Annotated in this window: 52 protein-coding genes and 1 tRNA gene (2 of these 53 only partly in view); 13 read left to right on the top strand and 40 right to left on the bottom strand. The window is 70.9% G+C overall.

Translation table 11 applies throughout. The annotated features are described in order from the left end of the window. Both DJ017_RS11725 and guaB read right to left on the bottom strand, forming a co-directional pair. On the bottom strand, window positions 1-1,210 hold the 5' portion of the coding sequence (locus tag DJ017_RS11725; protein WP_111528888.1) for an RsmB/NOP family class I SAM-dependent RNA methyltransferase. 68 nt of this gene lie to the left of the window's left edge; the window shows 1,210 of its 1,278 coding nt (coding positions 1-1,210); it begins with the start codon at window positions 1,208-1,210; the stop codon falls past the left edge of the window. A gap of 15 nt (window positions 1,211-1,225) precedes the next feature. Beyond that, the gene (gene guaB, locus DJ017_RS11720; protein WP_111528887.1) at window positions 1,226-2,686 is read right to left on the bottom strand and encodes an IMP dehydrogenase; all 1,461 of its coding nucleotides are present in this window, start codon (window positions 2,684-2,686) and stop codon (window positions 1,226-1,228) included. A 66-nt stretch (window positions 2,687-2,752) separates the two neighbouring features. Between guaB and DJ017_RS11715 the strand changes: the two genes are divergently transcribed. Then, window positions 2,753-3,202 (top strand): SRPBCC domain-containing protein, encoded by a 450-nt coding sequence (locus tag DJ017_RS11715; RefSeq protein ID WP_111528886.1) that lies wholly within the window; start codon window positions 2,753-2,755, stop codon window positions 3,200-3,202. Here the strand turns inward: DJ017_RS11715 and DJ017_RS11710 are convergent. Both DJ017_RS11710 and DJ017_RS11705 read right to left on the bottom strand, forming a co-directional pair. Then, window positions 3,199-3,903, bottom strand: coding sequence for an RlmE family RNA methyltransferase (locus DJ017_RS11710; protein WP_111528885.1), 705 nt, complete (start codon window positions 3,901-3,903; stop codon window positions 3,199-3,201). The genes DJ017_RS11715 and DJ017_RS11710 overlap by 4 nt on opposite strands. Then, on the bottom strand, window positions 3,900-5,042 hold the full coding sequence (locus tag DJ017_RS11705) for a Ppx/GppA phosphatase family protein (RefSeq protein WP_111528884.1): 1,143 nt from the start codon (window positions 5,040-5,042) through the stop codon (window positions 3,900-3,902). Before DJ017_RS11705 ends, DJ017_RS11710 begins: the two co-directional genes overlap by 4 nt. Before the next feature lie 160 nt (window positions 5,043-5,202). On the opposite strand from DJ017_RS11705, the gene hspQ reads away from it, so the two are divergent. Together hspQ and phhA are read left to right on the top strand one after the other, a co-directional pair. Next, entirely contained in the window at window positions 5,203-5,532 is a 330-nt protein-coding gene (hspQ, locus tag DJ017_RS11700) for a heat shock protein HspQ (RefSeq protein WP_111528883.1), read from the top strand. Window positions 5,533-5,615: 83 nt separating this feature from the next. Then, complete coding sequence (phhA, locus tag DJ017_RS11695; RefSeq protein ID WP_111528882.1) at window positions 5,616-6,491, top strand: phenylalanine 4-monooxygenase; 876 nt, start codon at window positions 5,616-5,618, stop codon at window positions 6,489-6,491. Here the strand turns inward: phhA and DJ017_RS11690 are convergent. After that, entirely contained in the window at window positions 6,488-10,696 is a 4,209-nt protein-coding gene (locus DJ017_RS11690; RefSeq protein WP_227000120.1) for a translocation/assembly module TamB domain-containing protein, read from the bottom strand. The genes phhA and DJ017_RS11690 overlap by 4 nt on opposite strands. Continuing rightward, window positions 10,693-12,477, bottom strand: a complete 1,785-nt coding sequence (locus DJ017_RS11685; protein WP_319417949.1) for an autotransporter assembly complex protein TamA — start codon at window positions 12,475-12,477, stop codon at window positions 10,693-10,695. Before DJ017_RS11685 ends, DJ017_RS11690 begins: the two co-directional genes overlap by 4 nt. Before the next feature lie 444 nt (window positions 12,478-12,921). Between DJ017_RS11685 and DJ017_RS11680 the strand changes: the two genes are divergently transcribed. Further along, complete coding sequence (locus tag DJ017_RS11680; protein ID WP_111528881.1) at window positions 12,922-15,243, top strand: family 16 glycosylhydrolase; 2,322 nt, start codon at window positions 12,922-12,924, stop codon at window positions 15,241-15,243. Here the strand turns inward: DJ017_RS11680 and DJ017_RS11675 are convergent, their stop codons facing one another. Next, a complete protein-coding gene (locus tag DJ017_RS11675; RefSeq protein WP_111528880.1) occupies window positions 15,244-15,654 on the bottom strand; it encodes a DUF1489 family protein in 411 nt (136 codons plus the stop codon). A 57-nt stretch (window positions 15,655-15,711) separates the two neighbouring features. After that, window positions 15,712-16,554 (bottom strand): enoyl-CoA hydratase-related protein, encoded by an 843-nt coding sequence (locus tag DJ017_RS11670; RefSeq protein ID WP_111528879.1) that lies wholly within the window; start codon window positions 16,552-16,554, stop codon window positions 15,712-15,714. A gap of 137 nt (window positions 16,555-16,691) precedes the next feature. Between DJ017_RS11670 and DJ017_RS11665 the strand changes: the two genes are divergently transcribed. After that, the gene (locus DJ017_RS11665; protein WP_111528878.1) at window positions 16,692-18,479 is read left to right on the top strand and encodes a patatin-like phospholipase family protein; all 1,788 of its coding nucleotides are present in this window, start codon (window positions 16,692-16,694) and stop codon (window positions 18,477-18,479) included. 288 nt (window positions 18,480-18,767) lie between these two features. On the opposite strand, the gene DJ017_RS11660 is transcribed toward DJ017_RS11665, so the two are convergent. The 3 genes from DJ017_RS11660 to DJ017_RS11650 form a co-directional block, all read right to left on the bottom strand. Next, window positions 18,768-18,950, bottom strand: coding sequence for a DUF3606 domain-containing protein (locus DJ017_RS11660; RefSeq protein ID WP_111528877.1), 183 nt, complete (start codon window positions 18,948-18,950; stop codon window positions 18,768-18,770). 61 nt (window positions 18,951-19,011) lie between these two features. After that, window positions 19,012-19,707: an anti-sigma factor family protein gene (locus DJ017_RS11655; RefSeq protein ID WP_111528876.1), complete on the bottom strand. Its 696-nt coding sequence runs from the start codon at window positions 19,705-19,707 to the stop codon at window positions 19,012-19,014. Further along, on the bottom strand, window positions 19,704-20,198 hold the full coding sequence (locus tag DJ017_RS11650; protein ID WP_111528875.1) for an RNA polymerase sigma factor: 495 nt from the start codon (window positions 20,196-20,198) through the stop codon (window positions 19,704-19,706). The genes DJ017_RS11655 and DJ017_RS11650 overlap by 4 nt, the downstream gene beginning before the upstream one ends. A 114-nt stretch (window positions 20,199-20,312) precedes the next feature. On the opposite strand from DJ017_RS11650, the gene DJ017_RS11645 reads away from it, so the two are divergent. Continuing rightward, a complete protein-coding gene (locus DJ017_RS11645; protein ID WP_111528874.1) occupies window positions 20,313-22,163 on the top strand; it encodes a S8 family serine peptidase in 1,851 nt (616 codons plus the stop codon). Between the two features lie 266 nt (window positions 22,164-22,429). Here DJ017_RS11645 and DJ017_RS11640 read toward each other — a convergent pair whose 3' ends face one another. The 6 genes from DJ017_RS11640 to DJ017_RS11615 all read right to left on the bottom strand — a co-directional run bounded on the left by DJ017_RS11640 (window position 22,430) and on the right by DJ017_RS11615 (window position 27,373). Next, a complete protein-coding gene (locus DJ017_RS11640; protein WP_111528873.1) occupies window positions 22,430-22,837 on the bottom strand; it encodes a DUF3574 domain-containing protein in 408 nt (135 codons plus the stop codon). Beyond that, the gene (locus DJ017_RS11635) at window positions 22,834-24,000 is read right to left on the bottom strand and encodes an isovaleryl-CoA dehydrogenase (protein ID WP_111528872.1); all 1,167 of its coding nucleotides are present in this window, start codon (window positions 23,998-24,000) and stop codon (window positions 22,834-22,836) included. The genes DJ017_RS11640 and DJ017_RS11635 overlap by 4 nt, the downstream gene beginning before the upstream one ends. A 58-nt stretch (window positions 24,001-24,058) precedes the next feature. After that, complete coding sequence (locus DJ017_RS11630) at window positions 24,059-25,342, bottom strand: lysozyme (protein ID WP_111528871.1); 1,284 nt, start codon at window positions 25,340-25,342, stop codon at window positions 24,059-24,061. A gap of 84 nt (window positions 25,343-25,426) precedes the next feature. Beyond that, complete coding sequence (gene mgtE, locus DJ017_RS11625) at window positions 25,427-26,869, bottom strand: magnesium transporter (RefSeq protein ID WP_111528870.1); 1,443 nt, start codon at window positions 26,867-26,869, stop codon at window positions 25,427-25,429. Window positions 26,870-26,936: 67 nt separating this feature from the next. Beyond that, window positions 26,937-27,021 (bottom strand) — tRNA-Leu (locus DJ017_RS11620). A gap of 70 nt (window positions 27,022-27,091) precedes the next feature. Continuing rightward, window positions 27,092-27,373 carry a FliM/FliN family flagellar motor switch protein gene (locus DJ017_RS11615; RefSeq protein WP_227000119.1) on the bottom strand — a complete coding sequence of 94 codons (282 nt, stop codon included), beginning with the start codon at window positions 27,371-27,373 and terminating at the stop codon, window positions 27,092-27,094. 47 nt (window positions 27,374-27,420) lie between these two features. Between DJ017_RS11615 and lipB the strand changes: the two genes are divergently transcribed. Continuing rightward, the gene (gene lipB, locus DJ017_RS11610; RefSeq protein ID WP_111528868.1) at window positions 27,421-28,143 is read left to right on the top strand and encodes a lipoyl(octanoyl) transferase LipB; all 723 of its coding nucleotides are present in this window, start codon (window positions 27,421-27,423) and stop codon (window positions 28,141-28,143) included. Here lipB and DJ017_RS11605 read toward each other — a convergent pair. From DJ017_RS11605 to DJ017_RS11595, 3 genes are read right to left on the bottom strand one after another with little or no spacing between them, the layout of a single operon-like run. After that, window positions 28,140-29,396, bottom strand: a complete 1,257-nt coding sequence (locus DJ017_RS11605) for a dicarboxylate/amino acid:cation symporter (RefSeq protein WP_111528867.1) — start codon at window positions 29,394-29,396, stop codon at window positions 28,140-28,142. The two genes, lipB and DJ017_RS11605, sit on opposite strands and share 4 nt — an antisense overlap. Window positions 29,397-29,417: 21 nt before the next feature. Further along, window positions 29,418-29,825: a DUF805 domain-containing protein gene (locus tag DJ017_RS11600; protein WP_111528866.1), complete on the bottom strand. Its 408-nt coding sequence runs from the start codon at window positions 29,823-29,825 to the stop codon at window positions 29,418-29,420. Window positions 29,826-29,870: 45 nt separating this feature from the next. Continuing rightward, window positions 29,871-31,850, bottom strand: coding sequence for an acetyl-CoA carboxylase biotin carboxylase subunit (locus tag DJ017_RS11595; protein ID WP_111528865.1), 1,980 nt, complete (start codon window positions 31,848-31,850; stop codon window positions 29,871-29,873). 84 nt (window positions 31,851-31,934) lie between these two features. Between DJ017_RS11595 and msrB the strand changes: the two genes are divergently transcribed. Continuing rightward, window positions 31,935-32,426, top strand: a complete 492-nt coding sequence (gene msrB, locus DJ017_RS11590) for a peptide-methionine (R)-S-oxide reductase MsrB (RefSeq protein WP_111528864.1) — start codon at window positions 31,935-31,937, stop codon at window positions 32,424-32,426. Here msrB and DJ017_RS11585 read toward each other — a convergent pair. The 6 genes from DJ017_RS11585 to DJ017_RS11560 all read right to left on the bottom strand — a co-directional run bounded on the left by DJ017_RS11585 (window position 32,423) and on the right by DJ017_RS11560 (window position 38,618). Then, the gene (locus DJ017_RS11585) at window positions 32,423-32,920 is read right to left on the bottom strand and encodes a two pore domain potassium channel family protein (protein WP_111528863.1); all 498 of its coding nucleotides are present in this window, start codon (window positions 32,918-32,920) and stop codon (window positions 32,423-32,425) included. The two genes, msrB and DJ017_RS11585, sit on opposite strands and share 4 nt — an antisense overlap. A gap of 9 nt (window positions 32,921-32,929) precedes the next feature. Beyond that, complete coding sequence (locus tag DJ017_RS11580) at window positions 32,930-33,742, bottom strand: aminoglycoside phosphotransferase family protein (RefSeq protein WP_227000118.1); 813 nt, start codon at window positions 33,740-33,742, stop codon at window positions 32,930-32,932. Between the two features lie 124 nt (window positions 33,743-33,866). Further along, the gene (locus DJ017_RS11575; RefSeq protein WP_111528862.1) at window positions 33,867-35,390 is read right to left on the bottom strand and encodes a BON domain-containing protein; all 1,524 of its coding nucleotides are present in this window, start codon (window positions 35,388-35,390) and stop codon (window positions 33,867-33,869) included. 100 nt (window positions 35,391-35,490) lie between these two features. Further along, on the bottom strand, window positions 35,491-37,017 hold the full coding sequence (locus DJ017_RS11570; protein ID WP_111528861.1) for an acyl-CoA carboxylase subunit beta: 1,527 nt from the start codon (window positions 37,015-37,017) through the stop codon (window positions 35,491-35,493). 92 nt (window positions 37,018-37,109) lie between these two features. After that, window positions 37,110-37,763 (bottom strand): hypothetical protein, encoded by a 654-nt coding sequence (locus DJ017_RS11565; RefSeq protein ID WP_111528860.1) that lies wholly within the window; start codon window positions 37,761-37,763, stop codon window positions 37,110-37,112. Between the two features lie 72 nt (window positions 37,764-37,835). After that, entirely contained in the window at window positions 37,836-38,618 is a 783-nt protein-coding gene (locus DJ017_RS11560) for an ATP12 family chaperone protein (protein ID WP_165830602.1), read from the bottom strand. 29 nt (window positions 38,619-38,647) lie between these two features. Between DJ017_RS11560 and DJ017_RS11555 the strand changes: the two genes are divergently transcribed. Beyond that, entirely contained in the window at window positions 38,648-40,042 is a 1,395-nt protein-coding gene (locus DJ017_RS11555; RefSeq protein ID WP_111528859.1) for a DUF1800 domain-containing protein, read from the top strand. Further along, a complete protein-coding gene (locus tag DJ017_RS11550) occupies window positions 40,039-41,310 on the top strand; it encodes a DUF1501 domain-containing protein (protein ID WP_111528858.1) in 1,272 nt (423 codons plus the stop codon). The genes DJ017_RS11555 and DJ017_RS11550 overlap by 4 nt, the downstream gene beginning before the upstream one ends. On the opposite strand, the gene DJ017_RS11545 is transcribed toward DJ017_RS11550, so the two are convergent. From DJ017_RS11545 to DJ017_RS11500, 10 genes are all read right to left on the bottom strand, one after another. Continuing rightward, the gene (locus tag DJ017_RS11545; protein WP_111528857.1) at window positions 41,307-42,290 is read right to left on the bottom strand and encodes an RluA family pseudouridine synthase; all 984 of its coding nucleotides are present in this window, start codon (window positions 42,288-42,290) and stop codon (window positions 41,307-41,309) included. The genes DJ017_RS11550 and DJ017_RS11545 overlap by 4 nt on opposite strands. 62 nt (window positions 42,291-42,352) lie before the next feature. Further along, window positions 42,353-42,841, bottom strand: coding sequence for a CC0125/CC1285 family lipoprotein (locus DJ017_RS11540; RefSeq protein WP_111528856.1), 489 nt, complete (start codon window positions 42,839-42,841; stop codon window positions 42,353-42,355). Between the two features lie 23 nt (window positions 42,842-42,864). Then, window positions 42,865-43,620 carry an RluA family pseudouridine synthase gene (locus DJ017_RS11535; RefSeq protein WP_111528855.1) on the bottom strand — a complete coding sequence of 252 codons (756 nt, stop codon included), beginning with the start codon at window positions 43,618-43,620 and terminating at the stop codon, window positions 42,865-42,867. A 10-nt stretch (window positions 43,621-43,630) separates the two neighbouring features. Then, the gene (locus DJ017_RS11530) at window positions 43,631-44,086 is read right to left on the bottom strand and encodes a hypothetical protein (protein WP_111528854.1); all 456 of its coding nucleotides are present in this window, start codon (window positions 44,084-44,086) and stop codon (window positions 43,631-43,633) included. Window positions 44,087-44,155: 69 nt separating this feature from the next. Then, complete coding sequence (locus DJ017_RS11525) at window positions 44,156-45,460, bottom strand: replication-associated recombination protein A (RefSeq protein ID WP_111528853.1); 1,305 nt, start codon at window positions 45,458-45,460, stop codon at window positions 44,156-44,158. 34 nt (window positions 45,461-45,494) lie between these two features. After that, window positions 45,495-46,907 (bottom strand): Do family serine endopeptidase, encoded by a 1,413-nt coding sequence (locus DJ017_RS11520; RefSeq protein ID WP_111528852.1) that lies wholly within the window; start codon window positions 46,905-46,907, stop codon window positions 45,495-45,497. A 95-nt stretch (window positions 46,908-47,002) separates the two neighbouring features. Continuing rightward, a complete protein-coding gene (locus tag DJ017_RS11515) occupies window positions 47,003-48,301 on the bottom strand; it encodes a TCR/Tet family MFS transporter (protein WP_319417948.1) in 1,299 nt (432 codons plus the stop codon). Between the two features lie 57 nt (window positions 48,302-48,358). Continuing rightward, the gene (locus tag DJ017_RS11510) at window positions 48,359-48,817 is read right to left on the bottom strand and encodes an SRPBCC domain-containing protein (protein ID WP_111528851.1); all 459 of its coding nucleotides are present in this window, start codon (window positions 48,815-48,817) and stop codon (window positions 48,359-48,361) included. Further along, entirely contained in the window at window positions 48,814-49,149 is a 336-nt protein-coding gene (locus tag DJ017_RS11505) for an ArsR/SmtB family transcription factor (RefSeq protein ID WP_227000117.1), read from the bottom strand. The genes DJ017_RS11510 and DJ017_RS11505 overlap by 4 nt, the downstream gene beginning before the upstream one ends. Continuing rightward, entirely contained in the window at window positions 49,146-49,601 is a 456-nt protein-coding gene (locus DJ017_RS11500; protein ID WP_111528849.1) for a VOC family protein, read from the bottom strand. Before DJ017_RS11500 ends, DJ017_RS11505 begins: the two co-directional genes overlap by 4 nt. A gap of 108 nt (window positions 49,602-49,709) precedes the next feature. Between DJ017_RS11500 and DJ017_RS11495 the strand changes: the two genes are divergently transcribed. Then, the gene (locus DJ017_RS11495; protein WP_111528848.1) at window positions 49,710-50,945 is read left to right on the top strand and encodes an alkaline phosphatase family protein; all 1,236 of its coding nucleotides are present in this window, start codon (window positions 49,710-49,712) and stop codon (window positions 50,943-50,945) included. Window positions 50,946-50,949: 4 nt separating this feature from the next. Then, entirely contained in the window at window positions 50,950-52,365 is a 1,416-nt protein-coding gene (locus tag DJ017_RS11490; protein WP_111528847.1) for an integral membrane-like protein, read from the top strand. A gap of 20 nt (window positions 52,366-52,385) precedes the next feature. On the opposite strand, the gene rplQ is transcribed toward DJ017_RS11490, so the two are convergent. From rplQ to rpsM, 4 genes are all read right to left on the bottom strand, one after another. Beyond that, window positions 52,386-52,805 (bottom strand): 50S ribosomal protein L17, encoded by a 420-nt coding sequence (gene rplQ / locus DJ017_RS11485; protein WP_111528846.1) that lies wholly within the window; start codon window positions 52,803-52,805, stop codon window positions 52,386-52,388. Between the two features lie 183 nt (window positions 52,806-52,988). Beyond that, window positions 52,989-54,005 (bottom strand): DNA-directed RNA polymerase subunit alpha, encoded by a 1,017-nt coding sequence (locus tag DJ017_RS11480; protein ID WP_111528845.1) that lies wholly within the window; start codon window positions 54,003-54,005, stop codon window positions 52,989-52,991. Between the two features lie 76 nt (window positions 54,006-54,081). Beyond that, window positions 54,082-54,471, bottom strand: coding sequence for a 30S ribosomal protein S11 (rpsK, locus tag DJ017_RS11475; protein ID WP_111528844.1), 390 nt, complete (start codon window positions 54,469-54,471; stop codon window positions 54,082-54,084). A gap of 15 nt (window positions 54,472-54,486) precedes the next feature. Further along, window positions 54,487-54,855, bottom strand: a complete 369-nt coding sequence (gene rpsM, locus DJ017_RS11470; protein ID WP_111528843.1) for a 30S ribosomal protein S13 — start codon at window positions 54,853-54,855, stop codon at window positions 54,487-54,489. A 347-nt stretch (window positions 54,856-55,202) separates the two neighbouring features. On the opposite strand from rpsM, the gene DJ017_RS11465 reads away from it, so the two are divergent. Then, window positions 55,203-55,403 carry the beginning of an amidohydrolase family protein gene (locus DJ017_RS11465; RefSeq protein WP_111528842.1) on the top strand. The gene runs 1,122 nt beyond the window's last position, so only the first 201 of its 1,323 coding nucleotides appear in the window; it begins with the start codon at window positions 55,203-55,205; the stop codon falls past the right edge of the window.

The raw sequence follows: 55,403 nt of genomic DNA, 5'->3' as shown, positions 1-55,403 counted from the left end.
GATATCGATCAGGGGTGAGGTGGCGGGCGAGCGTCGGATCGTCGGTGGCCGGCCGCACCGCGAACTCGGGATGGCGGACCAGGAAGGCGGCGACGCGGTCCTCGTCCTCCTCCGGCAGCACGGAGCAGGTGACATAGACGATCCGCCCGCCCGGTTTCACGAAGGCGGTCGCCTGGTCGAGCACGAGGTCCTGGTCGGCGAGGCGCTTTTCCAGGGTCTGGGGCGTCAGCCGCCACTTGGTGTCGGGATGGCGCCGCCACGAACCCGTGCCCGAACAGGGCGCGTCGACGAACACCAGGTCCATCCGCCCCTCGAGGCCCTTCAGCGGTTCCGGCTTGGCGGGCGTGCGGACCTGCAGGTTGCGCACCCCGGCGCGCTCGCCCCGGCGGATGGTGTCGGTCAGGCGCCGCGCGTCGGAATCGTAGGCGTAGATCTGGCCCGTGGTCTCCATGGCCGCGGCCAGGGCGAGCGTCTTGCCGCCGCCTCCGGCGCAGAGGTCGAGCACCTGCTGGCCCTTCACCTCGCCGGCGCAGGCCGCGGCGATCTGGCTGCCGAGATCCTGGACCTCCACCCAGCCCTTCACGAAGGCCGGCATGGCCTCCACCGCCGGCGCCCGCTCGTCGGCCCGCGGCGGGTCGATGCGCAAGGCCTCGGGAAGCACGCCGGTGGCGCGCACCGGCAGAGGGGCGAGCGCTTTCATCGCCTTGCCGGGGCCGGTCTTCAGGCGGTTGGCGCGCAGGTCCACAGGCGCGCGCTCGGCGAGCGCCGCCCCCTCCTCGGCCCGCGCCTCGCCGAACGCCCGCGCCAGGGAGGCGTCCAACCAGTCCGGATAGTCGCCGCGCACCGAGGCCGGGGCGTCGGCGAGGTCGCGCGGGGTCTCGAGCGCCAGGCGCTCGGCGTCGCTGAGCGGGCCAGGACCGTGCGGCGCCTCGCCCGCCGCCTCGGCGATGCGCTCGATGGCCCAGCCCCACAGGAACTTGAGCACGCCAAGGGCCGCGGCCCGGGCGCCCTCCTCGCCCATCCGCCAGGCGAGCGACCGGCGCCTGCGTAGGACGTCCAGCACCAGGCCTGAGACGAAGGCGCGATCCTTCGCCCCCGCGTAGCGGGCGCTGTCTCCCCAGGCCTTCAGGGCGAGGCGCACCGGCCGGTGACGGCTCTCGATCTCGGTCAGGACCTCAATGGCCGCCGCGAGGCGTCCGCCGTCACGCACCTTGGCGCCTCACGCTCAGACCGCGCTCGGGTAGTTCGGCGCCTCGCGGGTGATCATCACGTCGTGGACGTGGCTTTCACGAAGGCCCGCGCCGGTGATGCGGATGAACCGGGCCCGCTCGCGGAACAGCGGCAGGCTCGGCGCGCCCACATAGCCCATGGCGGCGCGCAGGCCGCCGACCATCTGGTGCAGAATCGGCGCGATCGGCCCCTTGTAGGGCACCTGGCCCTCGATGCCCTCCGGCACCAGCTTCAGGGCCGAGACCTCCTTCTGGAAGTAGCGGTCGGCCGAGCCTTGAGCCATGGCGCCGAGCGAGCCCATGCCGCGGTAGGCCTTGTAGGAACGCCCCTGGTAGAGGAACACCTCGCCGGGCGCCTCGTCGACGCCGGCGAAGACCGAGCCCATCATCGCCACCGACGCGCCCATGGCGAGCGCCTTGGCCAGATCGCCCGAGTACTTGATCCCGCCGTCGGCGATGATCGGCACGTCCGAATCCCGGGCGGCGCGCACGGACTCGGCGATCGCGGTCAGCTGCGGCACGCCCACCCCGGCGACGATCCGCGTGGTGCAGATCGAGCCCGGGCCGATGCCCACCTTCACCGCATCCGCGCCGGCGTCGATCAGCGCCCGCGCGCCGTCGTAGGTCGCCACGTTGCCGGCGACGATCTGCACGCGGTTGGTCTCGCGCTTCACGCGCGCCACGGCGCCGGCGACGTCCTTGTTGTGGCCATGGGCGGTGTCGATGACCACCACGTCGACGCCGGCGTCCACCAGCGCCATGGAGCGCTCGTAGCCGTTGTCGCCCACCGTCGAGGCCGCGGCCACCAGAAGCCGGCCCTGCGCGTCCTTGGCCGCGTTCGGGTGCTCCTGGGACTTCTCCATGTCCTTGACGGTGATCAGGCCGACGGCGCGGTAGGCCTCGTCGACCACAATCAGGCGCTCGATCTTGTGCCTGCGCAGCAGCTCGCGAGCCTCGGCCTGGCTGACGCCCTCGCGCACCGTGACCAGGTTCTCGTGGGTCATCAGCGCCTTGGCGGGCACGTCGTCGCGGCCTTCGAAGCGCATGTCGCGGTTCGTCAGGATGCCGCACAGCTTGCCCGTGCCGGGCTCTACCACCGGGAAGCCGGAGATCTTCCGCCGCGCCTTGATCTCGCGGATCTCGCGCAGGGTGGTGTCCGGATGGATGGTCAGCGGGTTGATGACCATGCCGCTCTCGTAGCGCTTCACCTCGCGCACCTGGTCGGCCTGTTCCTCGACCGTCAGGTTGCGGTGGAGCACCCCGATGCCGCCGTTCTGGGCCATGGCGATGGCCAGCCGGCTTTCGGTGACCGTGTCCATGGCGGCGGACACGAGCGGGATGTTCAGATTGATCTCTCGCGTGAACCGGGTGGACACATCCACCTGAGTTGGCATCACATCGGATGCGCCGGGTTCGAGCAAAACATCGTCGAAGGTGAGCCCTTCGCGAATCTCCATGAGACTCTCCGTTTTGCGGGCGCGGTATCCCCGCAAAGGGGCTGCGAGTCAACGGCGGGAGGCGCGATGAAAGTGTCGCGGGTGATCGCGGCCCCCAGGCCGCACGTCTTCGCCGCCTTCGCCGACCCGGCGGCGCTGGCCCGCTGGCTGCCGCCCGCCGGCATGACGGCCGCCCTGTCGTCCTTCGACGCGCGACCTGGCGGCGGCTACCTCATGACGCTGACCTATGGCGATCCGCGCCGCCACGGCCAGGGCAAGACCACGGCCGACAGCGACTCCGTCGAGGTCCGCTTCGCCGCGTTCTCGCCCGAGCGCATCGTCCAGCAGGTCGCCTTCAGGTCCGACGACGCGGCGTTCGACGGCCTGATGACCATGACCTGGACCTTCGATGAGACGCCCGCCGGAACCGAGGTCGCCGTCACCGTCGAGGACGCCCCTCCGGGCATTTCCGACGCCGACCACGCCGCGGGCATCGCCTCGAGCCTGGACAACCTGGCCCGTTTCCTCGGCGGCTAGCGCCCCTTGAAGCCGGTCGCCACGAGATAGACCTCGGAGCTGTCCGACCGGCTTGCCTTGGGCTTGACGTTCCGCACATCGGCGAAGTGGCGCTTGAGTTCGGCGATCAGCGCCGTGGTCTCGCCGCCCTGGAAGGCCTTGGCCACGAACACCCCGCCGGGCTTCAACACCTGCACCGCGAAATCGGCCGCCGCCTCGATCAGGCCGACGATGCGCAGGTGATCCGTCTGGCGGTGGCCCACCGTATTGGGCGCCATGTCGGAGAGCACCACGTCCGGCGGCCCGCCCAGCAGCTCGATCAGCTTTGGGCCGCAGGCCGGGTCGGTGAAGTCCATCTGAACGATGTGCGCCGGCGGCAGCGGATCGACCGGCAGCAGGTCCACGCCGGCCACCTGCTTCACCCCGCGTTCCAGCGCCACCTGGGTCCAGCCGCCGGGCGCCGCGCCCAGATCGATCACCCGCGCCCCCGGCTTCAGGAAATGCAGCCGGTCGTCGATCTCGGTCAGCTTGTAGGCGGCGCGGCTGCGATAGCCGTGCGCCCGCGCCTTGGCGGCGAAGGGATCGTTGAGCTGCCGCTCCAGCCAGGCCTGCTGTGACGGCGTGCGCTGCTTGGCGGTCTTCAGGCGCACCGGCTTTCCGCGGCCGGACTCCGTGCCGCCCGTGGGCGGCCTCACCATGCGCTTGCGGGGAGGCTCGGTCATTCGGCGGCCGCCAGGGTGCGGCCGCGCGCCCCGCCGCGGCGGCGACGCCGGCGACGGCGGCCCTTCTCCGCCATCAGGGAAATCAGGATGCCTTCGCGCAGGCCGCGGTCGGCGACCCGCACCCGGCTGCACGGCCAGAGCTCCTGCACCGCCTGCAGGATAGCTGCCCCGGCCAGAACGAGGTCGGCCCGGTCGGGGCCGATGCACGGCTGCTCGGCCCGCTGCTGCGGCTTGAGCGCCAGCAGCCGCCCGGCCGCCGCGTCGCACTGCTCGCGCGTCATCCAGATGCCGTCGACCCGGCTGCGGTCATAGCGCGGCAATTCGAGGTGCATGCCGGCCAGGCTGGTGATGGCGCCCGAGGTGCCAATCAGGTGGGCCCGGTCGGCGTCGAACACCTCCCGCATCGGATCGGCCCTGCGGAAGGCGGCGATCTCGCTCTTCACCGCCTCGATCATCTCCCGGAACCAGGCTTCGGTGCCGTGTTCGCCCTCGGGGAACCGCTCGGCGAGGGTCACGACACCGATCGGCACCGACAGCCATGCGCGCATCGGCGGCGTGCCGGTCGGCGGCGCATCCTTGAGCTCGACCCAGGACAGCTCCGTCGAGCCGCCGCCCACATCCACCACCAGGGCGGCGTCGGCGCTGCGGTCGATGAGGTTGAGGCAGCCGGCGACCGACAGCTTGGCCTCTTCCTGGGGACTGATGATCTGCAGCCGGAGCCCCGTCTCCTCGGCCACGCGCTCGATGAAGGCCGGCCCGTTCTCCGCCATGCGGCAGGCCTGGGTGGCGATCGCCCTCAGGCGCACGACCTTGCGGCGGCGCACCTTCTCGGCGCTGACCTTCAGCGCCGCCATCGCCCGTTCCATGGCCGGCTCCGAGAGCCGCCCGGTCTGGGAGAGCCCCTCCCCCAGCCGCACGATGCGCGAGAAGGCTTCGACCACGCGGAAGCCGCCGCCGTTCGGCGTGGCGATCAGCAGCCTGCAATTGTTGGTGCCGAGATCGAGCGCCGCATAGCACGCGGCCTCGCCATTCGACCCGTTCGACCTGGGTCCGTTCGACCGGGCCCCACCGGGCCCGGTTCCACCCGTTCTCGTCCGGCCGCGCCCAAAGGCGCCCGGCGCACGCGGCGCCTCACTCATGGACCGCCTTCCGTCCTCGCAGGGGTCGCCGACAGGCGCCCGCCTCATTTCGACGCAAATGTAGCAAGAGCCGGGCCTGGCAGGAAGCGTGGCCTTGAACCCAAGGCTTCGCGCGCTACGTTCACCTTCCAGTCAGGAGATGGGAGATAGATTCGACGGCATGGCTACACGACTCGCCAAATTCGCGATCGGCCAGGTCGTCCGTCACCGCGTCTATCCCTTCCGCGGCGTCATCTTCGACGTGGACCCCAGCTTCGCCAACACCGAGGAATACTGGCTGTCCATTCCGGAACACATCCGGCCGCACAAGGACCAGCCGTTCTACCATCTGCTCGCCGAGAACGACGAGAGCGCCTACGTGGCCTATGTCTCCGAGCAGAACCTGCTGCCGGACGAAAGCGGCGAGCCGGTCGGCCATCCGCAGGCCTCGCTGATCTTCGAGTCCTTCCGCGAAGGCCAGTACACGCTTCGCCCCCGGATCTGCCACTAGGCTGGAAGATCTATTCGGCGAGCCCGCCTTTCGGCGGTCATTCCGAACGGAACTTCCCCCGAAAACGGGCCATTCTCGTCCGCATGAAAGCGGATGCGACCTTCCAGGCGCCGCCCCCCGGCGCCCGTCCCGACTGGACCATCGACCAGGGCTGGGAGGCCTATAGCGACGCCGAGCATCAGGTCTGGATCACGCTCTACGAGCGCCAGACCGCCCTGTTGCCGGGACGCGCCTGCGACGCCTTCCTCAGGGGCCTCGACGCGCTCGACCTGCACCGCACCGGTATCCCGGATTTCGCGCGGGTGAACGAGGAGCTGTCCCGCCTGACCGGCTGGAGCGTCGTCGCCGTGCCCGGCCTGGTGCCGGACGATGTCTTCTTCGATCACCTGGCCAACCGCCGCTTCCCCGCGGGCCAGTTCATCCGCAAGCCACAAGAGCTTGATTACCTTCAGGAACCCGACATCTTCCACGATGTCTTCGGCCATGTCCCGATGCTCACCGACCCGGTGTTCGCGGACTACATGCAGGCCTATGGCAAGGGCGGCCAACGCGCGCTCGGCTTCGGCCACCTGCACAACCTCGCCCGGCTCTACTGGTACACGGTGGAGTTCGGACTCATGGAGACCGCGGCGGGCCTGCGGATCTACGGCGCCGGCATCGTCTCCAGTTACTCCGAGAGCCGCTTCGCGCTCGACGATCCCTCCCCCAACCGCCTGGGCTTCGACCTCGAGCGGGTGATGCGCACGCCTTACCGGATCGACGACTTCCAGCAGGTCTACTTCGTGGTCCCGGCCCTGCAGACCCTGCTCGACGTCACGGTGGAGACGGACTTCGCGCCGCTCTACGCGCGCCTGGAGACGGCCAGCGACATCCCCATCGCCGCCATCGAGCCTGCCGACCGCGTGTTCACCCGCGGCACCCAGGCCTACGCCAACGCCGGCGGCCGCACCGCGGCCTAGTAGTCCCGCCGCCAGCGGATCGCCAGTGAGCCGCCGGTCTGGCCGGCGATCTTCGAGACGATGGAGAGGCTCCGTTTCAGGCGCCACTCGACCTGCGCCGACGAGCCTTCGCGCCCCCCGCCGGTGAGCTCTAGATAAACCTTGTCTGTCAGGTACTTGCCGCCGGAAACTGTGACGCCGGCGCCGGTCGAACCGCCGCCCAGCGCCAGGCGGTCGAGGCCGGCGAAAGTCCGCAGGTTGCCGATCACGTCGAGCCCTCCGCCGCCCGCCAGGGACGACAGGGTCGAGGCGAGCTGCGCCGCCTCGAGCGGCGACAGCTGCGAGGCGGTTCGCCCGAACAGCACCTGGCTCAGCACCTCGTCGTTGGGCAGGGTCGGCGTCGAGGTCAGGGTGATCTCCGGCCGGTCGGCCGTGCCGCGGATCCGCACCCCGGCGGTCAGCGATGGATCGTCACGCGTCGCCAAGAGGTCCAGGCGGATGTCCTCGGCGTGGGTCGACAGATAGACCACGCTCGCCGGATCGAACTCGAACCTCTTGCCCGCGAAGTCGTAGTCGCCGCGCACCACCCGCGCGACGCCGCCGAGCTGCGGATGGGTGGTCGTCCCGCCCACATGGGCGTCGAGCGACAGCTCCACATTCAACCCGCGGCCGCGCAGAAATACACGCCCCGGCGCTTTGAGCGACACATCCAGCGCCCAACCTTCGCCGCCGATGCCGGATCCGCTGGGGGCCGGCAGGCTCGAGGCCAGGTCGAGCGGCCGGTTCTTCTCCACCACGTCCATGGCCACGACGCCCGAGGGTGTCGGCAGCCTGGCGGCGACATTGGCCTGGTCGATGGTCAGGGCGCCGGTCAGCTTCACCTTGCCGCCCGCGTCGCGGTTGATGGTCGCCTGGCCGGTCGCAGAGGCGGTGGCCAGCTCGTTGTCGATCAGTCGGAAACCCTTGAGGTTCAGCCGGAAGCTCGAAGCGCCCGCCCGTTCCAGGCTGATCCGGCCCGCGCCGTTCACGGTCCCGCCATGGCCGTCCACGCCATTCGCCTGGGTGACATTGACCGCGGCCTCGTCGAAATCCGCGGCGAGCGAGACCTGGCGGAGCGACAGGCCGGTCTCGCCGTCATCGAAGCGGCCGTTCTGCACCGCCACCTGTCCGGCGGCGCGCGGTTTGGCCAGAGTCCCCGAGAGCGTGCCCCGGGTGCGCACCTGGCCCGAGAGGCTGCGCTCGCCGCCGATCAGGAGGTCGAACAGCGGCCGCACCTCCCCCTCGGCGAAGAACCGCCCGCGCATCGGCTGCTGGGTGGCGACCGCCACCCGGAAAGGGGCCGCCGAGCTGGCGGCGGGCAGGGTCACCTCGCCGTTGGCCTGCAGCCCCTGGGCGTTGGCGGCGTTGGCCGTCAGGGTCAGGCTGTCGCCGGCCAGCCGTCCACGGACCGTCCCGTCGACGCCCGACGCCGCCGGCGCCCCGCGCCCGCGCGCCCCGGCCAGCCGGGCGTCCAGCGTGCCGTCCAGCCGCCCGCCCTTGCCGCTCAGCGCCAGGGTAGCGTCGACCTTGCCGGCGAAGTCCTCGTCCAGCATCTGCAGGCCGAAGCCGGCGACCTGCGCCTTCACGTCCGCCGTCTGGTCGGTCAGCCGGCTGTCGAGATCGAGCCGGCCGCCGTCGCTGGCCGCCAGCCTCACCCGCGCCGCGCGCTCGGGTCCGCCGAAGCGGAACACCGCCGGCTCCAGAGTCCGCAGGCCGCGGCCCCCCAGGGCGCCCGAGCCGTCGAAGCTCGCCACATAGCCCGGCTTGGCCTCGGCGAAGGTCCCCTTGCCGTTGGCGCTCCAGCGCCCCTGGGTGGAATCGCCGTCGGCGGCCAGGGCGTAGGGCAACCGCGCCAGCGGTCCGTCCGCCGTGAGCCTGGCCTGCCGCAGCAGGATGGGTGAACCCGGGAAGCGCGCCCCCTCGGCGGTGAGGTTCAGGCTCGCCTGTGTCCCGCCGCTGTCGGCAAGCCGCACGTGCCCGCCGATCCGGCCGGCGTCGAGGAAGGCGCCCTTGGTGAGGGCCACGTCGAGCTCGGCCGCCGAGGGGGCGCTGCGGCGCAGGGACAGCGATCCGGCCGCCTTCAGGCCGCCGGCGTCCACCGACAGCTCCGTCAGGTCCACGCCGCCCTCCGGGAAGCGGAAGGCCGACCGGCCGCGCGCCGGACCGAAACCGCTCGTCGCGGTGGCCGCGATCACCCCCGCCGTCCCGTCCAGACGACGCTCGAAGGTGAGGGTCACATTGGCGTCCTTCAGCGGCAGGCGCGGCGCGTCGATCTCGTCCAGATGGGCGATCAGGTCGGCCTTGGGCGCCCCGAGCGTGCCAGTGATCGCGCCCGAGCCCTTGGCCTTGCCGGCGATCTCCACCGGGCCGGCATGGAACGGCCCGGTGGCTGACCAGTCGAGCTTGAGCGCCATCTTGCCACCGGTCTCCAGCACCCCGGCGGTGGAGGCCTGCAGGGCGGCGCCGGAGAGGCTCGCCGAGCCGAGGGCGATCCGCCGGCTGTCGAGGTTCGCCTTGGCCGCGAAGCCGGGCCGCGCCCCCAGGAGGCGGTCGAGCTCGGGATAGCCGGTGGCGAAGCGCTCGCCGCGCGCCTCGACGGACACCGCCCAGGGTTGGCCGGCCTTGGCCTGGCTGGCCGACCAGCTGGCGCTCGCCGCGCCGGCGGCGCCGCGCCGGGCCGCAGCCAGGTTGGTGAGGCTCGCCTGACCCTTGAAGGTCAGGCCGCCCAGCAACCCTCTGCCGCCGCTCGCCGAGACCTTCAGCCCTGATCCCACGAGCTCCAGCCGGTTCAGCGCCAGACGCCCGTCGGCGAGGCGGGCGGCCTCCAGGCTCGCCTTGGGCGCAGGCCCCAGCGCCGCCCCCACGAAGCCCGCGCCGCGGCCGCCCGCGCCGGTCAGCTGCAGCTTCGCGCCGAGCTCGCCCTTGCTGGACGAAAGCTCGAAGGGGCCCGCCGCGCGATCGAGGCCATAGGCGCCGAGGTTCGCCCTCGCCACCGCGGCCTGGCCGGCGAGCTTCCAGCCGGTGGGCGTCTGGGTGAGCACTCCCGCCACCCGCGCCGGTCCCATCGCAGGCCCGCCAGTGATACGCGAGAGCGCCGGCGTCGTGGCCATGAGGTTGAGCCCCTGCGGTCCGATCTTGCGTTCGCCGATGTTGCCGAGGCCGGAGGCGGTCAGGGCGATATTCTCCGCCGCCACCTGGGCCTGCAGGGCGAAGAAGCCCGGCGTCGCCTTGCGGCCGACCAGGGCGAACCTCGCCTGAGGGCCGAAGCGCCGGGCGTAGGGCTCGGTCAGGCTGGAAGCCGTCAGAGAGATCTGCCCGCTCGCCTGGCCCTGGAGCTGGTCCCAGGCGCCCTGGGCCTGCAGGGGCCGGGTGGTCCCCGACAGGGCCTCGGCCGTGAACCGGCCCTGCGAGGTCTTCCCGTTCGCCGCGATCTTCAGCGAGAAGGGCTGCTTGGACGGCAGGCCCAGCGCGCCGGCCAATGCCCCGCCCTGCGCCTCCCCGGCATCCACCGCGATCAGCAGCGGCCGGTCCTTGGCGATGTCGTAGTCGGCGTTCAGGTGATCGCCGGGGCGCAGCACGCTGATCGCCCGCACGTGGCCGCGCTGGCCGCCCTGGCGCTCCACGTGGATGTTGAAATCGAGGTCGTAGACCCCGCGCTCGTAGGAGAAGCCCGGCTCCAGATCGAGCCGGCCGTGGGCGTGGTCAATGTGGAACGACAGGGGCAGCCCGCCGGACGTCCCCTCCCGCGCCGCCAGGGTCGGACGGCGGATCAGGCGCAAGTCCTGCACCTCGATGTCGTCGGCCTGGAAGTTGCGCCGCACCAGTTCCAGGTAGCGCCACTTGAGATGGATGTTGTCAGCCTGCAGCCAGACGCCCTGGTCGTCGCGCAGGGTCAGTCGGGCGATCCTCAGGTCGCTCCAGATGTCGCCGGTCAGGCCTTCGACCTTGAGCCGGCCGAGCGAGCCGATCCGCAGGCCGTCCGTCGCCGCCTGGATCAGCAGCCGCGCCTGCGGCAGCAGGACGCCGTAGCGCATGGCCGTGACGATCGCCCCGAAGGTCGCCACCACCGCGATCGCCACGATCAGCGCGATCTGGCGCCAGGAGCGCTTGGCGACCGCGACCGCCTCGTGCGCCACCTCGGCCACCTCGTGCGCGAGGTCCGGCTTATGGTCCTCAGGCCCGCTCAAAACGCCTGCCCGATGCTCACATAGACCTGGAAGGGCGAGCCGCCGTTCTTGCCGCTGACCGGCACGGCCACGTCCACCCGGATCGGTCCGAAGCCCAGGTTGTAGCGCACGCCGACGCCAGCCCCGACGCCGACATCCTTGAAGGTCGGCGTGTTCTGGCTGCCCACGGCGCCGGCGTCGACGAAGCCTACCAGCCCCCAGGTGCGGGTCAGGTCGTGGCGAAGCTCGATCGAGCCTTCCACCAGCGACAGACCGCCCTGGGGCGTGTTGTCGGCGAGCCTTGGCCCGACGCCCTGGTACGCGAAGCCCCGCACCGAGCCGCCGCCGCCCGCATAGAACCGCTGGGGCGCCGGGATGTCGGCCACCGTGCCGTTGAGGATCGAGCCGACGTGCACGCGCGCCGCCAGCACCGTCTTCGCTTCCTTGCCGAACGGGAAATAGGCCGAGCCGCCGGTCTGCAGCTTGACGTACGGAACCGTCCCCTTGCCGGCCAGCAGGGTCGGCTCGGCGCGCGCGTTCACCCGCCAGCCGCGGCGCGGATCGAGCGGATCGTTGGAGCGGTCGAGCGCCAGGTCGGCGAGCGCGGCCACGGTCAGCACGTCGCGGCCGAGCGGCGTCAGGGTCCCCGGCTTGATCTCGTCCGTCCGGCTGAAGTCCACCGAGCCGCCGAGCGTCAGGTAGGAGGTCTTGGTGAAGTGCCGCTGGGCGTCGGCCCTCACCCCGAAGCCCTTGGCGTCATAGGCGTCGGTGGTCGTGTTGTAGGCCGCCGCGTCGAGGGTGAGCGTCTGGTCGGGCCGTTTCCAGTGCGGAAGGGTGAGGTCCGCGCCCACCCGGCTGTCGAGCTTCGAGCCCTTGGCGAACAGGCCGAGCGTGTCGGCCCGGCCGAGGAAATTGTACCGGGTCCAGCGCACGTCGAACCCCGGGCCCTCGTTGCTGCCCCAGCTCGCCCCCACCTCCAGGGTCCGCCGTTTGCGTTCGGCGAGGCTCACGACGACCGGCCGCAAACCGTCCGCCGTCGTCTGATCCACGGGCGAGAGGCCGACCGTGACGGACTCGTAGACGCCGGTGTCCAGCAGCCGACGCTCAAGTTTGGCCACCTTCTCGGGATCGTACAATTCGCCCGAGCGCCAGGGCGCCAGCCCCCTCACCCATTTGGCGCGCGTGCGGCCGTTGGTGGTGAGGTTCACGCCGTCCAGCTTCACCAGCTTGCCGGCGGCCAGGCGATAGGTCGGCTGCACGCTCTGATCGCCATGATCGACCACCACCTCGCGCGGCTGGGCCTTGGCGTCGGCGTAGCCGCGCTTCTGCACGGCGGCGACGGCGCGCCCTTCGGCGCTGACCACGTCGGCGGCGCGGCCTGGCGCGCCCGGGTTGAGCGCGAGCGAAGAGACGGCGCCGATCTGGGTGTCCGCATCGGGCGGCGTGCCCACCCATTCGATCTTCGGCAGCGCCAGGTGGAAACGCGGGCCCGGCGCGACGCGCACGGCGGCGGAGGGCGTGTCTCCGTCCCCCACCTCCGGCTCGACCACATAGCCGTAGTAGCCTTCGGACCGCAGCACGGCGATCGCGTCCTCGGCGGCGCCATTGGCCCGGCGGCGCGCCTCGAAGCGATTGTCGATGGAACGGTCGGTCTCGCCGACGGCGCGGACGATCTCGGCGCGCAGCGCGGCGTCCATCTCGCCCTCGACCGTGGCGCGTGGCTGCGCCGCCCGGGCCGAGGTCGCGGCCAACGGAACGGTCAGGGCCGCCGAGGCGGCGACGGCGTAGAGCAGTCGACCCAAGCCTTCGAATCCCAGAATCCCAAGCGCCCGACCCTTCCCGGGTGTAGCCGCGCCGCCCGACACTGTCACCGCCCCAGCCGAGGCGGGCGCAGCCAAGTTCGCGACGTGCTTCGAAGTCCAGCGCCTGCGGCGATCCGCGCCGCGACGTTGAACTCAGAAACCGCCTAAGAACACTTGGAAAGTAAACAAGCTTGGCATTGGGGCAATTTGACCTGAATCAATCGGGCCAAATTAAGTCTACCGACCTCGATCGCGACAATGCCGCGCAGGTGTTTTCAGCTTCACAATTAAAAGAAAAAGCTGCGCAACAATAAAACGTTGCCCGCCTGAAATGACTCTTCTACCGCGGACTCCGGCATAGGGGGCGGCGCCGCGCGGCTGCAGGTCGCTCGTCAGACCCCCGAGATCACGTCGACAACTCGTCTCACCGGATCGGGGTTTCACATGGCCTACCAGAATTTCTCGGGCAGCTGGCTGCCCGACAGTGCGCCTGCGAACAGCTGGATCAGCGGAACCTCCGCGGCGGAATGGCTGAACGGCACGAGCCTGAACGACAGTTTCAACACCGGCGGCGGCGCCGACACGATCGCCGGCGGCCTGGGCGACGACTACTACTGGCTGGCCGGCCCCGCCCAGAAGATCGCGGAATATGCCGGCCAGGGCGTCGACACGGCGAACATCTGGTCGAGCTATGTGCTGCCGGCGAACGTCGAAAACCTGATCATCCAGAACACCAACACCTATGGCGCGGGTAACGACAGCGCGAACATCATCCAGGGCGGCGATGGCCCGCAGTACCTCTACGGCGGCCGCGGCGAGGACGTGCTGGTCGGCGGCGGTGGAAACGACACCTTCGTGATCAAGACCGGCGAGGGGAACAAGGTCGTCCAGGACTTCCAGGCCGGCGCCGACAAGATCCGGCTGCTCGGCGGCCCGACCGACTTCGCGGCCCTCAAGGCCGGGATGGTCCAGCAGGGCTCCGACACCATCGTCAACGACAACGGCACGATGATCGCCCTGCGGGGCGTTCAGACCTGGCAGCTCCAGGCGAGCGACTTCCAACTGCCGCTGAACTATTCGAGCCTCGGCTCGATGACTTTCGACGACGAGTTCAACAACCTGTCGCTCGGCGCCGGCGGAACCTGGCAGACGAGCTTCGGCGACGGTCTCGCCGGCCACACCCTGGTGCGCAACAACGAGGCCGAGATCTACGTCGACCCGAGCTTCGCCGGCTCCGGCTCGCAGGCCCTCGGCATCAACCCGTTCTCGGTGTCGAACGGGATCGCCACCATCACCGCGGACCGCGCCACCGGGGCCCAGCAGTCCCAGCTCTGGGGCTACCAGTACACCTCCGGCATCCTGTTCTCGAACTACACCCAGCTCTACGGCTACTTCGAGATGAAGGCCGAGCTGCCCAAGGGCCAGGGCCTGTGGCCGGCCTTCTGGCTCGCCACCGGCGCCAACGAGATCGACGTGCTGGAGGGCCTCGGCTCCGACACCAAGGTCCCGTACAACGCCATCCACTCGCCGCAGGTGCCCTCCCTCGGCGTCGCCAACTACCTGCCCGACGACGGCGGCTATCACACCTACGGCACGCTCTGGTCGCCCAGCGACATCGTCTTCTATGTCGACGGCAACGAGGTCTGGCGCACCGCCACGCCCTCGGACATGAACCAGCCCATGCACATCATCGCCAACCTGGCGCTGGGCGGCTCCTGGGCCGGCCTGCCGGATGGCACGACGCCGTTCCCGGCGCACATGAACATCGACTACATCCGCGCCTACAACCTGCCGGGCAACGGCTCGAGCGGCATCTCCCCGCCGCCGGTTTCACCGCCGCCCGTCTCGCCGCCTCCTGTTTCCCCCCCGCCGGTCTCTCCCCCGCCCGTGACCTCGCCGGCCTCCCCGCCCCCGCCGAGCGGCGGCGGCTCCGTCATCACCTCGCACGGTTATGGCGACAGCCTGGTCGGGACCAGCGGCGCAGACACCCTCATCTCCAACCAGGGCGGCGAGACCATGGTCGGCGGCGCCGGCGCCGACACCTTCGTGTTCAAGACCACCCCTTGGACGCCGAGCCACATCACCGACTTCGCGCCGGGCGTCGACCATCTCGACCTCTCGGGCCTCTATCTCGGCGGTTACAACGGCGCCGATCCGGTGGCCGACGGTTATGTTTCGTTCGTCTCCGACGGCGCCGGCGGCACGGCGGTGCTGGTCGATCCGGACGGCCGGGCGTCCGGCCACCAATGGGGCGACTACGTCGTCGATCTGGAGCACGTGGCCCCCACGAGCCTGACCGCGGCCAACGCCCTCGGCGCATCCGGCGGGTCCGGCGGCGCATCCCCGCCGCCGCCGCCGGCTTCGGGCGGCGCGGTGCTGACCTCGGCCTATGCCGGCGACCACCTGGTCGGCGGCGCAGGAAGCGACACGCTGAACGCCAGCCGCGGGGCCGACCAGCTCACCGGCGGGGCCGGCGCGGACCACTTCGTCTTCGCCGCCGAGCCCTGGGCCCCTGCCCACATCACCGACTTCCAGCACGGCCAGGACGTCGTCGACTTGAAGGGCCTCTTCGCCGCCACCGGCTATTGGGGATCCGACCCGGTCGCCGACCACTACCTGACCCTGATCTCGGACGGGAACGGCGGCACGGCGGTGCTCTTCGACCGCGACGGATCGGGCTCGGGCCAGCAGTGGGGCGACTACATCATCGACCTCGAGCACGTCTCCCCGTCGAGCCTGACCAGCGCCGACTGGGTGATCCGCTAGCTACCAGGCCCCCACCTCCCGGAGCTGGCGCGCCAGTTCCGGGGGGATGTCGCCGAACGCTTCGGAATTGAGGTCCTCGGGCGCGTCCTTGGCTTCCAGATAGCGCCAGCCCTGGAACGCGCGGCGCGGCGTCGGGACCACCCGCACCACCTCCTCGTCGAGGCTCACCTCGCAGCGGGCGTTGGGGCCCTCGCCCACGGTGTCGACCGCGAGGATGCGCTGGCGGCAGAGGATCTGGCCCTTGAACACCCGATAGACCGAGCCGCCGTCAATCATCTCGGCCGCGCGCTTGGGTGTCTGGCGCGTACGCAGCACCCAGGGCTTGCCGGGCTCGGTATGGGCGCGCCGCCAGTCGAGGAGGTCCTCGATGGTGTCCGCGCCGACCACCAGCTTGATCATGTGCAGGGCCATGGCCCTGACTTATGGCGCCTCGCGCGGCCTTGGCCAGCGGCTCGCGGTGCGACGCTTCTACTCGCCCGCCCAGCTCGCCTTGCGCTTGTCGAGGAAGGCGCGGACCCCCTCCTGGCCTTCCTCGCCGACCCGGGCGGCGGCGATGCGACGGGCGGTGAGGTCCATGAGGTCGTGGTCGATCTCCCGGCCGAACACGTCGTCCACCAGCCGCTTGGCGTCCACCAGGGCGCCGGGAGCGCAGGCCATCACCTCGGCGGCGATCCGATCGTGCGCGGCGGTGAGGCCGGCGGCGTCCGCCACCAGCTCGCTGACCAGGCCGACCCGCTCGGCGTAGGCGGCGTCGAACACCCGGCCCGTGGCGAACAGGGCGCGGGCGTTCCGCGGGCCGATCGCGTCGACCACATAGGGGCTGATCACCGCGGGGATGAGGCCGAGCCGCACCTCGGAGAAGCTGAACCGCGTGTCGCGGGTGGCGATCGCCAGGTCGCAGGCCGCGGCCAGGCCCGCGCCGCCGCCGAAGGCCGCGCCCTCGACGAGGGCGACGGTCAGGGCCGGCAGGTCGCGCAGCCGCTTGAACATCACGGCCATGGCCATGGCGTCCTCACGGTTGTCGCCCTCGGTGAGCTCGGCCGCCTCGCGCATCCAGCCGAGGTCCGCGCCGGCGCTGAACGTCCCGCCGGCGCCCTTCAGGAACACCACGCGCACGCCCTCGGCGCCGTGCAGGGTCTCGAAGGCGTCGCTGAGCGCCGAGATCAGGTCCGGGTCGAAGGCGTTCTTCCGCGCCGGCCGGTTCATCACCACCGTCGCCGCGCCCTCGATGGTCGCCTCGATTCGCACGAGATCCGACGTCGGGCTGGTGTCGGGGACCTCGACCAGGGGATCGGCGATGGGATTGGTCATGGGGGTTCCTCTCACGGCCTGTCGCTAGAACGCCGGACGAGGCTCTAAGGCGCCTCGCAAGCCTAGCCGTTGCGCTGGATCAACCGGAGCCTGCGAAGGCATAGCCCCGACTCTCCCTGCGCGCTAGGCTGGCGTCCGTGGCGGGCCTTCCTGAGATCCCCGACGACTCGGCGCTGGCGCGGCTCTTCAGCCAGGAGCGCGCGCAGGGCGAGGCCACGTGGTTCTCGCTGCCCGGCGGTCAGACGCTCTACGCCGCCGGCGACCCGGCCGATCAGCTCTACTTCCTGCGCACCGGCCGGCTGGGCGCCTTCCGACGCGAGGCCGGCCACGAACCGGAGTTCCTGGGCGTCATCCGGCCTGGCGAGCCGGCCGGCGAGATGGCCCTGATCGCCGGAGCCCCACACTCGGCCGACGTCGTCGCCCTGCGCGATTCCGAGCTCTTCGCCCTGCCCCGCGAGGTGTTCTTCGAAGCCGCCGACGCCGACGCCAGCGTCATGACCGAGCTCGCCCGGCTGATGATCATGCGCACGCGCCAGGCCACCCGCCGTGGGACCATGGGCGAGCCGTCGGTCTTCGGCTTCGTGCCGATCGGCCAGCCGGGCTCGCTGCGCGGGCTCGTCGAGCGCATCGCCCACGAGATCGCGGCCCTCGGCTATTCCGTCACCTGCATCGGCGCGGAGGCCCAGAGCGCGCCGACCGAGTGGTTCTCCGAGGTCGAGCGCAGCCACGACTTCGTCCTCTACCTCGCCGAGACCACCGACGCCGGCTGGCGCCACGTCGTCTCGCGCCAGGTCGACCGCCTGTTCCGCGTCGGCCGCGGCGACCGCAAGCCGCCCCGCGCGGGGTCCGAAGGCGCCGCCTCGCCGCTCCAGGCCCAGCAGCTCGTCGACCTGATCCTGCTGCAGCCGGCCACCATCGCCCGTCCCGAGGGCTCAGAAGCCTGGATGGACGCCGCCGAGCCGGCGCGGCTCTTCCACGTTCGGCGTGACCACCATGCCGACTTCCAGCGCATGGCGCGGGTGCTGACCGGGCAGTCGATCGGCCTGGTGCTGTCCGGCGGCGGCGCACGCGCCTACGCCCACATCGGCGCCATCCGCGCCCTGCACGAGCGCAACCTGCCGATCGACTTCATCGGCGGGGTCTCGATGGGCGGCATCGTCGCGGCCGGCGTCGCGATGGGGTGGGACGACACCGAGGCCGACCGGCGCATCCGCGAGGCGTTCGTCGACACCAGTCCGCTCGACGACATCGCCCTGCCGCTGCTCGCCATGACCCACGGGGTGAAGGTCTCCGAGCGCCTGGCGCACCACTTCGGCGACACCCAGATCGCGGACCTCTGGCTGCCGTTCTTCTGCCTGTCGTCGAACCTCACGACCGGCGCCTACCAGCTCCATCGGCGCGGCCTGGTGCGCAAGGCGCTGCGCGCTTCCATCGCCCTGCCCGGCGTCCTGCCGCCGGCGACGGACGACAACAACGTCCTCGTCGACGGCGCGGTGCTCAAGAACTTCCCGGCCGACGTCATGCGCGCGGCCCACCTGGGCCCGGTGGTCGGGGTCGACGTCACCTCCGGCCGCAGCATCACGGCCGACGACGTGGCGCGTCCGGCCTCCATCTGGCGCTGGCTGTGGTCGGGCGAGTGGCGCAAGGGACCGCCCATCGTCTCGCTGCTGATGCGGGCGGCGACCGTCTCGGCCGGCCCCGACCTTGCCGCCGCCCGGGCCGCCACCGACGTCCTGGTCCTGCCCGACGTCAGCCGGATCGAAATCCGCGACTGGAGCGCCTACGACCCCGCGGTCACCGAAGGCTATCGCGCGATGAACGAGGCGCTCGACAAGCTGGACCGGCCCGTCCAGGACCTGCGCCGCCGGCCCAGCCTGCAGGACCCGCCGTCGCGCCCGGTGCTCAAGGCGGCGGCAGGCGGCTGAATCCAGGCCTGAGGCCTATGGCCGCGTTTGCGGCGGGGCGCGATCGGCCCCATATTTGAATCGTCCTGTTCAACAGCTGAAAGGAGGTGATCCAGTGTCTCATAGTTTCATCCGCAATGCGGAACACCGGACCTGGACCTCCGCTTTCGAGGTCCGCGCCTAAGCCTTCGTTTCGGCAAGGGTTCGGAACCGCGTTCGCGGTCCGACTATGGAAAGGCCGCCCCGACAACGGGCGGCCTTTCGCTTTTCTGGGGCGCCCGTTTCCACGGGGCGCTCAGATGGCCCCGCTCACATGGCCTTGCCGAGTTCCTGGGCGACGGCCCGGGCGCGGTCGCCGACCTTGTCGACGGCGTCCCGCAGCTCGTCCTCGCTGACGCCGAACTTGTCGGTCCAGTAACGGACCTCGTAGTCCTCGCCCATGTTGATGCGGTCGCGGTCCTGGCCGCCGCGCTTGGATTTGTCGTCCGCCATCGGGATGTCTCCTCCGGTTGATACCGCAGCAAGAATCCGTCTCAGGCCCCGCCTGTTCCCATCACTTCCAGCCGCGCTGACGCGCCGCGCGCTCGGCGGCCGCATCGAGCGGCTCGCCGGAGAGGCCATCCACCGCGGCCAGCACCTCCGGCGGCGTGTCGCTGCCGGCCTGGCGATAGGCCGGGCTGGCCGCCGCCGGCGTCCAGGCGGTCACCGTGCGCGCCACCCAGCGGCCGTCCTCGCGGCAAGCCAAGCCCGCCAACCGGTCGGTCGCGCTCTCGAACGTCCGGCAATAGCGGCCGTCCGGCGCCTTGAGGGTGAAGCCCACCTTGACCACGCCCGGCTCGGCCGCGAGCTGGCTGTCCAGCGCCTGGGCGATCCGGCCCTGCGCCACAAGAGCGCCGTCGTGCGCCACCAAGGGGCCCGCCTGCGGCAGCAGCGCCCGTCCGGCCAGGACGCCGATGGCCAGGGAGGCGGCGATCCCGGCCCAGGGGGCAACGGGGCGCACCCGTCGCCAGAGATTCGGCTGCGCGCCGCCCAGGTCGTTGGCCGCGTGGGCCACGGCCAGCAGCTGCGGCGGGATCGCCTCGTCCAGCACCGGCGCGAAGGCCGCGCCGACCCGATCGGCGAGCGCCCGATGGCGCGCCACCTCGCGCGCCAGCACGGGATCGGCGGCGATCTCGGCCTCGAAGCGCGCGCGCTCGGTCCCGGCGAGTTCGCCGTCCACATAGGCGATGAGGGTTTCTTCGCGCGTCATGCCGCGTCCCCTTCCAGATGGGCCAGGAGCGCCATGCGACCGCGCACCAGGCGACTGGTCAGCGTGCCCTGCGGCACCTCCAGCACCTCGGCGGCCTCCTTGTAGGAAAGGCCGTCCACCAGGACGAGCGCCACGGCGATGCGCTGCTCGTCGGGCAGCTTGGCCATGGCCTTCTCCACGTCGCCGGCCTCCAGACGAAGCTGCATGGCCAGGGCGCCGTCTTGGCCGACGGTCTCGCCCTGCTCCTCGGGGGCGAAGACCTTGCCGCGGCGGCTTCGAGCGCGGCTCTCGTCGATCCAGGCGTTCTTCATGATGCGAAACATCCAGCTGTCCAGGCGGGTCCCGGGCCGCCACTGCCCCTGGTGGAGCAGCGCGCGCTCGACGGTCGCCTGCACCAGGTCGTCGGCGTCGACAGGATCGCGCGCCAGCGCCCGGGCAAGCCGGCGCAGGCGTGGCAACAGGTCGACGATCTGGCGCTGCAGTCCGTGCAAGGATCAGCCTTCGTCTGGGGATGAAACGTCTCGCCTGAGGCGTTTCATCCATAAGCCTTAAGGAATGCAATGCGCTATGCTTCGAGCATTGCTGTTGCGCGTTGACAGGAAGACATGGCCCTTCCCCGCCGTCCCGAACCGCAGATCGAGCGCAAGAGCAGGCCCATGAACATGGTCTGGCTGCTGAAGCTGGCCGCTTTCGCCGCCGCGCTCAACCTCTGCGGCGCGAGCCCGATCCTCGCCGAGGATGGCGGCCATGCCCGGGGCGGCGACGATCACGGCCCCGCAGGCCTGCCGGGCCTGCCGATCGGCGGCGGCGGCGCCACGCCCGGCGGAGCGATCGGCGGCGGCCTTTCGGGCGGCGTCGGCGGCCCTGGCGGCCTGGGCGGCGGTCCGCGCCTGGGTGGCGGCGGCGGTGGCGGCGGCAGCGTTTCGCCCCTTTCGCCCAACTCGAGCCTCGGGACAGGATTTCATCGCGCCGACGACAGCCGTGAAGCGACCTATGGCCCGGGAGCGGGTTCGCGCGAGGGCTCGGCTCTCGGCCCGGGCGCCGGCTGGGGTGGCGACCGGCGTGGCCCCGATCGTGCGCCGATCCGGACATTCGACGATCCGGGTCCCGGTCCAGGCCTGACCCTTCGCCGCGAGGTCGAGGATCTCCCGGATCACGCCAGCGACACCGCGCGCGCGATCCGGGCCGAAGCCCGCGAGATGGAGAACAAGGGCCGCGAGGTCCGCGAGAAGGCCGCCGACGAAATCCGCGAGGCCAAGGGCAAGTCCGAGGAGAGCGCCGTCTCCGAGGTCTCGGACCTGACTCAGGCCCGCAAGGCGCAGGTTCGCGAGCTGCTGCAATTCCACCGCGACGTGGTCGAACCCGATAATCTCGGCCGCCCCGTCGTGCGCGGCGAGATCCTCGCCCTGTCGCCCTCGTCCGCCGCCATCGCCAAGGCCGAGCGCGCGGGCTTCCGCATCCGCTCCGACGAGACCCTGCCCGGTCTCGGCGTGCGCAACGTGGTGCTGCTCGGGCCGCGCGGGATCAGCGCGGTGGAGGCGCTGAACCGGCTTCGCGCCCTCGATCCCGCCGGCCGGTACGACTTCAACCACATCTACCAGGAGAGCGGCGCGGTGAAGGCGCGCGCGGCGGCGCCGGCGCGGGCGTCGGGACCGGCCGCCCCCACCGCTCGCGGGGTGCGCGTCGGCCTGGTCGACGGCGGCGTGGCGGCCGCCCAGCCGGCGCTCAGCGGATCCAAGTTGGTACAGCGCGGCTTCGCCCCGGGCGGGCTCAAGCCCAGCGCCCACGGCACCGCGGTCGCCTCCCTGATCGCCGGCCGCAGCGGCCGGTTCCGCGGCGCTGCGCCGGGCGCCACGCTCTATGTCGCCGACGTCTACGGGAGCACCGCCGCCGGCGGCTCGGCCGACGCTATCGCGCGCGGCCTCGGCTGGCTCGCCCAGACCGGCGCGCCGGTGATCAACGTCAGCCTGGTCGGGCCGCCCAACATCCTGCTCGAAGCCGCCGTGAAGGCGCTGATCGCCCAGGGCCACGTGGTCGTCGCCGCGGTCGGCAACGACGGCCCCGCCGCCCCGCCGCTCTATCCCGCCGGCTATCCCGGCGTCGTCGCGGTCACCGGCGTCGATCTGCGCCGGCGAATCCTGCCCGAAGCCAGCCGCGGGGCGCACGTGGACTTCGCCGCCCCAGGCTCCGACATGGCCGCCGCCGGAGTCGACGGCGGCTTCGTCGCCGTGCGCGGGACCTCCTTCGCCGCCCCGCTGGCCGCCGGGCTCCTGGCGCGGCTGACGCCGCGCATCGATCCCCTCGCCGCCAGCCACGCCGTCGCCGCCCTCGGGCGGCAGGCCCTGGACCTTGGCCCTAAGGGTCCCGATCCGCTCTATGGCCACGGTATCGTGGCGCTGGAACTGCGCACCATCCCCTCGGAGGTGCAGGCGCGCCTCACCCTGCGCGGACCTTAACCTGAGATAATTCACACACTTCGGGATGAATCCTGCGCGACGGCTCGTTTGGCTCGCAAGGAGTCCCTTCGAACAGTCGTCATGTCATCGGGCTCCGCCGCGGGACTGGCTGTCAGACGCCGGCTCCGCGAAGACGCTGGGATGAGCTGCGACTGGCTGTGGAGAGACCTAACCGGTCTGCCAGGCGCGCACCCAGGCGGGAGGGCCGCTGGCCGGACACAGTTTCGCCGGCGGCCCTTTTCCCCAGTTCCCTTTATCTTTGGCTCTTAGAAGCTCACGCAGGCCGGCTGGGTGATCAGCATCACCGCGTCCTGCTTGAAGCGCGCCTTGTAGGCCTGCTTGGCCGCCTCCAGCCGCGCGGTCTGGTCCTTGCCCTTGGGCAGGACGATCAACACCACTTTCGAGGACTCGCGGATCAGGGCGTTCTCCTGGCCTTTCCACTGGCCGCCGCCGTCCAGCACCGTCAGCCCGTCGGGGAAGCGCGGGGTCAGCTCCTCGTCGACGAACTTGCGGAACTCGGTGTCGGACACCCCGGGCCTGGAGCCGATGTTGCGGCCGAAGAACAGCTGAGCGGTACGCAACTGCTCCTGCCCGCGCGGACAGGCGCCGCGCTCCGCCCCGGCGCAGCCGGCGAGCGCGATGGTCAGCAGCAGAAGCGCCCCCGCCCGTCTCATCCGCCGATCAGCTCCCGTCCGATGAGGAACCGGCGGATCTCGTTGGTGCCGGCGCCGATGTCGTAGAGCTTGGCGTCGCGCAGGAAGCGCTCCACCGGATATTCGCGGGTGTAGCCCGCCCCGCCCAGCGCCTGGATGGCCTCCAGCGCCACCTTCACGGCGTTCTCGCTCGACATGAGGATCGCGCCGGCGGCGTCGAAGCGGGTGGTGTGGCCGGCGTCGCAGGCCCGGGCCACCGAATAGACGTAGGCCCGCGCCGAGTTCAGGGCGACGTACATGTCGGCCACCTTGCCCTGCATGAGCTGGAAGGTCCCGATCGGCTTGCCGAACTGCTTGCGCTCACGGACGTAGGGCAGGACCACGTCGAGGCAGGCTTGCATGATGCCCAGCGGCCCGCCCGAGAGCACCACGCGCTCGTAGTCGAGCCCGCTCATCAGCACGCCCACGCCGCCGTTCTCGGGTCCCATGACCGCCTCGTCCGGGATCTCGCAGTCCTCGAACACCAGCTCGGCGGTGTCCGAGCCGCGCATGCCCATCTTGTCGAGCTTCTGGCTGACCGAGAAACCGGGCGTGCCCTTCTCGATCAGGAAGGCCGTGATGCCGCGGCTGGAGGCTTCCGGGTCGGTCTTGGCATAGACCACCAGCACGTCGGCGTGTGGCGCGTTTGTGATCCAGAACTTCGTGCCGTTGAGCACATAGCCGCGGTCGGTGCGCCGCGCGGTCAGCCGCATGGAGACCACGTCCGAGCCGGAGCCCGCCTCGCTCATCGCGAGCGAGCCGACGTATTCGCCGGAAACCAGCTTGGGCAGGTACTTGCGCTTCTGTTCCTCGGTGCCCCAACGGCGGATCTGGTTCACGCAGAGGTTCGAGTGCGCGCCGTAGGACAGGCCGACCGAGGCCGAGGCCCGGGAGACCTCCTCCATGGCCACCACGTGCTCGAGGTAGCCGAGCCCGAGACCGCCATAGGCCTCCTCGACCGTCACCCCGTGCAGGCCGAGCTCACCCATCTGGGGCCAGAGCTCGCGCGGGAAGCTGTTCTCCTGATCGATCCGCGCCGCCAGGGGCGCGATCTTGTCGGCGGCGAAACGGGCCGTGGTCTCGCGGATGGCGTCCGCGGTCTCACCCAGCCCGAAATCGAGATTGGGACCGTGATTGGGGATCATGGGCGCGCTCTAGCACGCGTCGCCCCTGCCTTGCGAGGCCAAGGCTTTTGGAGCGGGCCTAGCGGTCGGCGCGCGCCAGCCGCTGCAGCAGCAGGAAGACGGCGACGCTGAACAGGCCCACGCCGGCGATGCCGGCCAGCCAGCCGACGATCAGCGGATTGACCATCCCCGTCTGGGGCGCGCCGCGGGCGTTGAGGGCCCAGAAGACGCCGCCGCCGAAGAAGGCGAGCCCGATCACCGCCAGGGCGGCGAGCGACACCGGCCCGCCGCGGGTCTCGGTCTTCAGCGGCTGGACGATCGGGGCCGTGAATTCGAAAGGCGCCGTGTCGTCGATGAGCACGCGGTGGCCGTTCTGCGGCTCTTCCGCCGGGGTGTCGGCATGGACCTCGGCGTCGTTGGCCGCCGAGGGCGCCTCCGCCGGCTCTTCCGGCGCGGGCGCGTCCAGCAGATGGCCGCCGAGCGCCGCCTCGATCTCGGGGGCGAAGGGCTCGTCGGGAATGGTCTCCGGCGCCGGCTCCGCGATCTCGGACGCAGCGTTGAGCGTCTCGCCCTCGGGCGCCACGAGGTCCGATTCCTCGCCGGCCGGGATGTTCTGAGGCTCCTGCTCGTCAGCCTCCGCCGGGACCTCGGCCGCGCCCTCGGCGGCCGGCTCGGCGAAGATGGTCTGCAGGCGCGAGGCGACCGCCTCGGCGGCGGCGAGCACGGGGCTCGCCCCCTCGTCCTCCGGCGGCACGGGCGGCGGGGCCGGCTCGTCGGCCCGCAGCACGCGCACCTCCTCGCCCGCCAGGTCGGCGGTCACCGGGGCCGGCGGCTCGCGCGGCACGAGCCCGTCGGCGTCGACGTCGAGCAGCGGCTGCAGCACCGGGCTCGGCGCGGTCGGCCAGCCGTCCGGCGGCGTCAGGAACAGGGCCTTCTCGCTCGCCCGGCGGCGCACCAGGGCGTCGATGACGATCCGCTCGCCGCCGAACTCGGCCTTGCGCCACAGCTCCATGGCGCAGGCGGCTTGGATCGCGGCCCCCTCGTTCAGCCGCTTCAGCACGGTCGACCGGCGGAAGTTGTCCAGGCCGATGTTGAAGGTGAAGGAAGCCAGGGCGTCGAACTGGTTCTGGTTGAGCGGGGCGTAGATCCACTCGTTCAGCCCGTGGGACACCTGGATCAGGTCGTAGAGCAGCAGCGCCTCGGCGTCCTCCACGCCGACTTCAGCCCCCTCGCGCGCCGTCAGCGTATGGCCGTAGCCGATCATCCAGCGCCCGTCGGGCAGCTGGGCGGCCTTGCGGCGATACCCCTCGAAGCGCGTGATCAGGTTGATCGCGGCCCTCGAGACACGGTGGCGAGGCTTCATGCCCTCTGACCCAAGTTGACACAGACGCGGTCGCGTCCCGCCTCACGCGGCAAGACGCGGGCCTAAAGCCTAGGCCTTGCCGATTTACAGCAGGATCAGCGCGGCAATCCCCAGAAGCGCCAGGAATCCAAAGAAATCGGTCATGAAGGTGACCACGATCGAGGACGACACCGCCGGGTCGCGTCCGGTCCGGTCGAGGATGATCGGCGCGATGATCCCGCCCAGGGCGGCGACGAAGAAGTTGGCGAGCACCGCCAGGGCGACGACCAGCCCCAGCCTGGCGTTGTGCCAAAGGAAGTAGCTGCCGATCCCGAGCAGCGAGCCCATCGCCGCCCCGTTCAGGAGGCCGACGGCGATCTCGCGCATGATCACGCGCAAGGCGTTGGCCGGCGACAGCTCGCGGCTGGCGATGGCGCGCACGGCGACGGTCAGGGCCTGGGTGCCGGCGTTGCCGCCCAGGGAGGAGACGATCGGCATCAGCATGATCAGGGCCACGAACTGGGCCACCATCTGCTGGAAGGGGCTGATCACCGTCACCGCCACCGATTCCGTGATCAGGTTGATCACCAGCCACGGCAGGCGCGAGCGGATGATCTCCGGCAGGCGCGCGTCGCGGCCCGCGTCGGTGACGCCGGCCAGGGCGAGGATGTCCTCCTCGGTCTCCTCCTGGATGACGCCGACGATGTCGTCGACCGTGATCTGGCCCACGAGCCGGCCGCCCGGCTCCACCACCGGGGCGGAGATCAGGTTGTACTTGTTGAAGATGTAGGCGACCTCTTCCTGGTCCATGTCGACCGGGATTTCCGTCACCTGCTCCATGATCTGGGCGAGCGGGGTGTCGCGCTTGGTGCGCAGCAGATGGCTTACCGGGCAGGCGCCCACCGGCTTGTAGGCCGGATCCACCACATAGACGTCGAAGAACAGCTCCGGCAGCTCCTCGCTCTCGCGGCGGAGGTGGTCGATCGTCTGTCCGACCGTCCAGAACTGCGGCGCGGCCACCACTTCGCGCTGCATCAGGCGGCCGGCCGAATCCTCCTCGTAGGACAGGGTCGTCTCGATCGCCGCCCGCTCGACCTCGGGCATGGCGGCCAGGACCTGGGCGCGCTTGTCCTCCTCGAGGTCGTCGACGACGTCGGCCGCGTCGTCCGAATCCATCTCCTCCAGCGCCTTGGCGAGGGTCGCCGAGGGCACGTGCTCGAGGATGTCGTCGCGGATCTCCCAGTCGAGTTCGGCCAGGACGTCGCCCAGGGTCTCGGGATCGAGGTGCGGCAGCAACTCCTCGCGGTCCGCCGCCGAGAGGAAGCCCATCAGGTCGGCCACGTCCTCGGGCCGCAGCGCCGAGAGCAGCTCGCGCAGGCGCTCGGCGTCGCCGCGGTCCAGCGCGTCGGCGACCATCGGCACATAGTCGGGGTTGAGGGCGTAGTCCTCGCCAAGGGCGAGATCTTCCAGATCCTCTTCCGTCTCGGGATTGTTCAGCTCGGGGGCCGTCTTCGTCAGCTCGGCGAGGTCGTCCGGATCGCGGCTCATGCGAGGACCCTCCCTGAGGCTTATGACGGACGACGTTTCCCTAAGGGATTCCCTGAACCTGATTCACTGGTGCGGTCGAGAAGACTCGAACTTCCACGGGTTGCCCCACAGCGACCTCAACGCTGCGCGTCTACCAATTCCGCCACGACCGCTCGTGGTGAGGCGCGGGGGGTAGCAAACGCCGAGGGGTTTGTGAAGCGGCCTTCACATCAAGGCGAAGGTTCAGGTTCCGCCGCCGCCCGCTATGAAGTCGTAGACGTTGGCTTCGCGGGTCACGGCGATGGAGATCTTCTCGTCGTTGATCTGGATCTCGCCGCGCGCGACCGGGTGGTTGTTGGCCAGGATCCAGACTTCCTCGTTCACCGTCGCGTCGAGGGGAATCACCGCGCCGCGGCCCATGCGCAGCAGCTGCTGCATGGGCAGGCTGGCACGGCCCAGCACCACCTGGATCTCGACGTTGACGGCCTTGACCTGGCTCACGCAAGAACTCCGCACCCAACCCACGCCTCCGCTTTGCGCGAAGCACGTCCAGGCCCCACATTGTGCCCATCATGCTTGACCGGGTGTTAAACGCCGACGCTTCGCCGCTTTTTGCGCGCGACGACGCCCTGCCCGCCGGCTGGGCGGTGAGCCCTGGGCTCGTACCCTACGAGGCGGCGGTGGCGGCCATGGAGGCCCGGGCCGCGGCGATCGCCGAGGGAAAGGCCGGCGAACTCGTCTGGCTGCTGGAGCACCCGCCCCTCTACACGGCCGGCGTATCGGCCAAGCCCACGGACCTCCTCGAGCCCGGGCGATTCCCGGTCTTCCAGAGCGGCCGCGGCGGCCAGTTCACCTACCACGGCCCCGGCCAGCGGGTGGCCTACGTCATGCTCGACCTGACACGGCGCGGGCGCGACGTGCGCGCCTTCGTCGCGGCCCTGGAGGCCTGGCTGATCGGCGCCCTCGCCCGCTTCAACGTCCGCGGCGAGATCCGCGAGGGCCGGGTCGGGGTGTGGGTGGAGCGCAAGGCGCCGGGCGCGCCGACCCGCGAGGACAAGATCGCCGCGATCGGGGTAAAGCTGCGCCGCTGGGTGTCCTTCCACGGCATCGCCCTGAACGTCGAACCCGACCTCTCCCACTTCTCCGGCATCGTGCCCTGCGGCCAGACTGAGCATGGGGTGACGAGCCTCGTCGACCTCGGCCTGCCGGTGACCATGGACGAGGCCGACGCGGCCCTGAAGGCGGCGTTCCGCGAGGTGTTCGGCGCGGTCGAGGACGCGGCGCCGCCGCTCTAGGCGTCCGCCGGCGCCTGCCGGCGCGTCCAGCGCGCCGCCCAGCTGGCGATCCCGACATCGCCGTAGACGTTGCCGATGGTGCGCGAGAAGTCCGGCAGGGTCTCCACCGCGATCAGCAGCGGCAGCAGGTTCATCGGCGCGCCCATGACCATCGAGATCGGCACCAGCGTCGTGAAGAAGGTGATCGAGCTCGCCACGCCCACGGCCGCCAGGCTGACCAGCACCGCCACGAGGACACCGGCCGCGATGTGCGGCAGGTCGAGGGGCACGCCGTAGATGTGCGCCCCATAGATCACCACGGCGATGTTGCCGGCCGGGCTGGTGATGCGGAACAGCGCCACCGCCATGGGCAGGACGAGCCCCCTCACCCGCTCCGGCACGCCGAGCTTCTCCGTGGCCTCCAGCATGACCGGCAGGGACGCCAGGGAGGACTGGGTCGAGATCGCCATGGCGCTCACCGGGATCAGGGCCTCGATGAGCTTGCCCGGGGCGACCCGCCCGCCAACCACGGCGACGATCAGGCCGATCACGCCGGCCAGCAGGCACATGATCGAGACCACCACCACATACTGGCCGAGCACGCCCACGGCCCCGAAGCCGGTCTTGGCGCCCACCACCAGGGCGAGGAAGAAGACGCCCAAGGGCCCGGCCCACAGCACCCAACCGACGATCACCATCATCGCCGCCTGCACGGCGTCGAAGAAGCGGAACAGGGCGTCGCGCCGATGCTCCTCGAGCCGCGTGGCGGCGATGCCGAACACCAGGGCGAACACCACCAGGGCGGCCATGTTGCCGTCGCTGGCCGCCCGGATCGGATTGGCGGGCACGAAATTGCGCAGCATCTCGCCGAACGGCGGCGAGGCCGGCAGGGTCGTCGCCGCGCCGTGCGCGGAGGCGCGCAGGGCCTGGGCCGCCTGGGCGGGCGCGGGCCACACCTGCAGCAGGGCGAAGGTCGCCACCACCGCCACCACGGTCGAGAGGATGAGCAAGCCCCCGAAGGCCAGCAGCACCTGCACGGTGAAGCCGCCGGCCCGCACCGTGCCCGCGAGTTGCGCCACGCCGACCACCAGCAGGGCGAAGACCAGCGGGATGATGGTCATCCGCAGGGCGTCCAGCCAGACCCCGCCGAGCGCGTCAGCGGTCTGCACGATCTGGTCCTGGGCGGCCAGGTGGAAGCCGGGCAGCAGCGCGCCCAGCACCAGGCCCGCCACCAGCCCCGCGAGGATCCGCGTGGTCAGGGAGTTCAATTTCATCGGGGAAAGCCTTCGCGCGCTCTAGACGGCCACAGCCGTGCGCAACGGATTGGGCCCGTATCGGTTCGCGCCCGTCTCGCCCGGCATGGCTCCGAGTTCGACGCCGGCCCACACCAGCACCAGGGCGAAGAGGAAGTCGAAGAAGCTGTCGGGGCGCGGCCAGACGGCCACCACCGCGAACAGGATCAGCGCCGCCCACCAGCCGGAGCGGCCGCGGTCGTGCAGCCGCTTGGAGAGCACGCAGCAGCCGCAGAAGAACAGGGCCGGATAGACGAACCAGCCGGTCAGCCAGTGGAGGGTCGGGCCGACGATCGCCTCATAGGCGACAGCCAGGGCAAGCAGCAGGGCCGCTGCGATGAGCGAGGGCCCGCGCGGCGCGCGTCCGGCGGCCGAGAAGAACAGCTCGCTCCAGTCCATCTGCCCCTGCATGCCGACTCCAGAATCCGATCAGAAGCGCGGCAATATAGAGGGGTTTTAGGCGAACTCGACCAGCACCTCGTCGGCGGCGACGCTGTCGCCGGCCTTGGCGTTGACCGCCTTCACGGTGCCGTCGCGCTCGGCGCGGATGATGTTCTGCATCTTCATCGCCTCGATGACGGCCACGGCCTCGCCGGCGCGAACCTCCTGGCCGGCCGTGACGTCGAGCGAGACCACCAGCCCCGGCATCGGCGAGAGCACCATCTTGGAGGTGTCGGCGGCCTTCTTCGGCGGCAGCTTCTCGTGCAGCTCGGCCGAGCGCGGCGTCAGCACCAGCACATGGGCCTGCGCCGCCCGGTGGCGGATCACGAAGCCTTCGGCCGCCGGCCGCACCGCCGCGGTGAAGACCTCGCCGTTCAGCTTTCCGGCGAAGGTCGGCTTGCCGGGACGCCAGTCGACGTCGGTCAGGGTCAGGCTGCGGCCGTCGTCCTGGAAGGCGACGGTCAGCGAATCGTCGCCGTTGGAGACGCGCACCTGGCGCCGATCCCCGTTCTCCACGACCACCCAGTCCTCGCGCATCAGGTGCGGCGCCGCGCGGCGGGTCATCACCCGGTGCATGGCGCAGCCCACCGCGGCCATGACGTCGCGCTGGAAGCCGGTCGGCGCCGTGCCGTGGAAGCCCTCGGGGAACTCGTCCTTGATGTAGTTGGTGGAGAGCTTGCCCGACCGGAACCGATCCTGGTCCATCACGGCGGCCAGGAACGGCACGTTGTGGCCCAGGCCCTCGATGTGGAAGTCCTCCAGGGCCCGGCCCATGGCGTCGATCGCCGCCTCGCGGGTCGTCGCCCAGGTCGACAGCTTGGAGATCATCGGGTCGTAGAACATCGAGATCTCGTCGCCCTCGCGCACGCCCGCGTCGTTGCGGACGATCGTGCCGTGCGCCTCGCCTTCCGCAGGCGGATCGTAGCGGACCAGGCGCCCGATCGAGGGCAGGAAGCCGCGATAGGGATCCTCGGCGTAGATCCGGCTCTCGACGGCCCAGCCGGTGATCTTCAGGTCCTTCTGGGCGAAGGGCAGCTTCTGGCCCGCCGCCGAGCGGATCATCTGCTCGACGAGGTCGACGCCGGTGATCATCTCGGTCACCGGATGCTCCACCTGCAGCCGGGTGTTCATCTCCAGGAAGAAGAAGCTCTTGTCCTGGCCCGCGACGAACTCGACGGTGCCGGCGCTGTCGTAGCCGACGGCCTTGGCAAGAGCGACGGCCTGCTCGCCCATCGCGTTGCGGGTGGCCTCGTCGAGCAGCGGGCTCGGAGCCTCCTCGATGACCTTCTGGTTCCGGCGCTGGATCGAGCACTCGCGCTCGAACAGGTGGACCACGTTGCCGTGCTTGTCGCCCAGCACCTGGATCTCGACGTGGCGCGGGCTCTCGATGAACTTCTCGATGAAGATCCGGTCGTCGCCGAAGCTCGCCTTGGCCTCGGCGCGGACCGCCGGGAAGCCCTCTTCGACGTCCTTGCGGTTCCAGGCGACGCGGATGCCCTTGCCGCCGCCGCCGGCCGAGGCCTTGATCATCACCGGATAGCCGATCTCCTCGGCGATCTTGATGGCGTGGGCGGGGTCGTCGATCTCGCCGACGTGACCCGGCACGGTCGAGACGCCCGCCTTGGCGGCGAACTTCTTCGACTCGATCTTGTCGCCCATCGCCTCGATGGCGTGCGGGTTCGGGCCGATGAACACGATGCCCTCGGATTCCAGCGCGCGGGCGAAGGTGGCGTTCTCCGACAGGAAGCCGAAGCCCGGGTGCACGGCCTGCGCCCCCGTCCTCTGGCAGGCGTCGATGATCTTCGCCGCGTCCAGATAGGACTGCGCCGCGGGCGGCGGGCCAATGAACACGGCCTCGTCGGCCATCTCCACAGCCATGGAGTCGGCGTCGGCCTCGGAATAGACCACCACTGTGGCGATGCCCAGCTTGCGGCAGGTCTTGATGATCCGCACGGCGATCTCGCCGCGGTTGGCGATCAGGATCTTCGAAAACATGGCTTTCGCGTTAGACGCGCCCGCACAGATTGGCAATTCTCACGCAGGGTTACGCACACGTCCCCCAGCCCCTAGATTGCCGTCATGACCCAGCGATCCCCCTCCGGCTTCGACCTCACCCCGCCCTCGCCCGACGAGCGCCAGCGCCTGGAGGCGGCCCTCACCCGCGAGGAGGCGGACGTCCTCCTGCACCACGGCACCGAGGCGCCGTTCTGCGGCGGCCTGCTCGATCAGAAGGACAACGGCCTCTACGGCTGCCGCCTCTGCGGCCTGCCGCTGTTCCGGCACAAGACCAAGTTCGAGAGCGGCACCGGCTGGCCTTCGTTCTGGGCGCCGTTCGATGAAGCTCACGTCGTCGGCGTGCGCGACACCAGCTACGGCATGGTCCGCGTCGAGACCCGCTGCGCCCGCTGCGACAGTCACCAGGGCCACGTGTTCCCGGACGGGCCGCCGCCGACAGGCCTGCGCTACTGCATCAACTCCGTCAGCCTGGAATTCACGCCCGACGGCGAGCCCCTGCCCGATCCCCTCCGGCGCGGCGACAACGAGGCCCTGAGCGCCCCGACGGCCAGCTAGGGCCGGACGTTCTTCCGCCGCGCCGCGGGCCCGTCGTGGGCGATGGCCCCCTCCGGCAACGGATGGCTCTCCTCCGTCACCATGATCCGCGTCAGGTTCTGGAAGAAGAAGGCGGTCGACCAGCCGACCAGCAGCAGGCCGTTGATGGCCTCCAGGCTCAGCACCACCCGCCAGCCGGGCAGCAGGTGCACATCGACCCAGCCCGTCGTCGAATAGGCGCCCAGCGACAGGTAGAGCGCCTCCTCCAGCCCTTGGGCGGCGCCGGCGAGGTCGTAGAGCGCGGCGTAGCCCCAGATCTCCACCCCGTGGATGACGAAAATCCCCAGCACCATGCCGGCCGGCACCAGGAACCTGTCCACCTGTACGGGCCAGGCGAAGCGCGTCAGGTGCAGCCGGGTCAGCTGGATCAGCACGGACAGCCCTACCAGGTGGACCGCCACCGTGAAGGTCACCATGCCGGTGGAGATCAGAAGCTCGTCCGCGAGGCTGTTCACGCGGCCATCCTAAGCGGCGCTTTGCGCCAGGGCCATGGTGACGAAGGGCAAGGCCCGCGCCACGTCGCCGCCGTCCTCGGCGTACCAGGCGGCCGCGAGGGCGGCGTGGGCGATCACCCAGCCCAGCAGGCGCTCGCGCTCGAGCCCCGCCAGGGCCGCCACCTCTCCCAGCTGGCGCTGCAGGCGCTCCGGCGTCGCCATCGCCACCGTCGGGCTGCGGAACAGGTTGGCGTAGTCGTAGCCACGCTCCCCACGGAGCGCCTTCGGGTCTATGGCCCGCCAGCCGTCGGCGCCGAAATCCAGCACATTGGCGTGGGTGATGTCGCCATGCAGGACAACGACGTCGCGCGGCGTCTCCAGCAGCGGCTGGGCGACCGCCCAGGCGGCGCCGAATAGGCCGCCCTCCGCTGCGCGCTGCTCAAGCGCCCGGAACCATCGCCGGAGAGGAACGAGCTCGCACGGCGGCTCTCCCGCGTGGCCGTGCAGCGCCGCGGCCGTCTCGCAGAGGATGGCGATCGCCTCGGTCTCGCGCCCCTGGAAGGCCATCCGCGGCAGGGCGTCCGGATCCGCCGCCCGGGCCATAAGCAGGGCCGGCCCGTCCTGCGCCAGAACCGGCGCAGCGCCGCCCCCCGCCCACCAGGCCATCAGGGCGCCGCCGCGCGCCTCCTCGGCGTTTCCGGCGAGCTTGAGCATGGCGGCGCGGCCGTCCCGGCGCACCGGCAGCAGCAGGCTTCGGGTGTAGGGCGTGCCGAACGGCCAGCCGTCCGCCTCCAGCTCCCACCGCTCCAGCCAGGGCGCGAACGCCTCCAGCCCTTCGTACATGCGCCGTCCCTGCCCCGCCGCAACCTTGGCCAGAGGACAGTCGCCAGCGCGCCGCCGTCAACAAAAACCCCTCCCGTCGCCGGGAGGGGTCGAGAGTTTGTCCCCGCGCGGGGGAGCGATAGGGCTAGCGCGACTTGCCCGCGTCGGTGCTGGTCGCGCCGCCGGTGCGGCCGGCGGCGCCGGTCGTGCCGGTACTCGCGCCGGTACTCGCGCCGGAGGCGCTGCTGGAGCCTGTATCGGCGGACGCGCCCGAGGTCTTCGAGGCGTCGGACCCGCCCACGGCCGAGGAGCCGGAGCCGGCCAGGGCGTTGCCGCTCAGCTTCTCGCCGGCGCCGGTCTCGCCGCGCATCTGGTGATCGAGCACGCTGTCGCCGAAGCCGGAGCCGGGGTTGGTCAGGGCGTTGCCGCGGTCGACGCGCAGGTTGTTCTGCACGTGGTTGACCCCGGACACGTCCTCGACGCAGCGCTCGGCTCGGTGCTTGGCCTCACGACTCTCCACGGTGCCCGACAGCGTCACCTCGCCGCCCGAGACCGAGACGGAGATGTTGCTGGCGTCGACGTAGGGGTCCTCGGTCAGCCGCTCGTGCGCCTCGTCGCTGATCCGCTCGTCGGCGCGCTTGTAGCCCTTCGGTCCCATGCCGCGGTAGTCGCGGTCACGATCGCGGTCGCGACCATAGCGGTCGCTCTCGTGCTCGCCGCCGCCGAACCAGGAGGCGACACGCTCGCCGGCGCGGCGGAAGAAGTCGCCGGTGTCCTGGCCCATCTCGCGGCCCCGCTGTTCCCAGCGCTCGCCGCGGTCGTTGCGGTCCTCACGGTCGCGGCGCTCCATGCCGCCGCCCGAGCGAGCTTCGGAATAGCCGCGGCCGCCGTCGCCATAGCCGCGCTCGTAGTCGTAGCCGCCCGTGCCGCCGGACCACGTGCCGCTCGCTTGGCGGCCGGAGGTCATGTCGCCGCCGCCGAACATGCCGCCGGAGTAGTCCTCGGCGAAGCGACCGCGCCGATGGTCCTCGCGGTCGGCGTCATAGCCGCGCGGCGCCGCGCCGTAGTCGCGCCGGCCCTGGCTCCATTCCTCGCGGTAGATCGCCTCGCGGCCGGCGTCGCCGTAGAAGCGTCCGCCCTGGCCGCCACCCTGGCCGCCGGACATGGAGCGGCTGCGGCCGCCATGGTTCTGGTCGTAGCGCTCGGCCTGGCGCTCGGCGTCGTACTCGCCGTGCTCCATGGCCGGCGACACGCCGCCGTAGTCGCGGTCCTGCCAGCCGCCGCGGCCGGAGCCGGTGCGGCCGCCGCCGGACATCGAACGTCCGCCATAGGCGCTGCCGCGCCCGCTTGAGAAGCGGCCTTCGCCGCGGCCATAGCTTTCGCCGCCGCCGTAGGAACCGCCGGCCCCATAGGCGCCGCCGCCGGAGCGCGGGCTGCCGCGGCCGAAGTCCTCGCCGCCATAGCTCGTGCCGCTGTCGCGTTCGCCGAACACCCGGTCGCGCCCCTGGCCCGAGCCGCCGTAGTAGCGCTCGTCCTCGTCGTCGCTGCCGAAGCTGCGATCCTCGCCGCGGGCATAGCGGCCTTCGCCGCCGCGGTTCATGTCTTCCGACCGCCGCCAGTCGCGCTCACGCATCCGCCGGTCGCGATCGTCCATCCACCTGTCCGCCATGGGAGGTCCTCCGTGTTCTGCTGGGCTTGCGGGCGCAAGCTCGCCCTAGCGGCAGAACACGGGTGGGCGGAGGGGGTTCCGGTTCCCCCCGATGGTTTCCCTAGAGGGGGATGTTGTCGTGCTTCTTCCAGGGATTGGAGAGCTGCTTGCCGGCCAGGTTCTTGAGCGCCTTGACGATCCGGCGACGGGTGCCGTGCGGCATGATCACGTCGTCGATGTAGCCGCGGGACGCCGCCACGAAGGGGTTGGCGAAGCGGGCCTTGTACTCGGCCTCGGCCTCGACCAGCTCCTCCGGGCTCTGGTTACGGAAGATGATCTCCACCGCGCCCTTGGAGCCCATGACGGCGATCTCGGCGGTCGGCCAAGCGTAATTGATGTCGCCCCGGATATGCTTTGAGCTCATCACGTCGTAGGCGCCGCCATAGGCCTTGCGCGTGATCAGGGTGATCTTCGGCACGGTGGCCTCGGCGTAGGCGAACAGCAGCTTCGCCCCGTGGCGGATCAGGCCGCCCTGCTCCTGCTTGGTGCCAGGCATGAAGCCGGGCACGTCGACGAAGGTCACCAGCGGGATATCGAAGGCGTCGCAGAAGCGCACGAACCGCGCACCCTTGCGCGAGGAATCGATGTCGAGCACCCCGGCGAGCACCTGCGGCTGGTTGGCGACGATGCCCACCGTCTGGCCGTCGAGGCGCCCGAAGCCGACGATGATGTTCTTGGCGAAGTCCGGCGAGATCTCGAAGAAGTCCTGCTCGTCGACGACCTTCAGGATCAGCTCCTTCATGTCGTAGGGCTTGTTCGGATTGGCCGGCACCAAGGTGTCGAGCGAGGGCTCGTCCCGGTACGGCTCGTCATAGCTCTCGCGGACCGGCGGCTTCTCGCGATTGGAGAGCGGCAGGAAGTCAATCAGGCGGCGGACCTGGGTCAGGGCCTCGAGATCGTTCTCGAAGGCGCCGTCGGCGACGCCGGACTTCAGCGCGTGCACCCGGTAGCCGCCGAGCTCCTCGTGGCTGACCTCTTCGTGGGTGACCGTCTTCACCACGTCGGGACCGGTCACGTACATGTAGCTCGTGTCCTTCACCATGAAGATGAAGTCGGTGATCGCCGGCGAATAGACGTCGCCGCCGGCGCACGGGCCCATGATGACGCTGATCTGCGGGATGACGCCCGAAGCCAGGGTGTTCTGCAGGAAGATGTCGGCATAGCCGGCGAGGCCGTCGACGCCCTCCTGGATGCGCGCACCACCGGCGTCGAACAGACCGATGATGGGAGCGCCCACCTTCATGGCCTGCTGCTGCACCTTGACGATCTTCTGGGCGTGGGCGTTCGACAGCGAGCCGCCGAACACGGTGAAGTCCTTCGAGAAGACGAACACCACCCGGCCGTTGATGCGGCCCCAGCCGGTGACGACGCCGTCGCCGGGCACCTTCTGCTCGGCCATGCCGAAGTCGGTCGCGCGGTGCTCGACGAACATGTCGAACTCCTCGAACGACCCCTCGTCCAGCAGCAGGTCGATACGCTCGCGGGCGGTGAGCTTGCCCTTGGCGTGCTGGCTGGCGATGCGCCGCTCGCCGCCGCCCAGGCGCGCCGTCTCGCGGCGCTTCTCGAGCTCTTCCAGGATGTCCTTCACTCAGAACCCCTTTTGGGTGAAATCAGTCGGCGAAGGGGTAGTCGCCGCGCCCCGCCCGCGCAAGCTCACGCAGAGGCAGGGAAAAGCCGAACTCAGCCGATGGCCGAGCGACGCGCCTGTTCGTAACGGCTGACCGCCTGCTGGCGGAACGAGGTCATGTCGGCCTGCGCAGCCACGAGAAGGGCCAGAGCCGCCTGGCCCTGGGCGACCGTGGCCGCCGCATGCCGCTGGGCCGAGGCCGCGGCGAAGGCGCTGCGGGCCGCTTCCGAGACGCTGCCCTCGGCCAGCACCTTGCCGATCATGGCCTGAGCGCGGCTGGCGGCGGCCGGATCGGCGGCCACCACCGGCGTCGGGACGGGCCGCGGCCCAGGAGGCTCCGAGACTGGCGGCTGGCTCACCGGCGGCGGATCCTGCGCCGGAGGGCCGCCCACCGGCGGAATCACCACGGGCGGAATGACGACGGGCGGCGGGGTGGGCTGGCCACCGGAATGACCGTGGTGGTCGTCGTGGCCATGCTCCGGCTGCGGATCCGCGTGACCGCGGCCGCGGGCGTCCTGCTGGAGGGCGATCAGCGCCGCCATCGCCGGAGCCGCCACCTTGGCCGCCTCGGGGGCCAGACCCGGCGCCTTGCGTTCGGCGGCGGCAGGGCGGACAGGCTCGACCTTCACCGGCGTCACCGGCGCAGCCGCGCGCACCGCCACGGGGCGGATCACGGTCTGGACGCTGATGGCCGCGATGCGGGTCACGCGCTGGGCTCCGAGCCGTTTCGGCACAACCGCCGAAACTTCGAAGCCTTCCGCGCAAGCCGCGGGCCAGTCTCAGTCTGGGAGCGCCCTGAACCACCGCTCGAGCATCAGCGCCTCGACCTTGAGCCGCTCGGCGCGCTCGGCCGCCTCCTCGTCGACGCCCCACTTCTCCGCCTGCCAGATCTCGTCCAGCTGCGAGAGTTCGAAGGCCTGGACGCCGGTCAGCCAGCCGCGGCGCAGGCCGATGGCCAGGATCGCCGAGCCGAACAGGGCCGCGCCGAACGCCAGGCCAGCGAGGCCGAAGTCGCCCTCTGCCAGCGCGATCGCGCGCACCTCGGCCAGGGTTTCTTCCGGCTGCGCCTGGTGGACGATGCCAGCCGCGCGGACGAACGAGACCTTCGCCTCTTCCTCGATGCGGGTCAGCACTGGCTCCCAGTGGGCCTGCTGGCGCTCCACGAGCGCCACCGGCTCCTCGGCGAAGTAGCAGATCAGGTCCGAGGCGGCGTAGCTCGCCACCGCGTCGGCCGTCTCCGCGCGCGCCGGCGGGATCGATTCGATGGCGGTGTTGGCGAGACGGGTGGCGTGCATGCCGGCGATTTCGAGGGTCTCGCCCTGCGCCGCCCACTCCTCCGCCACCATGTCGGCCAGCGCTCGGGTGGGCAGGGTCAGACGGCCGCCCTTGGGCGTGCGCACGCCGCGGCCGTCGAGCCTGACCGCAAATCCGCCATCCTCCGGGACCACCTCGACGGCCTTGTAGAAGCGTCTCGGCTTTTCGATGGGTTCGATGAAGCCCTTGGCCACTCTGATCTCCCGCTTGCGCGACGGATCGCCGCCGGCGCCCCGTGGAATGGCCATGAAGACGCCCCGTTGCAAGGGAGCCTGCCGTGGCTGTTCCCGATCGTGACCTGAAAGCCGCCATCGCCGCCACGCGGTTCGGCCTCGGGGCCAGGCCGGGCGAGATCGCCGAGGCGGCCCGCGACCCACGGGGCTTCCTCAAGGCGCAGATCCGCCGCGAAGGCGCCGACCTGCCCCGAACGAATGGCGAGGGATCGGCCCAGCGCATCGCCGACCTGCGCGAGTTCCAGCAATTCAAGCGCGAGGCGAAGCAGGAGGGCGAAGGCAAGGACCCGGTCAAGCTCGCCCAGAAGATGCTGCGCGAAGACACCGGCGAGGATTTCCTCGGTCGCGCGCAGCTCGGCGCGACCACCGAAGCGGGCTTCCGGGAGCGGTGGGCGCTGTTCTTCGCCAACCACTTCACCGTCGCCGCCAACAAGCTGCAGACCGAGACCGTGGTCGGGCCCTTCGAGGCCGAAGCCATCCGGCCCCACGTGTTCGGCCATTTCGGCGACCTTCTGATCGCCGCCGAGACCCATCCGGCGATGATGCTCTACCTCGACCAGGTCCAGTCCGTGGGGCCGAACAGCCCGCTGGCCCAGCGCGCGGCCATGCGCCCCGGCCCCCGCCGGAACCTGGGCCTGAACGAGAACCTCGCCCGCGAGATCATGGAGCTGCACACTGTCGGGGTGCACGGCGGCTATTCGCAGGCCGACGTCACCGAGTTCGCCCGCGCCATGACCGGGCTCTCCATCGGCGGCTTCCGCGGGCCCGAGGAGCAGGTCGGCGCCCTGCTCTTCCGCACCGCCGCCCACGAGCCGGGCGAGCGCACGGTCATGGGGGTGCGCTATCGGGCCGACGGCGAGCGGCAGGCGCAGGCCATCCTCTCGGACCTGGCGGCCAAGCCCCAATCCGCCCGCTTCGTCTGCGCCAAGATCGCCCGCCACTTCGTCGCCGACGACCCGCCGCCGGCCCTGGTCGGACGGCTCGAGACCGCCTGGAACCGCTCCGGCGGCGACCTCGCCCGCGTCGCCGAGGCGCTGATCGAGGCGCCCGAGGCCTGGCAGCCGGCGCCCGCCAAGTTCAAGACACCCTACGAGTTCGTCGTCTCCAGCTACCGCGCCGCGGGGACCGAGCCGCAGGCGGTGAACCAGGTGGCGCCGATCCTCACCGCCCTCGGTCAGAAGCCCTTCACCCCCGGCTCGCCCAAGGGCTGGCCGGACGTGGCGGCGGACTGGGCCGCCCCCGACGCGATCGTCAAGCGCATGCAGTTCGCCCAGGCCTTCGCGGCTCAGGCCATTGGCGGACGCGATCCCAAGGCGCTCGCCGAGGAGGCGCTGGGAGCGCGCCTCTCCGCCCCGACGGCGCTCGCGGTCGCCCGCGCCGAGAGCCGCCCCGAAGGTTTCGCCCTGCTCCTGATGAGCCCGGAGTTCCAACGCCGATGACCGCTCACCTCCCCTCCCGCCCGCCGAGCCGGCGCGGCGTTCTGGCCGCCGGCGCGGCCATCGGTCTGTCGCTCCAGTTCCTGGCCACCCAGAGCTTTGCCGCCGCCGAGGGTGACCTTGGCCGCCGCAAGTTCGTCTTCGTGATCTGCCGGGGCGGCATGGACGGGCTCACCGTCTCCCCGCCGGTGGGCGATCGCGACTACGCGGCCCTGCGCGGGCCGATCGCCCTGGGCGACGAGGCGCCGAAGCTCGATTCCACCTTCGCCCTGCATCCGGCCCTGTCCGCGACCTACGCGCTCGCCCAGTCCGGCCAGGCGCGCATCGCGCCCGCCGTCGCCACCCCCGACCGCGCCCGCTCCCACTTCGAGGCCCAGGACGTGCTGGAGAGCGGCTCACCGGTCGTCTACGGCGCGAGTTCCGGCTGGCTGAACCGCGCCGTCGAGAGTCTCTCGCAGAGCCGCAAGGTCTCCGCCCTCTCGGTCGGCCCCACCGCGCCCCTCGTCCTGCGCGGCAAGGCGCCCTACGCCTCCTGGTCGCCGGGCAAGGTGGTGGACAGCCAGGCCCGGCTGCCCACCCTGCTGCAGGACCTCTACAAGGACGATCCCCTGCTCGGCCCGGCCCTGGCCCGCGGGCTCGCCACAGAGGCGATGGCGCAGGAGGCCATGACCCAGGTCGCGCGGATGACCCCCGCCCAGGCCGCCGCCACCCCCGTCGCGCCCCCTGGACCCGCCGCCAGGGCGCTGCAGGCCCAGGGCCGCGAGGCCGCCCGCAAGCTCGGCGGGACCCTTGCCGGCCTCATGCGTGAGTCGGGCGGGCCTCAGATCGCCGCCATCTCGCTCGACGGCTTCGACACCCACGCCGGCGAAGGCGCCGCGACCGGGCAGCTCGCCACGCGCCTGACTTACCTGGACGCCGTGCTGGACGGTCTCCACCAGGGGCTCGGCCCCGACTGGAAGGACACGGTCGTCGCCGTCGCCACCGAGTTCGGGCGAACGGCCAGGGTCAACGGCACCGGCGGCACCGACCACGGCACCGCCTCCACCGCCCTGCTCCTCGGCGGCGCGCTCAAGAAGGGCGGCATCGTCGGCGACTGGCCCACGCTGAAGGAGGCTGCGTTGTTCGAGAACCGTGACCTCGCGCCGACCCTGGACATGCGCGGCCTGTTCAAGGGCCTGCTCATGGACCACCTCGGCGTCGACAGGGCGGCGCTCGAGACGACGGTGTTCCCCGACAGCGCGGCGGCGAAGCCCGTCCTCGGCCTCGTCTAGCGACGGCGGCGCCGGGCGAAGGGCTCGGGATCGGCCTCGTGTTCGTCGAAGCCGAACCGGGCGAAGCCGGCCTTCATCTCCTTCGAGAGCGGCGCTTCGAGCATCAGCATGCCGCGCGAGGGGTGCGGCAGGACCAGGCGACGGGCGTGCAGCTGCAGCTTCAGGTCCCCAGACAGCGCCTCCGACACCTCGGTCTTGTACTTGGGGTCCCCCAGGATCGGATGGCCGATCGCCAGCATGTGGGCGCGCAGCTGGTGCGTCCGCCCGGTGTGCGGCCACAGCGCCATCCAGGCGACCTTGTCGGCCGCTCGGCTCAGGGTCACGAACTCGGTCTCGGCGCTCTCGCCGTTGGGGTCCTTGGGCTCGGCCGGCACGACCATTTCGCGGTCGCCGACCCCCTTCTTGACCAGCGGCAGCTCCAACACGCCCTCCGAGGGCTTGGGCAATCCGGCCACCAGCGCCCAGTAGATCTTCTCGGTCTTGCGACGGGCGAAGGCCCCCGCGAGCTTGGCCGCCGCGCCCGGCGTCTTGCCGAGCACCAGCACGCCCGAGGTGTCACGGTCCAGCCGGTGAACCAGCCTCGGCCGCTCCAGCCCCTCGCCCCAGGCCGACAGCAGCCGGTCCACATGGTGGGTCGTCTTAGTGCCGCCCTGCACCGCCAGGCCCGACGGCTTGTTCAGCGCCAGGACCTCTTCGTCCTCATAGATGACGAGGCTCTTGGCATAGGCGATGTCGCGGGGATCGAGGCCCTTCTTCTCGCCCGGCGGCGGGGCGTCGGGCAGCGGCGGCACCCGCACCTGGTCGCCGGGCTCCAGCCGGCTCTCCGGCTTGGCGCGCGCGCCGTTCACGCGCACCTGGCCCGAACGCGCCAGCTTGGCGATCTGGCCCTGCGTCAGGTGCGGCCAGCGCCGCCGGAACCACCGGTCCAGCCGCACGCCCTCCTCGCCGGCGCCCACGGTGATCGTCCGCACTTCCCTCATGCGTGCGCTTATGCGGGCGCCCCCGCGCCCTGTCATCCGACTTTGTCATTCGGCGCCGGCGGCTAGCCGGCGCGCGGCCCCACCGTCTCGCGCACGCCGCGGGCGTCGTAGACCTCCGGCCCCGAGGGTCTTGGCCCCTTGCCCATCAGCACCTCGAGGCTGGTCATCAGCGACGGCCCCCCGCTCAGGGGAAAGCCGGAGCTGACGCCCACCCCGGTCGCCGAATGGCGGCCGAAACTCGCCCCGCCGACGCCGAAGCCGATCGAGGTCCCGCCGTAGCCGGTCTGCCGGGTCACCCGCTCGACCACCCGGAACCAGTCATAGCCCTCGGCCAGGGCGAGGTCGGCGGCGCGCAGCAAGGCGAAGTCCTGGACCATGGCCTCGGGCGCGCCCGGCCCGCCCTGGAAGGCGACCCGATAGCGGCCGGGCTCGATGCGCATCTCGGAGAAGCCCACGCCGCTGGGCCCGGAAGCCGGCTGGAAGCGGGTCGGCGCGGTCGCGCAGGCGGCCAGGGCGAGGGTGCAAACGGCGGCGATCAGGACGTTCTTCATGGCTAGCCTTGAACGGACGCGCCTCAGCCGCGTTCCGCGAGGCCCAGTCTCGCGGCCAGCTCGGCCATGTCGACGGGCACAGGCGCCTCGATGCGCTTCATCCCGCCGCCCGGATGGGGAAATGACAGCGCCACCGCATGCAGCATCAGGCGCGGCACGGGCTCGCCAGCCACGGTCAGCGCCCCGCCGTAGCGGGCGTCCCCGGCGATCGGCCGGCCGATGGACGCCAGGTGCACGCGCAGCTGGTGCATCCGGCCGGTCTGCGGCTCCAGCTCCACCAGGGCCGCGCCCGTCCCCTCGGCCAGGGTCCGGTAGCGGGTGAAGGCCGTCTCCGCGTCGGGATGGTCCGGCGCGCAGACCCGCATGTAGGCCTCGCGTCCGATCTCCTCCCGGCGCAGGGCCGTCTCGATGGTCCCGGACCGGGGCTCCGGCGCGCCGGGCGTGACGATCGCCCGGTAGGTCTTCTTGATCTTGCGGGCCATCATCGCCTTGCCCAGGAAGCCGGCGGCCGGCTGGGTCTTGGCGGTCAGGATGACGCCGGAAGTGTCGCGGTCGAGCCGGTGGATGAGCCGCGGCCTCGCCTTGCCGGGCCGGGCGAACGCCCACAGCAGCTCGTCGAGGGTGTTCACCCCCTTCTTGCCGCCCTGGCTCGAGATGCCCGGCGGCTTGGCGAGCGCCAGCAGCGCCTCGTCCTCGTAGATCACCAGTCCGCGGACGAAGGCGATCTCCTCGGCGGTCAGCAGGGCGGGCGGCTTCGGCGGTTTCGGCGGCGTCCTCACGCCCCCGCGTCTAGCGGAGGAAGCCCCGCTTCGCCATCGTCCAGGCGTACCAGAGCTGGAACAGCACCGCGCCGGCGATCACCGCGTTCATCAGCGCCCCGCTCGCGCCCATCAGCTTGCCGGCGTCTGACAGCAGGTGCGTGTAGGCCAGGCTCGCCGCCACGCCGGCCATGGAGACCCCGAAGGCGTGGACGGCGAATTGGGAGCGGCCGAGCAGCAGGACAGAGCCCGCCACCGAGCCCCAGACGCCCAGGGCCCAGGCGCCGACCGCCCACGCCGGCATGGCGTGCAGCGCCGCGATCTGGGCGGCGTTCATGCCGGCGCCCTGCATGTACGCGTCACCCTTCACCTGGGTCATCAGGTAGTCGTAGCCGCCGAAGGCGTTCCAGATCAGCCCGATCACCCCCACCAGCCAGAAGTGCCAGGGCGCCTTGGCCGCGCCCGTGTCGTTCACTGCCGTCGTCATCGTTCCCTCCCCCAGGGGTTGTGGGGAGAGGCTAAACCCGGCAGGTTCGAAGAACAATGGTTGGCGAGATCAGCCGCCGCGCTTGGCCCGCAGCTGCGCCCAGCGCTCCAGCCGCTCCTTGATGCGCGCCTCCGAGCCCTCGCCCTTTGGCTGGTAGAAGCTGCGGCGCTCCATCCCGTCCGGGAAGTAGTTCTGCCCGGAGAACCCCTGCTCTGCGTCGTGGTCGTAGGCGTAGCCCTTGCCGTAGCCGAGATCCTTCATGAGCCGCGTGGGCGCGTTCAGGATATGGCTGGGCGGCATCAGCGAGCCGGTCTCCTTGGCCGCCTTCATCGCCGCCCCGAACGCCTTGTAGACGGCGTTGGACTTTGGCGCCGTGGCCAGGTGCACGGTGAGCTGGGCGAGGGCTATCTCCCCTTCGGGAGACCCAAGGAAGTCGTAGGTGTCCTTGGCGGCGTTGGCGAGCAGCAGCGACAGCGGGTCGGCCTCGCCGATGTCCTCGGCGGCGGCGCGGATCAGCCGGCGAGCGATGAACAGCGGGTCCTCGCCGCCCTGGAGCATGCGCGCCAGCCAGTAGAGCGCTGCGTCGGGGTCCGAGCCGCGGATCGACTTATGCAGCGCCGAGATCAGGTTGTAATGCTCCTCCCGGTCCTTGTCGTAGGCCGGCGAGCGCTTCTGCAGGATCTGGCCGAGCTCCTTGGTGGTGAGCGGCTTGGCCGAGCCGATGTTGAACAGGGTCTCAGCGAGGGTCAGCAGGTAGCGCCCGTCGCCGTCCGCCAGGGCCACCAGCGCCGCGCGCGCCTCGGGCTCCAGCGGCAGCGGCCGCGCCTCGAAGGTCTCGGCCTTGGCGAGCAGCGCCTCGAGCGCCTCCTCGTCCAGGCGCTTCAACACGAAAACCTGGCAGCGGGACAGGAGCGCCCCGTTGAGCTCGAATGACGGGTTCTCCGTCGTCGCGCCCACGAGGGTGACGATCCCCTCCTCCACGAACGGCAGGAAGCCGTCCTGCTGGGCGCGGTTGAAGCGGTGGATCTCGTCGACGAACAGCAGGGTCGCCTGCCCGGCCGCACGGCGCACGCGCGCCTGCTCGAACGCCTTCTTCAGGTCTGCGACGCCCGAGAACACCGCCGACAGCTGCTGGAACTCATAGCCCGCCGCCTTGGCGAGCAGCCGGGCGATGGTCGTCTTGCCCGTGCCGGGCGGCCCCCACAGGATCATCGAGGCCAGCCGCTTGGCGTCGGCCATGCGCCGGATCGGCCCCTCGGGCCCCAGCAGGTGATCCTGGCCGACCACCTCCTCTAGTGACTGCGGGCGCAGCCGGTCCGCGAGCGGCGACGGCGCCTGCGGCGTCAACCCAGCAGCTTCGAACAGATCGGCCATGGTGAGGGCTTAGCACAAACCGCCACGCCCGCGCCTAGACCTGGAACGTGCCGGTCACTTCCTGGCCGTCGCGCTCGATGGTGATCTGCCAGACGCGGCCGCCGCCCGCCAGTGCGGCCACCAGGTCGCGGACGTTGGAGACGCGCCGACCGTTCACGGCGCGCACGATGTCGCCCGCCTTGAGGCCCGCCTGGGCGGCGATGCCCTGGCCGCCGTTCAGGATGACCACGCCGGGGTTGGTGAAGGGATCCATGCCGATCTGGTCGGCGACGGCCGGCGACAGGTTGGCCACCGTCGCGCCCTGCAGCGGATTGCGGCCGCTGATCTCGCGCTCCTCGCGGGCCGGGCTGGCCGGCGCCGGCTCGGCGCGGATGGTCAGGGTCTCGTCGCCGTGGCCGCGTCGCACGTCGATCTTCACCGCGTCGCCGATCCGATGGGTGCTGATGGCGTAGGTCACGCCGCCGGCGTCGACCACCGGCTTGCCGTCCACCGAGACGATCACGTCGCCCTGGCGCAGGCCGCCGGCCGCCGCCGGGCCGCCCGGCCAGATGTCGGCCACCAGCGCGCCCTGCGGCGTCGCCAGGCCCATGCTGCGGGCGATGTCCGGGGTCACCGATTGCATGCGCGCGCCGAGCCAGGCGCGGACCAGCGAGTGGCCGCCGCCGACCGCGGTCTCCACCACCCGCTTCACCAGGGCCGAGGGAATGGCGAAGCCGACGCCGGACGAGGTGCCCGAGCGCGAGAGGATGAAGCTGTTGATGCCGATGATGTCGCCGTTCATGTCGACCAGGGGCCCGCCGGAGTTGCCCGGATTGATGGCCGCGTCGGTCTGGATGTAGCTCGAGGCCGCGTCGCCGGACGGGTCGGCCGTGCGGTTCAGCGCCGAGACGATGCCGTTGGTCACCGTCTGGCCGACGCCGAACGGATTGCCGATCGCCAGGACGAGGTCGCCCACCTGCAGGTCGCCAGTGTCGTCGATGGCCAAGGCCGGCAGCCGCTCGCCGCCGGGCGGGTCGATCTTCAGGATGGCGAGGTCGGTGCGCGGGTCCGCGAGCAGCACCTTGGCCGGGAACTCCCGCCGGTCGGCCAGCGCCACGGTGATCTCCTGGCCACCCTCGACCACGTGGTTGTTGGTCACGATCACCCCGTCAGGGCGCACGATCACGCCCGAACCCAGCGAGCCCACCACGCGGTCGCGCGGCGCGCCGAGGCCGAACAGCTCCCAGAACGGGTCCACCTGCTGACGGACCACCCGCTTGGACGAGATGTTGACCACCGCCGGCGAGGCCTTCTTCACCACCGGGGCGAAGGACTGGCGCATGGTGAGCGCGCTCGTCGGCACGGCGCGGGTCGGCGCCGGCAAGGTGCTCTGGGCCTGGCTGTTGCCGGCCGGCGAGCAGGCGGCGAGAAGGACGAGGGTGGGAACGAGGACGCGGAAAGCGCGCATGGAATCTCCCGGCGGACACCCGAAAAACGACCTGCACTCTGCCGAGGTTTCAGGCGCAAAAATGGCGGCGGATCAAGCCCTCTCGGCCAGGCTCTTCAGGCAGGCGCCTTCTCGGGCTCGGCCACCGGCGCCCGCGCCGTGGCGAGCGCCAGCAGGAAGGCGAGCCCGAGGAGGGCCGAGGCCACATAGATCGCCAGTCCCGGAGCATGCAGGCTGGCGTCGTGGCGCAGCGCCCAGGCGAAGGTCTCGCCGAAAATCACCGGCCCGATGATCGAGGCGATGCCCTGCAGGCTCTGGTTGGCGCCCTGCAACTGGCCCTGCTCATGGGGCGGCACGCGCCGGGTCATCAGCCCCTGCAGCCCGGGCATCATCAGGCCGGAGAAGGCGAAGATCGGGGCGCCGATGAGATAGAGCCACCCCTTCGAGGCCCACCCGTACCAGGCGAAGCCCACGGCGCCGACGATGGCTCCCGTCAGCAGGGTCCGCCGCTCCCCGAGGCGCGAGACGATCGGGCCGACCAGGAACATCTGGACGATGACGCCCAGCACGCCGGTGAGCAGGAAGGTGAAGCCGAGGATCCGCGGCGTCCAGCCGTAGCGATAGGTGGTGTAGAGAACGAAGATGGTCGGCAGCACCACCTGGCTGAGCTGGAAGAGGAAGCCGACGGCGGCGAGCCCCAGCAGCCCCGGGTGGGCGCGCAGCAGTCCCAGCGACCCCACCGGATTGGCCCGCTTCCAGTCGAAGCGGCTCAGCCGTTTCTCCTTGGGCAGGGATTCCGGCAGCACGAAGAGGCCATAGAGCCAGTTCACCGCCGTCAGGGCCGCCGCCGCCAGGAACGGCAGGCGCAGGTCGTGCGCGCCCAGAAGGCCGCCGATGGTCGGGCCGAAGATGAAGCCGAAGGAGAAGGCCGAGGCCATCATCCCGAAGGTCTTGGCACGCTTCTCGGGCGGGGTGACGTCGGCCACATAGGCGCCCGCCGTCGAGAAGCTGGAGGCCGTCATGCCGTTCAGCACCCGGCCCACATAGAGCCACCAGAGCGTCGGGGCGAAGGCCATGAACAGGAAGTCGATGGCGAGGCCGAAGAACGAGATCAGCAGCACCGGCCGGCGGCCCACCCGGTCGGACAGCATGCCGAGGATCGGGCCGAAGAAGAACTGCATCAGCCCCCAGGTGGCGCCGAAGAACAGGTTCCACTCCGAGGCCGCGGCCGTGTCGCCGCCGGTGAACTGGCGGATCAGGTTCGGCAGGATCGGGATCATGATCCCGAACGAGACCGAGTTCATCAGCGCCGAGGCGTAGATGAAGCCGAACGCGGCTTGGCGGCGCGGCTTGCCCGCGGGCGCCGGCGGCCCCTCGACCTCGCTTGCGATCTCCTGGCGCGCCGCGTCAGCCACCCTCGTCCCCCAAACAATTCAACCCGGAAACAAAACCGGAACTTCGAACGATCAGCGTTACGCCAGCTCCCGCAGTGACGCAAGGTGATCCCGCCAGAAGTCGGCAAGTCTGGCGAGCAGGGCCGCATCGGGAAACCCGTGCCGCGAGACGCTGCCGTCCGGCACGCGATCGAAGCCGCGGTGCTCGACGCTGACGCGCGTCTCCTCCCCCACCGCCTCGAAGCGCACCTCCACCTCCGTCTCGAGATCGGGCGGGAAGTTGGCCTGCCGATAGGAGAAGATAAGCCGCGCCGGCGGCTCCCAGGCGCGCACCTGGCCGATCTGGAAGACTTTGCCGGTGGCGAGGGTCTCGATCAGCCAGCCATCCCGGAACGCCAGGAGCCCGGGCGCGCGCGGCGTGGTCTGGAAGAGGCCGCTCGGCCGCCACCACTGGCCGATCTCGTCGGTGAAGGCCTCGAAGGCCCGCTCGGGCGTGGCCTTCACACGCAGGGCCACGAACACCTTGGAGCCGGTCATCGGCCTTTCTCGACGTGCGCCTTGAAGGCGGCGAGCTGGCCGCTCCACATCCGTTCGGCTTCTGCGAGCCAGCGCTGCAGGTGGACCATGGGTTCGGGCCTCAGGGCGTAGATGCGCACGCGGGCGTCGAAGGCCGGGTGCGTCTCCTCCACCAGCCCGCTCTCGCGCAGGGTCTTCAGGCGCCGGCTCATCGCCGGTGGGGCGAGGCTCAGCTCCCGGGCGAGCTCGCCCGCCGGGCGCGGAGCCTCGGCGAGCAGCTCCACCGCACGTCGGCAATAGGGATCGGCCAGCGCCGCCAGCGTCCGGTCGATTTCGGCGGGCCGCGCGCTCACACCCAGCCCGTGATCTTGGTCCCGCTGACCCGCTCGGCCTCCTCGCGCGAGACCGCCTTCACCGTCTGGCCGATCGTCCAGATGTGGCCTTCCGGATCGCGGCAGCGATAGGTGCGATCGCCGTAGAACTGGGTCTCCGGCTCCATGATGATCTCGCCTCCGGCGGCCCGGGCGCGCTCACAGTGGGCGTCCACGTCCTCGGTGATCTGGATGTGAACCGTCTGGGTGTTCTTGCCGCCGATGGACTTCGGGCTCTTGTGGTCGGCGCTCCATTCGTTGCCGACCATGACCGCCGCATCGCCCCAGCGCATCTCCGAGTGCAGGAGGGCGCCGTCAGCATCCTCGATCAGCATCACGAGCTCGAAGCCGAACGCCTTCTCCAGCCACGCCAGCGCGGCCTTCGGGTCCTGGTAGCAGACCGCCGAGATCAGCGGCGCACGCCAATCCGCCATGTCGAAACCCTTTCATGTTTCGGATATATTTTCTCACATCGTGAAATATCTTCAAGCCCCTCGCAACGGCTGCTAGGAAGCGTCGCATTCGCCCCCTAGGCTCGGCCCATGCTCCGCCGAGTCCTCGTCGCCTTCAGCCTGGCCCTGGCCCTCGCCGCCTGCGCGACGGTTCCGCGGTCGCCGCCGGAGAAATCTGCCGAAGCGCCGGTCATGGTCCTGATCTCGATCGACGGCTTCCGCGCCGATTATCTCGACCGCGGCGTCACTCCCACCCTCTCGGCCCTGGCGGCCCGCGGCGTCCGCGGCGAGATGCGCCCCTCCTTCCCGTCCAAGACCTTCCCGAACCACTACGCCCTGGTCACGGGCCTGCGGCCGGACCGCAACGGCATCGTCGACAACAACATGGTCGATCCCGCTATTCCCGGCGTCGTCTTCGCCATGGCGAACAAGGCCGCGGTCGTCGACGCCCGCTGGTGGAACGACGCCAAGCCGATCTGGGTCAGCGCCGAGCAGCAGGGCGTGCGGACCGGGACCCTGTTCTGGCCGGGCTCGGAGGCGCCGATCCGCGGCGTCCGCCCAACGCGCTACGCCGCCTACGACCAGGAGATGCCCGCCGGCGAGCGCGTCGACCGGGCGCTCGCCTGGCTCGACCTGCCCGCCGCCGAGCGCCCGCGCTTCCTGACGCTCTACTTCGACGCGGTCGACACCGCTGGCCACCACGCGGGCCCGGATTCACCCGAGGTGAACGCCGCCGCCGCCGACACCGACGCGGCCATCGCCCGCCTGCTCGCCGGGCTGAAGGCCCGCAACCGCAACGCCAACCTGGTGATCGTCGCAGACCACGGCATGGCCGCCACGCCCGCCGGACAGGTCGTCTACGCCGACGACCTCGTGCCGATGTCCGCCACCCGCACCCTGACCATGGGGGCGTTCTGGGCCCTGTCTCCCCTCCCCGGCCACGAGGCGGAAGTCGCCAAGGCGCTGATCCGGCCGCTGGCCCACATGCAGTGCTGGCAAAAGGCGCAGATCCCGGCCCGCTACCACTACGGCCACCATCCGCGCGTACCGGCCTATTTCTGCCTGGCGGAGACCGGCTGGGAGATCTCGACCCACGCCTACCGGGCCCGCCACCCCAACCCCGACAAGGGCGACCATGGATTCGATCCCTACGCGCCGGAGATGCAGGCCGTCTTCGTCGCCAATGGCCCGGCCTTTCGGTCCGGCGTGCGGCTGGCGACCTTCGACAATGTCGACGTCTATCCGCTGCTCGCCCGGGTCCTCGGCGTGAGGCCCGACCCCGGCGACGGACGCCTGGCGGACGTCGCCGCGGCCTTGGCGCCGTAACGCCTTGGCGCGGGCCTGGTGGGTCATCCTGCTGGTCGCGACGGCGCTGATGGCGCCGCTTCTGATCGCCGGCGCCAACGGCCTCGACAGCGGCGCCTACAACTACACCTGGACCCGGCAGTTCGCCGAAGGCCTCGCCCGGGGCGAACTCTATCCGCGCTGGCTGCCGGGCAGCTTCCGGGGGCTCGGCAGCCCGGCCTTCTTCTTCTATCCGCCCCTCGCCTTCTATCTCGCCGGCGGCCTCGACCTCCTGGGGCTTCCCACCTGGCAGGCGATCAATGTCGCCGCGCTCCTCGGCCTCGCCGCCTCGGGCGCCGCCATGTGGCTGTGGCTGAGGGACAAGACGCCCCACGCCCTCCTCTGGGCCTGCCTCTACATGGCCGCGCCCTACCACCTCACGGACATCTACGTGCGGGCGGCGCTCGCCGAGAGCTACGCCTTCGCCTGGCTGCCGCTCATCGCCCTCGGGATGGAGGGGCGGCCGCGCCTCCTGGCCATCGCCTATGCGGGGCTGATCCTCACCCATCTGCCGACGGCAGTGCTGGCGAGCCTGTTCCTCATCGCCCCGATGCTGACACGCCTGACGATGCGCCAGCTCGCCGGCGCGGCGGTCGCCGGAACCATCGGCCTGGGTCTTGCGGCCATCTACCTCGCCCCCGCCCTCACCCTGCAGGGTCACATCTCGACGGATCAGCTCGGCAACATCGCCCTGCCGCCGGATCGCGCCACCCTCTGGTCCGGCGCCATCGCCCCGCAGCACCTGGCGATCGTCGCCGCTTTGACCGCCCTCGCCGGGGCCACGCTCTGGACGGCGCGGCGGCGCGGTCAGCCGTGGCTCTTCGCCGCCATCGCCCTGGCCGCCCTGGCCATGGCGGCGGGCCTCGTCCCCGTCCTCTGGCGAGCGCCGGTCCTGCGCCAGGTGCAGTTCCCGTTCCGCGCCCTCGCCATCGCCGAGTTCGCGGTCGTCACCGCCCTCGCCCTCGCCCCGCCGCCTCGCGCGTGGCTGAGGCTCGGCGTCGGCCTCGCCGTGATCGCCTGGACCGCCAGCGCCACCTACGCCGCCATCCTGGTGCCGGCCGCCAATGCGCCGCAGCGCCTGAAGGCGATCGAGCGGACCCTGCAGGACGCGCCGGAGTACATGCCGCCGGGGACCGCCCCGAAGGGCCTGACGGGTTACGACCGCCTGCCGCGCCCCGAGCGCTTCCTGCCGGCCGACCGTTTCAACTTCCCGATCTGGCGCGTGGATGGCCGGCCCTGGCCGGGGCCTGTCATCCCGCTCGGCCACAGCGTCACCCGCGTCACCCTGCCCGTGGAGCGCGCGGGGACGCTCGTCAGCCTGGCGGCGGCGGCCGCCTGGCTCTTGTGGCTGGCCCTCTCGCGCAAACGAAAAGCCCCGGACGTTGCCGTCCGGGGCCCGTAGGACCGGCTGGTCCTGAAACCTTAGTCTTCGGCGGAGAAGTTCGCCTCGGCGACCGGACCGGAGTCCTTGCCCTTCTCAGCCGGGTCGCGGTCGACGAACTCGATGACCGCCAGCGGGGCGTTGTCGCCATGGCGGAAGCCCGCCTTAAGGACGCGGACGTAGCCGCCGTTGCGCTCGGCGTAGCGCGGGCCGAGGACCGCGAACAGCTTGCCCACCTGCTCCACGTCACGGACGCGGCTGATGGCGATGCGGCGGGCGTGCAGGTCGCCGCGCTTGCCGAGGGTCACCAGCTTCTCGACGAAGGGGCGCAGCTCCTTGGCCTTCGGCAGGGTGGTCACGATCTGCTCGTGCTTGATCAGGCTGGCGGCCATGTTGGCGAACATGGCGGTGCGGTGGGCGGTCGTCCGACCCAGTTTGCGATAGGCTTTACCGTGACGCATTTCATATCTCCTGGGCCGCTCGGGCCGCCTGGACGCCGCCGATCTTCTGGCACACGTCCGACCTAACCAAGTCCCAGCCTGCTCCCGCCTGGGTCAACACGAAGCGCCGGGGCCCTCCGCCGCTGTTGCGGCTTCGTCGGGCCCGAACCGCCGAAAGCGGCCCGGAGTCGGCGCGGAAGCGAATTACATCTGGTCTTCGAACTTCTTCGCCAGCTCTTCGATGTTCTCCGGCGGCCAGTTCGGCACGTCCATGCCGAGGTGGAGGCCCATGCCGGCGAGCACTTCCTTGATCTCGTTGAGAGACTTCCGGCCGAAGTTCGGCGTGCGCAGCATCTCGGCTTCAGTCTTCTGGATCAGGTCGCCGATGTAGACGATGTTGTCGTTCTTCAGGCAGTTGGCCGAACGGACCGACAGCTCGAGCTCGTCGACCTTCTTGAGCAGCGCCGGGTTGAACGGCAGCTCCGGCTTGGCCTCGCCCTCGACCTTCTTCTTCGGCTCTTCGAAGGTGATGAAGATCTGCAGCTGGTCCTGGAGGATGCGCGCGGCGTAGGCCACAGCATCAACGGGCGTCACCGCGCCGTTAGTCTCCACTTCCATGACGAGCTTGTCGTAGTCGAGGCTCTGGCCCTGGCGGGTCGGCTCGACGCGATAGGCGACGCGCTTGACCGGCGAGTAGAGGGCGTCGACGGCGATCAGGCCGATCGGGGCGTCCTCGGGGCGGTTCATCTCGGCCGGGACGTAGCCCTTGCCGGTCTGGACCGTGAACTCCATGCGCACGGTGGCGCCGTCATCCAGGGTGCAGAGCACGTGGTCGCCGTTGAGGATCTCGATGTCCGAGGGGGCCTCGATCTGGCTCGCCGTGACGGGGCCCGGGCCGGTGGCGCGCAGCGTCATCCGCTTCGGGCCTTCGGCGTGCATGCGCAGCGCCAGCTGCTTGATGTTCAGGACGATGTCGACGACGTCCTCACGCACGCCTTCCAGCGAGGAGAATTCGTGCACGACGCCGTCGATCTGCACCGCGGTCACCGCCGCGCCTTGCAGGGAGGAGAGAAGCACGCGGCGCAGGCTGTTGCCCAGCGTCACGCCGAACCCGCGCTCGAGCGGTTCGGCCACCAGACGCGCCTTGCGGTTCGCGTCGGCGCCGGTCTCGATGACGGGCTTCTCGGGACGGATAAGCTCGTTCCAGTTTCTTTCGATCACGGATGCATGTCCCTCGAAACGCAGGATCGCCGGCCGCAACCGCGGTCCGGCGATAGGGGATTGGATACTTCGTTACTCAGACGCGCCGGCGCTTGGGCGGACGGCAGCCGTTGTGCGGAATGGGGGTCACATCGCGGATGGTGGTGATCGTCATGCCCACCGCCTGCAGGGCGCGAAGGGCGGACTCACGGCCCGAACCGGGACCGGAGATGTTGACCTCCAGGGTGCGCACGCCGTGCTCGGCGGCCTTCCGGCCCGCGTCCTCGGCCGCCATCTGCGCGGCGTAGGGCGTGGACTTCCGGGAGCCCTTGAAGCCCATCATGCCGGCGCTCGACCAGGAGATGGTGTTCCCCTGAGCGTCGGTGATGGTGATCATGGTGTTGTTGAACGAGGCGTTCACGTGCGCCACGCCCGAGGTGATGTTCTTGCGCTCGCGGCGTTTGACGCGCGCCGGTTCCTTGGCCATCGGAGATCGACTCTCTTACTTCTTCTTGCCGGCGATCGGCTTGGCGGGGCCCTTGCGGGTGCGGGCGTTGGTGTGGGTGCGCTGACCGCGCACCGGCAGGCCCTTGCGGTGACGCAGGCCGCGGTAGCAGGCCAGGTCCATCAGCCGCTTGATGTTGACGGCGGTCTCGCGACGCAGGTCACCCTCGACGGTGTAGTCACGGTCGATGGCCTCGCGGATCTGCAGGACCTCTTGGTCGGTCAGCTGGTTGACGCGCCGGGCGTCCTCGATGCCGACCTTGTTGACGATCTCCCGCGCCTTCGCCGGGCCGATGCCATGGATGTATTGGAGCGCGATCACGACGCGCTTGTTGGTGGGGATGTTGACGCCAGCGATACGGGCCACGTGAAGAATTCTCCTGGTCACGCAAGAGAAGCGCGAACGGCGCCCCGGCCTTGCAACCATGAGGCATAGACCGACGCGTCCTTCGCGCTCTTTCGCGGAAGCGCCCCGTTATAGGGATCGTTTCGCTTCCGTCAATGCGGAATGCGAGGATTTGTGAATGGAAGACCGTTCGCGCAAGGGCCCCGCCCTGCCCGCGTGTCACGCCTGAACCGCGCCTCAGCTTCGCGCAGCATGGTTAAGGAAACCATGAAGCCCATCTGCAGCGCAAATGCGGCGTCGTCGCAGAGGGTTGCGCTGCCCGCCCGGGCGCCCTCTCCTGCCCCCGCAATTGCGGGGGGTGACTCAAGATGGCGTGCTCGAAATTCAAGCTGATCGCGGCGGTCGCCGGCGCAGCCCTGATGGGCGCTGGCGCGGCCTCCGCCAAGGACCTGGTGATTCACGCCGGCAGGCTGATCGACGGGACCGGCGCCGCGCCGAAGGCCCAGGTCTCGATTCTCGTCCACGACGACCGGATCACCGCCGTCCAGCCCGGCTTCGTCACCCCGGCG

This window comes from Phenylobacterium soli (assembly GCF_003254475.1).
GTDB lineage: Bacteria > Pseudomonadota > Alphaproteobacteria > Caulobacterales > Caulobacteraceae > Phenylobacterium > Phenylobacterium soli.
This window is presented reverse-complemented; position numbering and strand designations above follow the sequence as displayed.

What these genes read in the sequence shown, in the direction of transcription:
- guaB (WP_111528887.1), bottom strand. Translation starts at nt 2,686, where the DNA reads ATGGAGATTCGCGAAGGGCTCACCTTCGACGATGTTTTGCTCGAACCC.
- DJ017_RS11715 (WP_111528886.1), top strand. Translation starts at nt 2,753, where the DNA reads ATGAAAGTGTCGCGGGTGATCGCGGCCCCCAGGCCGCACGTCTTCGCC.
- DJ017_RS11710 (WP_111528885.1), bottom strand. Translation starts at nt 3,903, where the DNA reads ATGACCGAGCCTCCCCGCAAGCGCATGGTGAGGCCGCCCACGGGCGGC.
- DJ017_RS11705 (WP_111528884.1), bottom strand. Translation starts at nt 5,042, where the DNA reads ATGAGTGAGGCGCCGCGTGCGCCGGGCGCCTTTGGGCGCGGCCGGACG.
- hspQ (WP_111528883.1), top strand. Translation starts at nt 5,203, where the DNA reads ATGGCTACACGACTCGCCAAATTCGCGATCGGCCAGGTCGTCCGTCAC.
- phhA (WP_111528882.1), top strand. Translation starts at nt 5,616, where the DNA reads ATGAAAGCGGATGCGACCTTCCAGGCGCCGCCCCCCGGCGCCCGTCCC.
- DJ017_RS11680 (WP_111528881.1), top strand. Translation starts at nt 12,922, where the DNA reads ATGGCCTACCAGAATTTCTCGGGCAGCTGGCTGCCCGACAGTGCGCCT.
- DJ017_RS11675 (WP_111528880.1), bottom strand. Translation starts at nt 15,654, where the DNA reads ATGGCCCTGCACATGATCAAGCTGGTGGTCGGCGCGGACACCATCGAG.
- DJ017_RS11670 (WP_111528879.1), bottom strand. Translation starts at nt 16,554, where the DNA reads ATGACCAATCCCATCGCCGATCCCCTGGTCGAGGTCCCCGACACCAGC.
- DJ017_RS11660 (WP_111528877.1), bottom strand. Translation starts at nt 18,950, where the DNA reads ATGGCGGACGACAAATCCAAGCGCGGCGGCCAGGACCGCGACCGCATC.
- DJ017_RS11655 (WP_111528876.1), bottom strand. Translation starts at nt 19,707, where the DNA reads ATGACGCGCGAAGAAACCCTCATCGCCTATGTGGACGGCGAACTCGCC.
- DJ017_RS11645 (WP_111528874.1), top strand. Translation starts at nt 20,313, where the DNA reads ATGGCCCTTCCCCGCCGTCCCGAACCGCAGATCGAGCGCAAGAGCAGG.
- DJ017_RS11640 (WP_111528873.1), bottom strand. Translation starts at nt 22,837, where the DNA reads ATGAGACGGGCGGGGGCGCTTCTGCTGCTGACCATCGCGCTCGCCGGC.
- DJ017_RS11635 (WP_111528872.1), bottom strand. Translation starts at nt 24,000, where the DNA reads ATGATCCCCAATCACGGTCCCAATCTCGATTTCGGGCTGGGTGAGACC.
- DJ017_RS11630 (WP_111528871.1), bottom strand. Translation starts at nt 25,342, where the DNA reads ATGAAGCCTCGCCACCGTGTCTCGAGGGCCGCGATCAACCTGATCACG.
- mgtE (WP_111528870.1), bottom strand. Translation starts at nt 26,869, where the DNA reads ATGAGCCGCGATCCGGACGACCTCGCCGAGCTGACGAAGACGGCCCCC.
- lipB (WP_111528868.1), top strand. Translation starts at nt 27,421, where the DNA reads ATGCTTGACCGGGTGTTAAACGCCGACGCTTCGCCGCTTTTTGCGCGC.
- DJ017_RS11605 (WP_111528867.1), bottom strand. Translation starts at nt 29,396, where the DNA reads ATGAAATTGAACTCCCTGACCACGCGGATCCTCGCGGGGCTGGTGGCG.
- DJ017_RS11600 (WP_111528866.1), bottom strand. Translation starts at nt 29,825, where the DNA reads ATGCAGGGGCAGATGGACTGGAGCGAGCTGTTCTTCTCGGCCGCCGGA.
- DJ017_RS11595 (WP_111528865.1), bottom strand. Translation starts at nt 31,850, where the DNA reads ATGTTTTCGAAGATCCTGATCGCCAACCGCGGCGAGATCGCCGTGCGG.
- msrB (WP_111528864.1), top strand. Translation starts at nt 31,935, where the DNA reads ATGACCCAGCGATCCCCCTCCGGCTTCGACCTCACCCCGCCCTCGCCC.
- DJ017_RS11580 (WP_227000118.1), bottom strand. Translation starts at nt 33,742, where the DNA reads ATGTACGAAGGGCTGGAGGCGTTCGCGCCCTGGCTGGAGCGGTGGGAG.
- DJ017_RS11575 (WP_111528862.1), bottom strand. Translation starts at nt 35,390, where the DNA reads ATGGCGGACAGGTGGATGGACGATCGCGACCGGCGGATGCGTGAGCGC.
- DJ017_RS11560 (WP_165830602.1), bottom strand. Translation starts at nt 38,618, where the DNA reads ATGGCCATTCCACGGGGCGCCGGCGGCGATCCGTCGCGCAAGCGGGAG.
- DJ017_RS11550 (WP_111528858.1), top strand. Translation starts at nt 40,039, where the DNA reads ATGACCGCTCACCTCCCCTCCCGCCCGCCGAGCCGGCGCGGCGTTCTG.
- DJ017_RS11545 (WP_111528857.1), bottom strand. Translation starts at nt 42,290, where the DNA reads ATGAGGGAAGTGCGGACGATCACCGTGGGCGCCGGCGAGGAGGGCGTG.
- DJ017_RS11540 (WP_111528856.1), bottom strand. Translation starts at nt 42,841, where the DNA reads ATGAAGAACGTCCTGATCGCCGCCGTTTGCACCCTCGCCCTGGCCGCC.
- DJ017_RS11530 (WP_111528854.1), bottom strand. Translation starts at nt 44,086, where the DNA reads ATGACGACGGCAGTGAACGACACGGGCGCGGCCAAGGCGCCCTGGCAC.
- DJ017_RS11525 (WP_111528853.1), bottom strand. Translation starts at nt 45,460, where the DNA reads ATGGCCGATCTGTTCGAAGCTGCTGGGTTGACGCCGCAGGCGCCGTCG.
- DJ017_RS11520 (WP_111528852.1), bottom strand. Translation starts at nt 46,907, where the DNA reads ATGCGCGCTTTCCGCGTCCTCGTTCCCACCCTCGTCCTTCTCGCCGCC.
- DJ017_RS11510 (WP_111528851.1), bottom strand. Translation starts at nt 48,817, where the DNA reads ATGACCGGCTCCAAGGTGTTCGTGGCCCTGCGTGTGAAGGCCACGCCC.
- DJ017_RS11500 (WP_111528849.1), bottom strand. Translation starts at nt 49,601, where the DNA reads ATGGCGGATTGGCGTGCGCCGCTGATCTCGGCGGTCTGCTACCAGGAC.
- DJ017_RS11495 (WP_111528848.1), top strand. Translation starts at nt 49,710, where the DNA reads ATGCTCCGCCGAGTCCTCGTCGCCTTCAGCCTGGCCCTGGCCCTCGCC.
- rplQ (WP_111528846.1), bottom strand. Translation starts at nt 52,805, where the DNA reads ATGCGTCACGGTAAAGCCTATCGCAAACTGGGTCGGACGACCGCCCAC.
- rpsK (WP_111528844.1), bottom strand. Translation starts at nt 54,471, where the DNA reads ATGGCCAAGGAACCGGCGCGCGTCAAACGCCGCGAGCGCAAGAACATC.